Origin of the sequence: Nevskia sp. (assembly GCF_051860985.1) — a bacterium.
GTDB lineage: Bacteria > Pseudomonadota > Gammaproteobacteria > Nevskiales > Nevskiaceae > Nevskia.
In genome coordinates, this window is sequence record NZ_JBIMKV010000022.1 from 1 (window position 1) to 55,112 (window position 55,112).

The 55,112-nt window shown below is 67.7% G+C and carries 50 protein-coding genes and 1 pseudogene; 25 read left to right on the plus strand and 26 right to left on the minus strand.

Annotated elements, in window-relative coordinates; genetic code table 11:
* The first annotated feature begins 140 nt into the window (after positions 1-140).
* A complete protein-coding gene (locus tag ACTIGJ_RS17295) occupies positions 141-1,991 on the plus strand; it encodes a hypothetical protein (RefSeq protein ID WP_439641572.1) in 1,851 nt (616 codons plus the stop codon).
* A 10-nt stretch (positions 1,992-2,001) separates the two neighbouring features.
* A complete protein-coding gene (locus tag ACTIGJ_RS17300; RefSeq protein WP_439641573.1) occupies positions 2,002-3,357 on the plus strand; it encodes a hypothetical protein in 1,356 nt (451 codons plus the stop codon).
* A gap of 470 nt (positions 3,358-3,827) precedes the next feature.
* Here the strand turns inward: ACTIGJ_RS17300 and ACTIGJ_RS17305 are convergent, their stop codons facing one another.
* From ACTIGJ_RS17305 to ACTIGJ_RS17320, 4 genes are all read right to left on the minus strand, one after another.
* On the minus strand, positions 3,828-4,313 hold the full coding sequence (locus ACTIGJ_RS17305) for a hypothetical protein (protein WP_439641574.1): 486 nt from the start codon (positions 4,311-4,313) through the stop codon (positions 3,828-3,830).
* A 315-nt stretch (positions 4,314-4,628) separates the two neighbouring features.
* Entirely contained in the window at positions 4,629-4,793 is a 165-nt protein-coding gene (locus tag ACTIGJ_RS17310; protein WP_439641575.1) for a rubredoxin, read from the minus strand.
* A 21-nt stretch (positions 4,794-4,814) separates the two neighbouring features.
* Complete coding sequence (locus tag ACTIGJ_RS17315) at positions 4,815-5,723, minus strand: fatty acid desaturase family protein (protein ID WP_439641576.1); 909 nt, start codon at positions 5,721-5,723, stop codon at positions 4,815-4,817.
* Positions 5,724-6,016: 293 nt separating this feature from the next.
* Entirely contained in the window at positions 6,017-6,823 is an 807-nt protein-coding gene (locus ACTIGJ_RS17320; RefSeq protein ID WP_439641577.1) for a ChaN family lipoprotein, read from the minus strand.
* Positions 6,824-7,050: 227 nt separating this feature from the next.
* Here ACTIGJ_RS17320 and ACTIGJ_RS17325 point away from each other — a divergent pair, with 227 nt between their 5' ends.
* The 4 genes from ACTIGJ_RS17325 (at position 7,051) to ACTIGJ_RS17340 (ending at position 10,579) form a co-directional block, all read left to right on the plus strand.
* On the plus strand, positions 7,051-7,272 hold the full coding sequence (locus ACTIGJ_RS17325) for a hypothetical protein (RefSeq protein ID WP_439641578.1): 222 nt from the start codon (positions 7,051-7,053) through the stop codon (positions 7,270-7,272).
* A gap of 145 nt (positions 7,273-7,417) precedes the next feature.
* Positions 7,418-8,389 (plus strand): glucokinase, encoded by a 972-nt coding sequence (gene glk, locus ACTIGJ_RS17330; RefSeq protein ID WP_439641579.1) that lies wholly within the window; start codon positions 7,418-7,420, stop codon positions 8,387-8,389.
* 135 nt (positions 8,390-8,524) lie between these two features.
* Entirely contained in the window at positions 8,525-9,742 is a 1,218-nt protein-coding gene (locus tag ACTIGJ_RS17335) for an iron-containing alcohol dehydrogenase (RefSeq protein WP_439641580.1), read from the plus strand.
* Between the two features lie 201 nt (positions 9,743-9,943).
* A complete protein-coding gene (locus ACTIGJ_RS17340) occupies positions 9,944-10,579 on the plus strand; it encodes a TetR/AcrR family transcriptional regulator (RefSeq protein ID WP_439641581.1) in 636 nt (211 codons plus the stop codon).
* Here ACTIGJ_RS17340 and ACTIGJ_RS17345 read toward each other — a convergent pair.
* A complete protein-coding gene (locus ACTIGJ_RS17345; protein ID WP_439641582.1) occupies positions 10,570-11,559 on the minus strand; it encodes an NAD(P)H-dependent flavin oxidoreductase in 990 nt (329 codons plus the stop codon). The two genes, ACTIGJ_RS17340 and ACTIGJ_RS17345, sit on opposite strands and share 10 nt — an antisense overlap.
* Before the next feature lie 110 nt (positions 11,560-11,669).
* Between ACTIGJ_RS17345 and ACTIGJ_RS17350 the strand changes: the two genes are divergently transcribed.
* The 3 genes from ACTIGJ_RS17350 to ACTIGJ_RS17360 all read left to right on the plus strand — a co-directional run bounded on the left by ACTIGJ_RS17350 (position 11,670) and on the right by ACTIGJ_RS17360 (position 13,951).
* On the plus strand, positions 11,670-11,951 hold the full coding sequence (locus ACTIGJ_RS17350; protein WP_439641583.1) for a hypothetical protein: 282 nt from the start codon (positions 11,670-11,672) through the stop codon (positions 11,949-11,951).
* A complete protein-coding gene (locus ACTIGJ_RS17355; RefSeq protein ID WP_439641584.1) occupies positions 11,948-12,910 on the plus strand; it encodes an esterase/lipase family protein in 963 nt (320 codons plus the stop codon). Before ACTIGJ_RS17350 ends, ACTIGJ_RS17355 begins: the two co-directional genes overlap by 4 nt.
* A gap of 69 nt (positions 12,911-12,979) precedes the next feature.
* Positions 12,980-13,951: an alpha/beta fold hydrolase gene (locus ACTIGJ_RS17360; RefSeq protein ID WP_439641585.1), complete on the plus strand. Its 972-nt coding sequence runs from the start codon at positions 12,980-12,982 to the stop codon at positions 13,949-13,951.
* A 21-nt stretch (positions 13,952-13,972) separates the two neighbouring features.
* Here the strand turns inward: ACTIGJ_RS17360 and ACTIGJ_RS17365 are convergent, their stop codons facing one another.
* From ACTIGJ_RS17365 to pyrE, 12 genes are all read right to left on the minus strand, one after another.
* Positions 13,973-14,812 carry a hypothetical protein gene (locus ACTIGJ_RS17365; protein ID WP_439641586.1) on the minus strand — a complete coding sequence of 280 codons (840 nt, stop codon included), beginning with the start codon at positions 14,810-14,812 and terminating at the stop codon, positions 13,973-13,975.
* Complete coding sequence (locus tag ACTIGJ_RS17370) at positions 14,809-15,297, minus strand: hypothetical protein (RefSeq protein ID WP_439641587.1); 489 nt, start codon at positions 15,295-15,297, stop codon at positions 14,809-14,811. Before ACTIGJ_RS17370 ends, ACTIGJ_RS17365 begins: the two co-directional genes overlap by 4 nt.
* Before the next feature lie 8 nt (positions 15,298-15,305).
* Positions 15,306-15,797, minus strand: a complete 492-nt coding sequence (gene coaD / locus ACTIGJ_RS17375) for a pantetheine-phosphate adenylyltransferase (protein ID WP_439641588.1) — start codon at positions 15,795-15,797, stop codon at positions 15,306-15,308.
* Complete coding sequence (gene rsmD, locus ACTIGJ_RS17380; protein ID WP_439641589.1) at positions 15,794-16,369, minus strand: 16S rRNA (guanine(966)-N(2))-methyltransferase RsmD; 576 nt, start codon at positions 16,367-16,369, stop codon at positions 15,794-15,796. Before rsmD ends, coaD begins: the two co-directional genes overlap by 4 nt.
* Positions 16,370-16,397: 28 nt before the next feature.
* Positions 16,398-16,751 carry an antitoxin gene (locus ACTIGJ_RS17385; protein ID WP_439641590.1) on the minus strand — a complete coding sequence of 118 codons (354 nt, stop codon included), beginning with the start codon at positions 16,749-16,751 and terminating at the stop codon, positions 16,398-16,400.
* 10 nt (positions 16,752-16,761) lie between these two features.
* On the minus strand, positions 16,762-18,204 hold the full coding sequence (gene tldD, locus ACTIGJ_RS17390) for a metalloprotease TldD (protein WP_439641591.1): 1,443 nt from the start codon (positions 18,202-18,204) through the stop codon (positions 16,762-16,764).
* A gap of 67 nt (positions 18,205-18,271) precedes the next feature.
* Entirely contained in the window at positions 18,272-19,108 is an 837-nt protein-coding gene (locus ACTIGJ_RS17395) for a carbon-nitrogen hydrolase family protein (protein ID WP_439641592.1), read from the minus strand.
* Complete coding sequence (locus ACTIGJ_RS17400) at positions 19,101-22,985, minus strand: YhdP family protein (protein WP_439641593.1); 3,885 nt, start codon at positions 22,983-22,985, stop codon at positions 19,101-19,103. The genes ACTIGJ_RS17395 and ACTIGJ_RS17400 overlap by 8 nt, the downstream gene beginning before the upstream one ends.
* Positions 22,986-23,013: 28 nt before the next feature.
* Complete coding sequence (gene rng, locus ACTIGJ_RS17405) at positions 23,014-24,471, minus strand: ribonuclease G (protein ID WP_439641594.1); 1,458 nt, start codon at positions 24,469-24,471, stop codon at positions 23,014-23,016.
* On the minus strand, positions 24,468-25,058 hold the full coding sequence (locus ACTIGJ_RS17410) for a Maf family protein (RefSeq protein ID WP_439641595.1): 591 nt from the start codon (positions 25,056-25,058) through the stop codon (positions 24,468-24,470). Before ACTIGJ_RS17410 ends, rng begins: the two co-directional genes overlap by 4 nt.
* 85 nt (positions 25,059-25,143) lie before the next feature.
* Positions 25,144-25,785, minus strand: coding sequence for a hypothetical protein (locus tag ACTIGJ_RS17415; RefSeq protein WP_439641596.1), 642 nt, complete (start codon positions 25,783-25,785; stop codon positions 25,144-25,146).
* Positions 25,778-26,425: an orotate phosphoribosyltransferase gene (gene pyrE, locus ACTIGJ_RS17420; protein ID WP_439641597.1), complete on the minus strand. Its 648-nt coding sequence runs from the start codon at positions 26,423-26,425 to the stop codon at positions 25,778-25,780. Before pyrE ends, ACTIGJ_RS17415 begins: the two co-directional genes overlap by 8 nt.
* Positions 26,426-26,586: 161 nt before the next feature.
* Here pyrE and ACTIGJ_RS17425 point away from each other — a divergent pair, with 161 nt between their 5' ends.
* Both ACTIGJ_RS17425 and ACTIGJ_RS17430 read left to right on the plus strand, forming a co-directional pair.
* On the plus strand, positions 26,587-27,360 hold the full coding sequence (locus tag ACTIGJ_RS17425) for an exodeoxyribonuclease III (RefSeq protein WP_439641598.1): 774 nt from the start codon (positions 26,587-26,589) through the stop codon (positions 27,358-27,360).
* The gene (locus ACTIGJ_RS17430; RefSeq protein ID WP_439641599.1) at positions 27,357-28,709 is read left to right on the plus strand and encodes an AmpG family muropeptide MFS transporter; all 1,353 of its coding nucleotides are present in this window, start codon (positions 27,357-27,359) and stop codon (positions 28,707-28,709) included. Before ACTIGJ_RS17425 ends, ACTIGJ_RS17430 begins: the two co-directional genes overlap by 4 nt.
* A gap of 9 nt (positions 28,710-28,718) precedes the next feature.
* On the opposite strand, the gene ACTIGJ_RS17435 is transcribed toward ACTIGJ_RS17430, so the two are convergent.
* Positions 28,719-29,342, minus strand: a complete 624-nt coding sequence (locus ACTIGJ_RS17435) for a GNAT family N-acetyltransferase (RefSeq protein WP_439641600.1) — start codon at positions 29,340-29,342, stop codon at positions 28,719-28,721.
* Between the two features lie 155 nt (positions 29,343-29,497).
* Here ACTIGJ_RS17435 and ACTIGJ_RS17440 point away from each other — a divergent pair, with 155 nt between their 5' ends.
* From ACTIGJ_RS17440 to arsC, 4 genes are read left to right on the plus strand one after another with little or no spacing between them, the layout of a single operon-like run.
* A complete protein-coding gene (locus ACTIGJ_RS17440) occupies positions 29,498-29,869 on the plus strand; it encodes an ArsR/SmtB family transcription factor (RefSeq protein WP_439641601.1) in 372 nt (123 codons plus the stop codon).
* Positions 29,870-29,920: 51 nt separating this feature from the next.
* A complete protein-coding gene (locus ACTIGJ_RS17445; protein ID WP_439641602.1) occupies positions 29,921-30,430 on the plus strand; it encodes an ArsI/CadI family heavy metal resistance metalloenzyme in 510 nt (169 codons plus the stop codon).
* A gap of 7 nt (positions 30,431-30,437) precedes the next feature.
* Entirely contained in the window at positions 30,438-31,127 is a 690-nt protein-coding gene (locus ACTIGJ_RS17450) for an aquaporin (RefSeq protein WP_439641603.1), read from the plus strand.
* On the plus strand, positions 31,124-31,570 hold the full coding sequence (arsC, locus tag ACTIGJ_RS17455; protein WP_439641604.1) for an arsenate reductase (glutaredoxin): 447 nt from the start codon (positions 31,124-31,126) through the stop codon (positions 31,568-31,570). The genes ACTIGJ_RS17450 and arsC overlap by 4 nt, the downstream gene beginning before the upstream one ends.
* 65 nt (positions 31,571-31,635) lie before the next feature.
* Here arsC and ACTIGJ_RS17460 read toward each other — a convergent pair whose 3' ends face one another.
* Positions 31,636-33,075 (minus strand): mannose-1-phosphate guanylyltransferase/mannose-6-phosphate isomerase, encoded by a 1,440-nt coding sequence (locus ACTIGJ_RS17460; RefSeq protein WP_439641605.1) that lies wholly within the window; start codon positions 33,073-33,075, stop codon positions 31,636-31,638.
* Between the two features lie 643 nt (positions 33,076-33,718).
* On the opposite strand from ACTIGJ_RS17460, the gene ACTIGJ_RS17465 reads away from it, so the two are divergent.
* The 3 genes from ACTIGJ_RS17465 (at position 33,719) to ACTIGJ_RS17475 (ending at position 39,687) form a co-directional block, all read left to right on the plus strand.
* Entirely contained in the window at positions 33,719-36,667 is a 2,949-nt protein-coding gene (locus tag ACTIGJ_RS17465; protein ID WP_439641606.1) for a ribonucleoside-diphosphate reductase subunit alpha, read from the plus strand.
* A 269-nt stretch (positions 36,668-36,936) separates the two neighbouring features.
* Positions 36,937-38,133: a ribonucleotide-diphosphate reductase subunit beta gene (locus tag ACTIGJ_RS17470; RefSeq protein WP_439641621.1), complete on the plus strand. Its 1,197-nt coding sequence runs from the start codon at positions 36,937-36,939 to the stop codon at positions 38,131-38,133.
* A gap of 48 nt (positions 38,134-38,181) precedes the next feature.
* On the plus strand, positions 38,182-39,687 hold the full coding sequence (locus tag ACTIGJ_RS17475) for a hypothetical protein (protein WP_439641607.1): 1,506 nt from the start codon (positions 38,182-38,184) through the stop codon (positions 39,685-39,687).
* A gap of 64 nt (positions 39,688-39,751) precedes the next feature.
* Here ACTIGJ_RS17475 and ACTIGJ_RS17480 read toward each other — a convergent pair.
* Together ACTIGJ_RS17480 and ACTIGJ_RS17485 are read right to left on the minus strand one after the other, a co-directional pair.
* A pseudogene (locus ACTIGJ_RS17480) lies at positions 39,752-39,964 on the minus strand (helix-turn-helix domain-containing protein); the annotation flags it as partial.
* Between the two features lie 15 nt (positions 39,965-39,979).
* The gene (locus tag ACTIGJ_RS17485; protein ID WP_439641608.1) at positions 39,980-40,570 is read right to left on the minus strand and encodes a hypothetical protein; all 591 of its coding nucleotides are present in this window, start codon (positions 40,568-40,570) and stop codon (positions 39,980-39,982) included.
* 65 nt (positions 40,571-40,635) lie between these two features.
* Here ACTIGJ_RS17485 and ACTIGJ_RS17490 point away from each other — a divergent pair, with 65 nt between their 5' ends.
* Both ACTIGJ_RS17490 and ACTIGJ_RS17495 read left to right on the plus strand, forming a co-directional pair.
* Positions 40,636-40,758 (plus strand): hypothetical protein, encoded by a 123-nt coding sequence (locus ACTIGJ_RS17490; RefSeq protein ID WP_439641609.1) that lies wholly within the window; start codon positions 40,636-40,638, stop codon positions 40,756-40,758.
* A gap of 410 nt (positions 40,759-41,168) precedes the next feature.
* Entirely contained in the window at positions 41,169-42,389 is a 1,221-nt protein-coding gene (locus ACTIGJ_RS17495; protein WP_439641610.1) for an aminotransferase class V-fold PLP-dependent enzyme, read from the plus strand.
* A gap of 57 nt (positions 42,390-42,446) precedes the next feature.
* On the opposite strand, the gene ACTIGJ_RS17500 is transcribed toward ACTIGJ_RS17495, so the two are convergent.
* Entirely contained in the window at positions 42,447-43,157 is a 711-nt protein-coding gene (locus ACTIGJ_RS17500; protein WP_439641611.1) for an SET domain-containing protein, read from the minus strand.
* Between the two features lie 342 nt (positions 43,158-43,499).
* On the opposite strand from ACTIGJ_RS17500, the gene ACTIGJ_RS17505 reads away from it, so the two are divergent.
* Positions 43,500-44,435, plus strand: a complete 936-nt coding sequence (locus ACTIGJ_RS17505; protein ID WP_439641612.1) for an alpha/beta hydrolase fold domain-containing protein — start codon at positions 43,500-43,502, stop codon at positions 44,433-44,435.
* A 75-nt stretch (positions 44,436-44,510) separates the two neighbouring features.
* Here ACTIGJ_RS17505 and ACTIGJ_RS17510 read toward each other — a convergent pair whose 3' ends face one another.
* The gene (locus ACTIGJ_RS17510) at positions 44,511-45,344 is read right to left on the minus strand and encodes an NAD(P)H-binding protein (RefSeq protein WP_439641613.1); all 834 of its coding nucleotides are present in this window, start codon (positions 45,342-45,344) and stop codon (positions 44,511-44,513) included.
* A gap of 122 nt (positions 45,345-45,466) precedes the next feature.
* On the opposite strand from ACTIGJ_RS17510, the gene ACTIGJ_RS17515 reads away from it, so the two are divergent.
* Positions 45,467-46,453, plus strand: a complete 987-nt coding sequence (locus ACTIGJ_RS17515) for an AraC family transcriptional regulator (protein WP_439641614.1) — start codon at positions 45,467-45,469, stop codon at positions 46,451-46,453.
* 7 nt (positions 46,454-46,460) lie between these two features.
* On the opposite strand, the gene ACTIGJ_RS17520 is transcribed toward ACTIGJ_RS17515, so the two are convergent.
* From ACTIGJ_RS17520 to ACTIGJ_RS17530, 3 genes are all read right to left on the minus strand, one after another.
* Positions 46,461-47,567, minus strand: coding sequence for an alpha/beta fold hydrolase (locus ACTIGJ_RS17520; RefSeq protein WP_439641615.1), 1,107 nt, complete (start codon positions 47,565-47,567; stop codon positions 46,461-46,463).
* Between the two features lie 166 nt (positions 47,568-47,733).
* Complete coding sequence (locus ACTIGJ_RS17525) at positions 47,734-48,324, minus strand: YcbK family protein (protein WP_439641616.1); 591 nt, start codon at positions 48,322-48,324, stop codon at positions 47,734-47,736.
* The gene (locus ACTIGJ_RS17530; protein WP_439641617.1) at positions 48,321-50,009 is read right to left on the minus strand and encodes a L,D-transpeptidase family protein; all 1,689 of its coding nucleotides are present in this window, start codon (positions 50,007-50,009) and stop codon (positions 48,321-48,323) included. The genes ACTIGJ_RS17525 and ACTIGJ_RS17530 overlap by 4 nt, the downstream gene beginning before the upstream one ends.
* 202 nt (positions 50,010-50,211) lie before the next feature.
* Between ACTIGJ_RS17530 and ACTIGJ_RS17535 the strand changes: the two genes are divergently transcribed.
* The 3 genes from ACTIGJ_RS17535 to ACTIGJ_RS17545 all read left to right on the plus strand — a co-directional run bounded on the left by ACTIGJ_RS17535 (position 50,212) and on the right by ACTIGJ_RS17545 (position 54,851).
* On the plus strand, positions 50,212-50,802 hold the full coding sequence (locus tag ACTIGJ_RS17535) for a hypothetical protein (RefSeq protein ID WP_439641618.1): 591 nt from the start codon (positions 50,212-50,214) through the stop codon (positions 50,800-50,802).
* Positions 50,803-51,208: 406 nt separating this feature from the next.
* Positions 51,209-51,481, plus strand: a complete 273-nt coding sequence (locus ACTIGJ_RS17540) for a hypothetical protein (RefSeq protein ID WP_439641619.1) — start codon at positions 51,209-51,211, stop codon at positions 51,479-51,481.
* A gap of 319 nt (positions 51,482-51,800) precedes the next feature.
* Positions 51,801-54,851 (plus strand): Calx-beta domain-containing protein, encoded by a 3,051-nt coding sequence (locus ACTIGJ_RS17545; protein WP_439641620.1) that lies wholly within the window; start codon positions 51,801-51,803, stop codon positions 54,849-54,851.
* The last annotated feature ends 261 nt before the right edge of the window (positions 54,852-55,112 follow it).

The window sequence follows — 55,112 nt, forward strand, 5'->3', positions numbered from 1 at the left end:
GAGCGGCATGAGGCGTCGAATGCGCGATTCGGTGAACTTGGTGTCGAACAGATAGCCAAGCTGCGGATCAAGCGCTATAACAGTGCCGGCAAGTCTCCACCATAGGCGACGGTAAACATCAAGGGAACGATCGACCAAGCATGAATGCCCTCACGCTCCTCGTCGGTGGCATAGGCGGCTCCTGCCGACGTGTAACTTACCTTCTGTTTCTAATTTGCGTCACGTTTGGTGTGCTGGCAGGCACCGCTTCGGCTGTTGAGCCAAGTGAAGCTGCCATGGCTCCGGATGGGGAGGAAAAGGTTCTGATCTGGAGGCGCGTTCGCAATGATTTCCACAATGCATCTTTCCCCACCGAGCAACTCGCAGAGCTTGTAAACAAGACGCCGACGAAGGTGATCAAAATCGCTAGTGGGCAAACACTTTCGAGTGAGTTGCAGAAGTCCTTCAACATCAGTTCGACATGGACTCCCGAGATGTATGAGGAAATGGTCTCGCACATCGTCGACATCAATGGGCTGGAAAGTCCGGACCAGATCCCCGCAGATGCCGCGCTGCAAGTGCCCGATGTTCCGCGGACTGGGCAGATTTACACGCCAGGCAACCCGTGGATCGCCGGTCAACACGTCAAGTTGATCGGGGCATTTCCGAGCGTCGTAGCAACAACGGTCGTGGGGCCAACGCTTTCATCATTCAAAGGGGCAATACCTCAGTCTGAGCTTCAATACTTCGTCATTCCGCGTCGAGAACTAAAAAATTACTTCCTCAACGGATACGTTGAACAAGGAGCTAGTGGTCTACTCGGCATCGAGCTTGGACAGGAACCGGGTTCGCCGTCCACGCTTTCAGATAAGGTACTGAGTGCTGCTGATTCCAAGCGTCTGAAGGATGGCCTAGAATCTGCTGGTGCAAACAAGCCTCGGCCTGTGGTGGTGGTTCTCGACGCGTCTATTCCGGATGACGTCGAGTTTCTTAAGTCTAAGCAGTTCATCCAGGAAGTTTCAAAAACAGTTAGAGAAAAGTATGGGCTGGGAGATTCTCCATTTTTCAAGGCGATTGGCGAGGCGGGCCACAATCTGGAGTATGGTCCCGAAAAGCTGTATCCAAATTTCAGCACGCATGCAGCACTGATCAAGCACTCGCTAGATGAGTTTGAGGCCCTTGACCCATTAGACAGAGTGCAAGTGGTCTACCTGCCCCTGTCCCATTCTCAGAACGAAGTGGACGTATTGTTAAAGGAGCTGGTGTACTTGGCTCAAATCATCAAATCGACAAAACCAGTATTTCCCCCACTTGCAATAGCTTCCCCAAATATTCGTCGGGCGGCGGAAGCCGCCACAAATACCATAGTCGAATTGAATCCGCAGGTGTTTGGTTACGATTCAGTAGCCACGATCTCCAGTGGGGTCGGCAATACACGAACAGATAGAGCATTGCTTGAGGCTCTAAGCGTCGTGATGTCGTATTACTCCACAGCGACAAGTCGGCCACATGCCCTTTCATTCTCGTGGCAAGTCAATGGGCTCGACGTTCCCGCGACCTTTCAATCGAACGAATTCGGATGGAGAGTCACCGCGGCGGGCAATCAGATCGCGAATACGAATGGGGTCGATCTGATCGATAGACAGCTTCAGTTCGCGGCACGAGCTGCAGAGCCAAAGGACTTCGTGGTCGTGATGAATTCGATGGGATCCACGGGCCGATGCCCGAGCAACCTCTTCAACGACAGCGGGCTAGACGTTGTCGCATTGGCCTTTCCCGGCAATGTCAATGCTTCGCTCTGCGGGACGAGTTTCTCAACCCCCCGTGTTGCGTGGCTGCTGGCCGCTAGGGAGGCGATCGTTGGAAAGGTGCAGCCCTTTCCAGTAGGAGAAAGCGCCAAGATCATGTGGCTCAATTCGCAGCGAAACTTAGTCATGAGGTTGCGGCGACAGTCAACGGATTTCTTCGCACGGTACGGACTCGATATCGAGAAGCTGTTGGATCAAAAATAGAAGGGACAACATGAAATTAGTCATCAAAGCGATGTTTGCAATGAGTCTTTTTGCTGGTGTCGCAGTCGCGCAAGAACCGACTACAGAAGCAGAATTCGCTGCACAAAAGGCGCTTTTGAAAGCGAAGCAGGATTACTACGAGCAACTCGCTTTGACGGCTAAGGCGCAAGCGTTGGCAAATGAGACTGCGGCGACAGCAGAAACTGCTGTGCTGACAGCGCAGAGCAATCTGTTGACTGCTCAATATGGCAAAGATCTTGCGCTCGCGGCAAGCGTAAAGGGCTCGGGGTTGGCCGCTGCAACAGGCAAAGAAGGGGCTTTGACCATCACTGCCGCGGACAAGTCGTTGCTTGGACTTCAGCAAGGGACTCTGAAACTGGTGGATGGCCTGAGCGCGGGACTGTGCGAGGAGCTTTCCAAGCGAAACGTCAAATCCTCATTTTTTGCCCCTGCCGACTACGACGCACGGGTACAGAAAAGCATTCCAGATGTCGTTCAATTTGCCGCGCTCCATAGCGCAGCGGAATCGTATCAAACCGATCCTGTTGCTCTTCAGTTCGCGCCTGCGGCCATCGCTGGCGTACTCGTTGTTGGGCAATACTTGGCTGGCGGAGTGCAGTCAGTGTCCAAGCTGTTTCGATCAGATCTTTCCGTCGGATATACCGCTGCGAATCGCCAAGCTTTGTTCGAGCAGGCAGTCTGGGCCTCCTGCGGCGACATTGTCTTATCGAACCCTGAGGCAAGACTTCGGATGAACGCCACTGAGATTCTCAAAGCATGGGTGCCCAAAATGGCGGCTTTCGTTGAGCATTTTGAAGCAGCGAACGAAAAACTGACTAGCGACAAGGCAGCCCAGAACGCGAAGAGGGCCGCAGTGGCTGCAGGAGAAAAGGGCGAAGTACGCGACAGGGAGCTCGCTCTGATCGATAAGAGGATCGCTGACATCTCTGCGAACGAACTAAAGTTGGCGAAGTACAAGCAAACGGCTTCAGCAACTAAGACCACGTTGTCCGCAATCGCCACAGGATCGCTTCTCGATTCTCTGACTTGGGGCCAGCAGTACCTGCAGGAGAGTGGCGTGCAGGCCGCTAACAACCTGGGCCTCGAGAAGGCCAACCGCATCAATTATTCCTTGGCGATGCAAGATGCTTCAGTGACGGTCAAATCGACGTTCTCTGCGGACAAGCTGCGAGCGTTTTCCACTGGCGAACTTGTGACTCACGTCGTGGATCCGAATGGGAAGACAGTATGGGTTGGCGTGCAGTCGGTAACTACATCGCCGGTAGCACTCAATATCAAGGAGTTGCAGATCGGGACGTATTCCAAGAACTACGGCGCTGTAGCGGCCCCACCAGCAACCCGGTAGTTCATCGAAAATCCGAGTCGGCATCTGGGCACCTCTCGAATTGCTGAGGCGCTCGTCAGGGAGGCGCAATACAAGACGACCTCCACTCCATTAGCAAAAACACTTTGGATAAGGATTGACAGTCGGCTGTGGGCTTACCACCGACTGTGACCTGCCTCACATCAGCGCTTGAATCCGAGGCGAAGGAATGGGCGACGCAAGGCCAAGAGAGCCGGTGCTGACATCCGCTGGTGCAGACCTTGGCTTGAACGAGTTTGCGATGCACTTTGACAGCGGAACGGACCGCCACTTACGTGTTTTACCGACTGTGCAATTACCCGCTAATAACTACTGCCTTAGTTACGGCTTTTACTAAGTAGAAGGCCGGGTTGTAGGCTTACCGGTTTTTTCAAAATTATCAGGCTCCGGGGTCGCGATCGAGCTGCTGACGAGATGCTGGTCCTTCTGGCATCCGGTTAGCGGGCCTCAACTCACCGGATCTTGACCATCAGGCTCGGCCGCCACACCGCCAGCACCACGTTGACGATGCAGATCGCGGCCAGGGCCAGCAGGGTGTTGCGCTCGGCTTGCAGCAGCTGATTCATCAGCGCCGGGTCGGCGACAGAGGCGGCCAGTTCGGCTTGCCGGCGGCCGGCGCCGATGGTCATCAGCGTGGCTTCGAACAGGGAGATGCCGAGCAGGCCCTTCACCCAGGCCCAGCCGGCGTCGTGGAAGGCGCGGGTTGCCGCGATCGACAGCAGCCCGGACAGGATCACGAGGCCAAGCGACGGGAACAGCAGATAGTCGGCAATCGCGGTGAAGGCTTCGCGGCCGGCGATGAACGCTTCGGGCGTTGCACTGCGGGCCTTCAGGTTGATGACGAGACAGGCGGCGAAGCCGCCGCCGAGACCCAGCGCGCCGATCTCGTGCAGGGCCTTGAGGCTGCGACGCCAGAAGCGGGGAGCGTTGTCGGTCATTCGTGGTTTGAGCTTGGGTCGGGTTCGGTGGCGGCATGGCGGCGTGGCGGGCCGGTGTTTCAGCGGCGCAACGGTTTCGCTCGACTGCGCAGCGCGCCGTCGATCCATCCGGGGATCAGGCTGACACCACGCCCGTGGAGTTTCGGCCGGCTGCGAGGTCGGCGGCAATCACGGGGCAAGCCGGCTGATTCCACTCCGCCTTGCCGCCTGGATTCGAAGCCCAGCGCCCACCGCGCTTTATTGTCGATGCCGGCACCGTTCAGCGCCGGCCAACCGAACGGGAACGCGGGAAGCAGCGCCGCGCGCCGGTCAGCCTCAGCGCTCGATCAGGTCGTAATCCGACTTGCCGGCCCCGCATTCCGGGCATTGCCAGTCGTCCGGGATGTCGTCGAAGAGGGTACCGGGTGCGATGCCGCTGTCGGGATCGCCGAGGCGTTCGTCGTAGATGTGGGAGCAGTAGCGACAACGATAGCGGCGCATGCGGATCGGTCCTCGCGGGCGTCAGGCGGCGTTCTGCGGCGCGGCGTAGATCGTCGGGCGGATCGACAGCCCGTGCTGGATCGCGAGATCGCGGCGCCGCAGTTCCGGCTCGATCAGCTTCCAGACCTTGGCGTTGTTGTAGAACGGCGTGCCCGGGTACAGGTGGTGTATCAGGTGCACGTGGTGGTTCTGCAGCAGCGGGGCCGTCAGCCATTCCATGCCGAGCCGCAAGGTGGTGGCCTGCGTGAAGTTCTCTTCCTGCGTGACATCGTGCGGCACGTGCGGCAGCCAGAAGAAGCTGAAGCCGAGCGACAGGAAAATGAGCCGCGACGGGATGAACCACAGCAGCAGCACTTCCTTGCCGTAGCCCATCCAGGTCAGCAGGCCGGCCACCGAGAAGGTCAGCGCGGCCATCGCCATCGAGCTTTTCAGGTACTTCGCGGAAATCTTGTCGCCCTGCCGCAGCGCATGGACGAGGTACAGCGCGTCGATCACCATCCAGCGGAACGGCAGCGTCCACCAGGCGCCGTGCAGGATGTAGTCCGGGTCCTTCGGGCTGCTGGCAAAACGGTGATGCAGGATGTGGCCCCAGCGGAACAGGCGCAGATCCACGTACGGCGTGATCATGAACACCGCGCTCTGGCCGATGACATCGTTGAGCCGGGTGTTGGTGCTGATGCTGCGGTGCAGGGAGTCGTGCACGACGGTAAAGGTCAGGTAACCGATCGTGCCGTTGATCAGCAGGCCGGCCCACAGCGGGATGACGCCATTGACGGCCAGCACGATCGAAGCCACGTAGACGCCGGTCATGACCAGCCAGGTGAGCACGGTCGGCCAGGCGATGGCCGGCGGCATCGTGAGCGTCTTGAGCCGGGCGGCCTGCGCCGGTTCGAGGTTCGCCGCAATCTGGTTCGGAACTGCAATGGGCACGGCGCGCTCCTCCTCTCTCATGGTGATCGAGCTGACGGCTTGGGCCGGCGGCATCGAGGCCGAAAGGCGGGCGACGACGACTGGCTGCCGCTAGTGTGCGTCGCGCGCGGCAGCCTGCGTAAGGGGATACGCGTTCGCACCTACCGGGCGATCGGCATGGCTTGGTCGCAGCGCCACCCGCCTTCGGGCCGCGTGGCACGGGCGCGGCTCGCGGGCCAGCCTGCTCGCTGCCTGCCGACCCCACCGAACCGCCGATCCAGGCGCGCTTCGGCAGCGCGCAGGGACTCCAGCCGCTACTTGCGCCGCTGCTTTGCAAACGCTTCGCAAGGGTCCGGCCGGCTCTGGGGCGGGACGACGTGCACCACGTCGAATTCGGCAGCGTCGGTGTCGGCCGCAGCTTCGACGAAACCGTGGCTTTCGCTGCGCCGGGCCACGGCTTCCGGCAGCCAGCGGATCACGCCGACATCGCGGCGCACATGGCCGTTGCCGGCGATCAGGACCGCATCGGGGCTGAGGGCCAGCGCATCGAGCACGGTTTTCGCCATCCAGACATCGCGCGCCAGCTGGGCGCCGATCATCGTCCGGGCCGTGGCTTCCGGAAGCAGGTTGCAGTGGCCCTGCATCACCGATGTCAGCTGCGCGGCCTCGATGTCCGGCGGCAGCGGCGCGTCCAGATGAAACTGCCGGAGGGTCGCGGCATCAAGCGCGCTGGCCAGGCCGCCACGCATGGCCCGGGCAGCGTCGTCGCGCGACACGTTGGCGGCCAGCAGCGGCAGCTTCCGGTCCAGCGCAAACTGGATCAGCGGCCGGTACAGCGGCCAGTCCCAGTCGGCGCGGCCGGCCTTGGCGATCAGGCAATCGGCATCCGCGCAGGCTTTCTGCGCCGCATCCAGCAGCGGCTGGTGTTCGCGGTCGAACTGTTCCATGACCAGCGCCGGACGCAGCCCGGCGTCGACCCGGGCGCGCAGCAGTTCCAGGCGCGCGGCGTGGCCGGCCGCGTTGTCGTGCACCTCGCCGAGCATCAGCACCGTGGCCGGGGCGGCACGGACCGGCAGGGCGGCGAAGGTCAGCAGCAGGGCGGCGAGCAGTGCGTGTCGCATTGGGCGGGCATCGGATTTTCGGACTCTGGTCAGCACCTTAGCAGCCGGGCAACGGCGTGAGGCAGGCGATTTTCGGGTGCTTCCAGCCGACCGGAAAACCGCTTTTGACCGCGTGAATGGCGCGTTTCATGCACGGATTGCAGTCAAAACGCGTCCAAACTGCTAGCCTTTCATCACCCGCGTTGTTCCACCTGCCGCCGCGTGTCGGTTCGTTAAGGAGTTATCGAGTGAAGATCAAAGGCTTGAGTCTGTGCTGCGCCGCGCTGCTGATGCTGACCGCGTGCAAGGGCAAGGAAGAAGCAGCCCCGGCTGCGCCGGTTGCGGCCGAAGCCGCTCCGGCTGCCCCGGCCGAAGCCGCCCCGGCTGCGGAAGCCGCGCCGGCCGAAGCCGCGCCGGCCGCTGCCGAAGCTGCTCCGGAAGAGAAGAAGGAAGGCGCCCCGCAGCGCTAAGCCGTGCCCCGACTGCAGGTTCCTGCAGTTGGAAACGCGTCGGTGATGCATGCGTCGCCGCTGCTGCATCGACGCCTCGGCACCGCCCGGTCTCATCGCCGGGCGGTGCCGCTTTCGTTTGGGCCACTGAATTAGGGCCTGCACGATGCCCCATCTGCTGGCGGACATCGGCGGAACCCACGCCCGCTTCGCGCTGACCGACAACGGTCACGGCATCGCCGCCGTGCAAGTGCTGCGCTGCGCCGAGCACCCGAGCCTGGACGCGGCGATCCGCCATTATCTCGCCGCCCAGGGCGAGCCGACGGTGACGGCCGCCGCCATCGCGATCGCCACGCCGGTGGCCGGCGATGCGGTGCGGATGACCAACCACCACTGGGCGTTCTCGATCGATGCCATGCGCCGCACGCTCGGCGTCGAGACGCTGCTGGTGCTCAACGATTTCACCGCGCTGGCGCTGGCGCTGCCGCTGCTGGGCGAGGCGGAACTGCTGGCGATCGGCCGCGGCACGCGCCGGGCGGAGGCGCCGATCGGCGTCGTCGGCCCCGGCACCGGCCTCGGCGTATCGGGCCTGGTGCGCTGCGGCGACCGATGGCAGCCGCTGGCCAGCGAGGGCGGCCATTGCAGCTTCGCGCCAGTCGACGCCCGCGAAGCGGCGATCCTGCAGGTGGTCGGTCGCCGCCTTCCGCATGTCTCGGCCGAACGGCTGATCTCCGGCCCCGGCCTGGTGCTGATCGTCGACGCGTTGCGCGACATCCACGGGCTGCCGGCACCGCTGGCGCAAACCCCGGCCGCGATCGCCGCAGCCGCGCAGGCCGGCAGCTGCGCGATCTGCGTGGAAGCCGCGCAGGCCTTCAGCGGCATGCTCGGCAGCTTCGCCGGCAACCTGGCGCTGACGCTTGGCGCCTTCGGCGGCATCTACCTTGGCGGCGGCGTGATCGCCGGCCTCGGCAGCGCCTTCGACCAGCCGTTCTTCCGTGCCCGTTTCGAGGCCAAGGGCCGCTTTGCCGACTACCTCGCCGGCATCGCGACGGTGCAGGTCACCGCCGCCCACCCGGCGCTGCGCGGTGCGGCGGCGGCGCTGGCCGACCGGCTGCGCGCCGATCGCGACCGCCGCTGACGCCCAGCCGGCACGCCGTCAGCCGGTTCAGTCAACGCCTGTACGCCACTTGGCGCGGGCCAGTACCTTGGCGTATGGTCCGCCCGCGAGCCGTGATTCCCGCGCGGTCGCGCTGCCCTTCCCCGGAGAATCCGCGTGCTGCCATTTTCGCTCAAGGTTTTGTTTTTCAAGTTCTTTCAGCTTCTGCTGAAGTGGTCGACGAAGATCCTGACCTTCCGCACGCCGGAGCTGTTCAGCGGCCCGGGCTCGTCACTGCAGCTATGCGAGCACATCGCCACGCGCACCGGCGTGAAGAATTTGCTGATCGTCACCGACGCGATGCTGGTCAAGATCGGCCTGCTGACGCCGCTGCAGGAAAAGCTCACCGCGCTCGGCGTGCGCTGGGTGGTCTATGACGGCGTGCAGCCGAACCCGACGATCGAGCAGATCGAAACCGGCCTGGCGCTGCTGAAGAAGGAAGGCTGCACGGCGATCCTGGCGATCGGCGGCGGTTCGTCGATCGACGCCGCCAAGGTCATCGCGGCCCGCGCCCGCAATCCGCACAAGATCGTCCACATGGCCGGCCTGATGCGGGTGATCTTCCGGCCGATGCCGCTGTATGCGGTGCCGACCACGGCCGGCACCGGCTCGGAAGTGACGATCGCCGCAGTAGTGTCCGATCCCTCGACGACCCGCAAGTTCGCGATCATGGACCCGAAGCTGGTGCCGGTCGGCGCCTGCCTCGACGGCGCGCTGATGACCGGCCTGCCGGCGCCGATCACCGCCGCCACCGGCATGGATGCGCTGACCCACGCGGTGGAGGCCTACATCTCCCGCAACCACACGCCGATGACCGATGCCGAAGCGCTGGACGCGACCCGGCTGATCATGCAGAACCTGGCCACGGCGGTCCGCGACGGCGGCAACATCGACGCGCGCCAGAACATGGCCGTGGCCTCGTTCAAGGCCGGCGTGGCGTTCACCACCGCCGGCGTCGGCTATGTGCACGCCATCGCCCACAACTTCGGCGCCTACTACCACCTGCCGCACGGGCTGGCCAACGCCATCGTCCTGCCGTACGTGCTGGACTTCTCGAAGCCGGAATGCAGCGATCGCCTGGCCAAGCTGGCCGAAGTCAGCGGCCTGAGGACGGGCGGGGAAACGCCGCTGCAGCTGGCCGACAAGTTCATCGCCCACGTCCGCGCGCTGAACGCCGAGTTCGGCATCCCGACCCAGGTCGACAAGCTGAAGGCCAGCGACATCCCGGCGATCACCGACAAGGCGATGTCGGAAGCGCACTGGACCTACGCCGTGCCGCGCTACATGGACAAGCCGGATTTCGAGGCTTTCGTCGCCCAGATGCTGCCGGCCTGATCGCCAGCGCCAACGACGCCGACAAAGGTTGCGGGATGCCGGAGGGGACCGGTCATCCCGCACAAGGGCAGAGCGGGTAGTGGCCGCGACGTGGCGGCTTGGCAAGGCCGCAGCGCTGGCACAGACGGTGCCCGTGGCAACACGGCGATGCTGCAAATTCTATGAACAACGTTAATTAAACAAGCCCGAGTCCGTCAATCGATGGCACGCCCTCGCCTTACCGCCGAAGCCGCCGACGGCGTGCGCGCCGACATCTGCGCAGCGGCGGCCCGGCTCTACGAACGCGATGGCTACGACGCCGTGACGATGCGCGCGATCGCCGCCGCGATGGATCGCAGCCAGGCGTTGCCGTATCGCTACTTCAAGAACAAGGAGCACATCTTCGTCGCGCTACGGGCGATGTGCTTCGACCGGCTGACGACGACCATGGAAGCGGTACTGGCGCGCGGCGACCCACCGCTGGTGACGCTGCACACGATGGCGCACAGCTTCATCACCTTTGCCGAAGCCAATCCGGCCGAATACCGGCTGATGTTCGCGCTGCGGCAGCCCCCGCCGGCCGAGTACCCGGAACTGCACGCCGCCCGGCAGCGGGCACTGGCCACGCTGCAGACCGCCTATCAGCAGGCGGTCGACCAGGGCCTGATCAGCGGCGATGCACTGACCGGCTCGCATGTGGTGTGGGCGGCGATGCACGGCCTGCTGACCTTGCACCTGGCCGGCCAGCTGACCATCGGTCGGCGGCTCGACGAACTGGTCGCGCCGATGCTCGACACGCTGTTCGGGCCGCGCCGGATGGCCGCCGCCAAGGCAGCGGGCCGACCGCTTCAGGGGTAAACGGCCGCCGCCGCCGACAGCCGCTGCCGCGCCGCGCGGTACTCGGCTTCCAGCCGGTCGACGACGGCCGCCGTCGGCAGCACTGCGTCGATCACGCCGACGCCGTGGCCGGCGCCCCAGATGTCCTTCCAGGCCTTGGCGGTGCTGGTCGATTCGCCGGCGCTGCTGCCCAGATTCATCTTGCTGGCGTCGGCGTGCGGCAGCTTGTCCGGGTCCATGCCGGCGCGGACGATGCTCTTCTTCAGGTAGTTGCCGTGCACGCCGGAGAAGTACGGCGTGTAGGTGATGTCGGCGGCCGAGGAATCGACGATCGCCTGCCGGTAGTCGTCGCTGACATTGGCTTCCGGCGTCGCCAGGAAACGGGTGCCGATATAGGCCAGATCCGCGCCCATCGACTGCGCGGCGAGGATCGCGTCGCCGCTGGCGATCGAGCCGGACAGGATCACCGGGCCGTCGTAGAACTTGCGGATCTCGCCGATCAGCGCGAACGGCGACAGGGTGCCGGCGTGGCCACCGGCGCCGGCACAGACCAGGATCAGGCCGTCGACGCCGGCTTCCAGCGCCTTTTCGGCATGCCGCACGCTGATCACGTCGTGGAACACCAGACCGCCGTAGCCGTGCACTGCCGGCACGATGACATCCGGCGCGCGCAGCGAGGTGATGATGATCGGCACCCGGTGCGCCACGCACACCGCCATGTCGGCAGCCAGCCGGTCGTTGGAGGCATGCACGATCTGGTTGACCGCGTAGGGCGCGACCCGCTTGCCCGGATGCGCCGCCCGCTCCGCCGCCAGCGCCGTCTCGATCTCGGTCAGCCACTGTTCCAGCGCCCCGTCGCCACGGGCGTTCAGCGCCGGAAACGAGCCGACGATGCCGGCCTTGCACTGCGCGATCACCAGCTTGGGGTTCGAGGCGATGAACATCGGCGAGGCGATCACCGGCAGGCGCAACGCGTTTTGCAGCAGGGCAGGCATCGACACGGACAGGCTCCTCGAAATGGGCGGACAGGAACTTCAGCGGGTGCATGATCGACCGGTGGACAATCGCTCGGCTTTTGTGCACGATTGTTCACATCAACCGAGTCCGACCAATGCCCGCCACCGAATCATCGCGCCAATTGCAGGGCGCCATTGCCCTACTGAAGACGGGCATCGACGCCGGCAGCCGCCGCGTCGAGGACATGCACCTCGCGATCGCCGACAAGCCGTTCCGGATCCTGGCCCGGGTGCCGGTGGTGGCCGAGGTCAGCGGCGTGGTCCGCCAGTTCCACGACGGCATCACGCGCGGCGTCCATCAGGCCGTGCGCGGCCTGAGCGCGGTCGGCTGCGACGCCGCCGTGCGCGTCATCGATATCCAGAACCAGCCCCGATGAGCCGGCTGCAGGCGGTGATCAGCGCCACCAACGGCGTGTTCGGCGATTTCCTGGCCCGCAGCGGCAACGGCCTGGCGATCGACTTCGGCCTGCGCGACGCGCACGGCGCGCCGGTCGCCCCCGATCGCGCCGCGCTGGCCACCGCCTTCCCGGCTGCCGGCGGCGACATCGCCATCTTCCTGCATGGCCTGTGCTGCGACGAGCGGATCTGGAACGCCGGCAACGGCGTCCACGCCGATGCCGACAGCTTCCCGGCGCGGCTGACCCGCGAACAGGGCTGGACCGCGCTCAGGGTTCGCTACAACAGCGGCCGCCATATCTCCGAAAACGGCGAAGCCTTTGCCGAACTGCTCGACGCGCTGCAGACGAACTGGCCGGTCCGGGTCCGCCGGATTGCGCTGATCGGTCACAGCATGGGCGGCCTGATCGCGCGCAGCGCCGGCCATCACGGGCTGGAACGCGGCGCCCGATGGACGGCCCAGGTCAGCCACCTGATCTGCCTCGGCAGCCCGCATCACGGCGCGCCACTGGAACGCTTCGGCCATGCCGCGACGCGGCTGCTCGACCTCGTCGACATCACCCGGCCGCTGGCGGTGGCGATCAATGCCCGCTCGGCCGGCATCAAAGACCTGCGCCACGGCAGCCTGCGCCACGACGACTGGAACGCCCACGATCCCGATCTGGTCGGCGGCGACATGCGCCGGCCGGTGCGGGTGCTGCCGGAAGCCCGCCACTGCGCGGTCGGCGCGATGCTCGGCGACTCCACCGACGATCCGCGCAGCCGCCTGATCGGCGACGGCCTGGTGCTGCCCGACAGCGCCGCCGGCCGCCACCCGCACCGCTCGCTGTGCGTGCCGTTCGCGCCGGCCGACACCGTGCTGCTGCCGGCGCTGCATCATCTGCGGCTGGTGCGCGATGCCCGCGTCTACGGCCTGATCGCGCGCTGGCTGTCGGCCTGATCGCCGGCAACCGGCCGGCCGCCGCTACCATCCGCTGCCCCGCCCCGTTCCCGCGTCCGGAAGAATCCCGTGGTCCTGATCCTGAAGCTGCTGGTCGCCCTGCTGGCCGTCACCGTGCTGGTCTACGCCGCGCTGTACCTGCTGGCGCCGGCGCGGCTGGCCGATACCGCGATGAGCCTGGAGCGGATGCGCGCCCGGCTCGAACGCTCGGAAATGAACATCGAGGCCGATGGCCGCCACTGGCATCTGGTCTACCTCGAAGGCGGTCCGCGCGAGGCGCCGCCGCTGCTGCTGCTGCACGGCATCGGCGCCGACAAGGACAACTGGACCCGGGTCGCCGCCAGCGGCTTGACCGCGCGCTACCGCGTCTATGCGGTCGACCTGCCCGGCTTCGGTGAAAGCGACAAGCCAAGCGATGCCCGCTACCGGATCGGCGATCAGGTGGTGCGCGTCGAAGCGATCGCGAAGCAGCTGGGCCTGACGCGCTTCCATCTGGCCGGCAACTCGATGGGCGGCTGGATCGCGGCGGCCTACGCCGTGGCCCATCCGGAGCAGGTCCAGAGCCTGTGGCTGCTGGCGCCGGCCGGCGTGATGTCGGCCGAGCCCAGCGAGATGGCGAAGCTGATTGCCGCCGGCATGCCGCCGCCGCTGTTCGCCCGCAGCAAGCAGGATTTCGGCCGCCTGCTGCAGTTCGTGATGCAGAAGCCACCGTTCATTCCGGCGCCGGTACGCGCGGTGCTGGCGCAGCGGCAGATCGCCAATTTCCGGCTCAACGAACAAATCTTCGAGGAGATCCGCGAGCAGTCCGGCGCGCTCGACAGCCAGCTGGCCGCGTTGCAGCCGCCGCTGGCGACGCCGACCTTGATCACCTGGGGCAACCGCGACCGCGTGCTGCATCCGTCCGGCGCGGCGATCCTGAAGTCTCTGCTGCCGAACGCCACCGTGGTGATGCTGGACGGCATCGGCCACCTGCCGATGCTCGAAGCGCCGGACCGGGTCACGGCCGACTACCTCGCCTTCCGCAGCCGCCTGACGCGGTGAGCGACGCCGCGCGACGGCGGATCAGCGCCCCGGCTGCGTGTCCGGCAACGCGATCGGCGGCGCGTCGCTGGTGCGCGCCCGGATCAGCCAGCGGTCGCTGAAGGCGCCGGCCGGCGGCAGCGCTTCCACCTGCAAGCGGCGCGCACCGCCGGCCAGCGCCGAGGCCGGCAGCAGCGTTTCGACGAAGCGGTAGCCATTCAGCGTCTGCAACGGCAGATCGCCGGCCTCGAACAGCGTGGTCGACGGATCGGCGTCGTCGAACAGGCGGATGCGGTACAGCCGCGCTTCTTCGGCATGCGTCACTTCCGCCTGCACGCGCAGCCCGCTGGCGCCGGTGCGCAGCACCACGTTGACGGCCGGACGCGCAGCGCCGGCCGCGCCGGTCGCCAGCAGCAGCAAGGTCGGCTCCGCCGCGACGACCGCCGGGCTGGCGGTCGCGTGGAGATGGCGGCTGACACCGGTCAGCAGGTCGCGCCGGAACACGCCGAGGACAAGCGCCAGACCGACGGCAATCGCCAAGCCGGTCAGCGCCATGCGCAGGCCGTAGCGGCTGCGCGGCCGCGCCAGCGGCGTGTAGCGGCGGCCGTGGCGGGCTTCCTGCGGTTGCGGCTTCATCGCTTGGCTGAAGCGCTGGCGAGCCTGCCCGTCCGCCGTGTTCAGCAGATGGCGATCGAACGCCGCCTGCTCAGCCGCCGTCAGCTGCAGCCGGGCCGCATCGTCGTGGAGATCGGTTTCGGCATCGCGCAGCGCCGCCAGCGCTGCCGGATCGGCGAGCAGCAGGCATTCCAGCCGCTGTGTCTCGGCCAGCGACAACTGCCGCAGCAGCAGGCCGCGCCAGTCGGCTTCCGCCACCGCGCTCATGCGCCGTCGTCCGCGCAGCGAGCGCGGACGCAGGCCTCAAGCCCGGCGCGAGCCGCCAGCGCCCGGTCGCGCAACGCATCCGGCGTGACCCCGAGCCGCGTCGCCAGCTGCTGGCGTCGGCGCTGCCGCGCTCCCTGCCCGCCGCCGTCGCCGCCGAACTCGTAGTAGCCCAGGATCAGCTTCGCGGCATCGGTGCCGAGCGTGGCGAAGCAGGCGCGCAGCGCCTTGCGGGTGGCGGCATCGGGTTCGATCGTCACCGGGGACGCTGCATCGGCCGCCGTCGCGGCCAGTGGACCGAGCTGCTGCCGGGTCAGCTGCTGCAGGCGTGCGATTGCCGTCTCGAACGGCTCGCCGGCCGGCGCTTCGTGCTGCCACCGCGTGAGCAGCGCATCGGCCAGCGGGCCGGCGCTGGCCGCCGGCTGCTGCAGGCCGATCAGCGCCAGCAGGCGCTCGCGAAGATCCACCGCCGCGCGCTCGCCGCTCATGCCGGCGGTCAGCGCAGCTTGCGGCCGAAGCGCGCCAGCAGCGCCGGAATCACGGCCTTCGGCACCAGCTTCTTGACCGGCGCACCCAGGCCGGTGAGTTCCCGCACCAGGCTCGACGACAGGTGGGCGTACTCCGGGCTCGGCGCCAGCAGCACGGTGTCGAGCGTCGGGTAGAGGTCGCGGTTCATCACCGCCATCTGCTTCTCGTACTCGACGTCGCCGACATTGCGGACCCCGCGCACCAGCACCGTCACGCCATGCTCCTTGGCGAAATCGACAACCAGCCCGGTGAAGCCGACGACCTCGACGTTCGGCAGATCGGTGACCGCCGCGCGGATCAGGTCGCAGCGCTCTTCCAGCGAGAACTTGGGGTTCTTGGCGATGTTCGAGCCGACCGCGACGATCAGCTTCGGAAACATCCGCGCAGCGCGGTGGATGATGTCGTTGTGGCCGAGGGTGATCGGATCGAAGGTGCCCGAATAGGCGGCGATGACACTCACGGCGGCAGATCTCCCGGTGGCGCGTACGTGATCAGCCCGTAGCTTACCTGCCCGGCCGCCTTTTCCTTGAGCACCGTGTAGCCGGCGGGTAGCTGCGGCGGCTGACCCTTCGGCCATTCGAGGTAGATGCGGTTCAGCGCCTTCAGCACCGGCGGCAGGTTGGCGAGCGTGGCGGCCAGCAGCGGCGAGTCGTACGGCGGATCGACGAACACGATCTCGTAGCGGTGGGCGGTGCCGCGCAGGAAGCTGATGCCGTCGCCGCGCAGCACCTCGGCGCGCGTCGCGACCCCCAGCTTGCCGATCGCCGCGCGAATGTCGTCGGCCTGGCGGGCGCCGGTCTCGACGAAGCTGGCCTGCGCCGCACCGCGCGACAGCGCTTCCAGCCCGAGCGCGCCGCTGCCGGCGAACAGGTCGAGCACGGCACTGCCGTCGATCATTGGGCTGAGCCAGTCGAACACGGTCTGGCGGACACGGTCCGGCGTCGGGCGCACGCCGGCGTCGGCATCGAAGTCGATCAGGCGGCTGCGAAATTCGCCGCCGATGATGCGCAGGCGGCCAAGGGGTCTTTTCATTCGGGGTCGTGGGAAGCGGTCAGGAATGTCAGCGGCCGATCTTCGGGCCGACCGGGCCGGGCACGCGGGCATCGGCCTCGGGCGCGCGGCGGCGCGGTCGCGGGCCACTGTCCGGCGCCGGTGCCGCGAACGGCAGCGGCGTTGCGGTCTCGGCCTTGCCGACCGGCTCGACGATCAGCCGGTCGCCGTCGCGGATCAGGCGCACCGATTCGGCCTCGAAGCGCAGCTCGGCCGGCAGGCGGATCACCTGCACGACGCCGATGCGGCTCAGCCGCACGACGGTGCCACGGCCGGCGCCGGCCGGCGCGCTGCCGTTGTCGACGCTGCGCGTGACCTTGCGACGGCCGGCGACCGGGCCGATGGCGGAAGGGGTTGGTTTCATCGCGCGGACCTCAGGCCTGGGTGCCGCCGACGGTCATGTTGTCGAGCTTCAGCGTCGGCTGGCCAACGCCGACCGGCACGCTCTGGCCGTCCTTGCCGCAGGTGCCGACGCCGGTGTCGAGCTTCAGGTCGTTGCCGACCATCGACACCCGGCTCATCGCTTCCGGGCCGTTGCCGATCAGGGTCGCGCCCTTCACCGGCCGGGTGATCTTGCCGTCCTCGATCAGGTAGGCCTCGCTGGCCGAGAAGCTGAAGTTGCCGTTGGTGATGTCGACCTGACCACCGGCGAAATTGACGGCGTACAGGCCCTTCTTCACCGAGGCGATGATCTCCGCCGGGTCCGACTGGCCAGGCAGCATGTAGGTGTTGGTCATGCGCGGCATCGGCAGATGCGAGAACGATTCGCGGCGGCCGTTGCCGGTCGGGGCCATGCCCATCAGCCGGGCATTGAGCTTGTCCTGCAGGTAGCCGCGCAGGATGCCGTTCTCGATCAGGGTCGTGCACTGCGTGGGCGTGCCTTCGTCGTCGAGCGTCAGGCTGCCGCGCCGGCCGGGAAGCGTGCCGTCATCGACGATCGTGCACAGCGGGCTCGCCACTTTCTGGCCGATGCGGTTCGAGTACGCCGAAGTGCCCTTGCGGTTGAAATCGCCTTCCAGTCCGTGGCCAACCGCCTCGTGCAGCAGGATGCCGGGCCAGCCGGCGCCGAGTACCACGGTCATCGCGCCGGCCGGCGCCGGGCTGGCTTCCAGCAGCATCAGCGCTTGACGCACGGCTTCGGCGGCGTAGCGCTCGGCGGCATCGCCGCCGAAGAAATCGCCGTAGCTGCCGCGTCCGCCGCCGCCGCTGCCGGCCTGTTCGCGGCGGCCCTGGTGTTCTGCGATCACGGTGACGTTCATCCGCACCAGCGGCCGGACGTCGGCAGCCAGGGTGCCGTCGGCGGCGGCGACCAGCACGATGTCGTGAGTCGCGGCCAGCGACACCATCACCTGGGTGATGCGCGGGTCGATCGCGCGGGCCGCTGCGTCGGCGCGCTTCAGCAGCGCGAGCTTCTGCTCGGTCGGCCAGCTGTCGAGCGGGCTCGCCGCCGGGTACAGCGCCGGGCGCGAGGCCGGGACGACATGACCGAGCGAGCCGGTCTGGCCGTGGCGGACGATTGCCGTCGCCGCGCCCGAGGCATCGACCAGCGCCGGCAGGCTCAGTTCGTCGGAATAGGCGAAGCCGGTCTTCTCGCCGCCGATCGCGCGCACGCCGACGCCCTGCTCGGTGTGATTGGCGCCTGACTTGACGATGCCGTCCTCGAAGAACCAGGACTCCGACACCGAGTTCTGGAAGTACAGATCGGCGGCATCGATGCCCGGCTTCATCAGGCCGGACAGCACGCGCTGGATCGCGCCTTCATCGAGCGCGGCGGGTGCCAGCAGGGTGGCGGAAGCAAGATCGAGGGCGGTGGTCATGTCGGCAGACGAAAAGGAAAGAGGTGCAGTGTGAACGCGGACGGCGATCGGCGGGCGCAGCGGACGCTCAGACGCCGATGCGCCGCTGCGACAGGTTCGGGAAGCTGGCGCGCAGCGCCTGTAGCGCGGCCAAGTCGACAGCGGCGGTGGCCAGCCCTTCGCCGGCCTCGCGGCAGGCCAGCCGCTCGCCCCAGGGGCCGACGATCATCGAATGGCCCCAGGTCTGGCGGCCGCCGGCATGGCTGCCGGTTTCACCCGGCGCCAGCACATAGCACTGGTTCTCGATCGCCCGGGCCCGCAGCAGGATTTCCCAGTGCGCCTCGCCGGTCCTGGCGGTGAACGCCGCCGGCACGCAGAGGATTTCCGCGCCCATGCCCGCCAGCTGCCGGTACAGCTCCGGGAAGCGCAGGTCGTAGCAGACCGACAGGCCAAGCCGGCCGGCCGGCGTGTCGACCACCGCGAAGCCGGACGGATCGCCGTGGGCGATGGTGCGCGACTCCCGATAGCGCTCGCCGGTGGCGCTCGGCACGTCGACGTCGAACAGGTGGATCTTGTCGTAGCGGGCGTGCTGCTGGCCGCTGTCGTCGAACACAAGGCTCGCCGCCCAGACCCGGCCCGGATCGCCGTCGACCGCCACCGGCACGGTGCCGGCGACGATCCACAGCCCGAGCCGCTGCGCGGTGGCGGCCAGCCAGTCCTGGATCGGCCCGCGGCCATACGGCTCGGCGTGCGCCAGCTTGTCGGTGTCGCGGGCGCCCATGATCGCGAAGTTCTCCGGCAGCGCCGCCAGCACCGCGCCGGCCGCACGGGCCTCGGCCAGCAGACGGCCGGCGGTCGCCAGGTTGGCGGCGACGTCGGCGGTGGAATTCATCTGGATCGCGCTGATCAGCGCCGGCTCAGCCATTGCGTGCATCCACGGTGTTGAGGGTCCTGCTGGCGGGGTTGGGCGGCGGCGGGCTCTCGGCGCTGCCCTGCAGCACGGTCGGGTCGTCCCAGCTGCCGGTGACACGGTAGCTGAAGCTGCCGAGCTGGTTGAACGGCTTGTCGAACAGCTGCTGGGCGACCAGCAGGATGCCGCCGGCGATCGGCCCGCCGAGCAAGGTGGCGCCGACCGTGACGCCGGTCGAGATGTCCGGGAACACGGTGACCTTCTGGTCGTAGTCGCGCGCTGCCAGGCCGATGCGGCCGCGCATCTCGATCTTCAGTGACGGGCTCTTGATGTCGAGATCGTCGGTCACCGCATTGCCATCGGCCAGCGCGAAGCGGCCCTTGAGCGTGTCGAAGCCGAGGCCGTCATCGACCACATCCTTGAAATCGAACAGCAGCCTGCGTGGCAGCGCGTACAGGTTGACCAGCCCCAGCACCCGGCCCGCGCCCGGCTCCACCGCCTTCAGCGCGCCGCGCTTGAGGTGGATGGCGATGTCGCCGGTCGCCTGCGACAGCTCCAGCCCGGCCGGCACCCGTGGCCAGACCACATTGCCGGTGAAGTGGGCATCCTCGGCCGTGAGGTTCGGCGTGTAGCCGAACACCCGCAGCACGTCGCCGATGGCATCGGCGCGTAGGTCGAAATCCAGCGCCGCGCTCGACACCGACTCCTGGCGCAGCCAGTTGCCATGCGCGCTGCCGACCAGCCGGCCGCCGTCCAGCGCCAGCCGGTCGATGCGCTGGCCATCGGCGATGCGCGCGGTCGCCACCTGCAGGTGGCCGAGCGCGACATCGCCCAGGCTGAGCTGCTGGGCATCGAGATCGAACACCGGCGCACGGGTCGGATCGAACGGCGAATCCGGCGGCGCGACACCGGCTTCCGACGGCGGCAGCGGCGGCAGCGGCGGCAGCGCCTCGATCGCCAGCCGCTCGAAGCGCGCCACCACGCGGCCGCCGTCGTCGGGCTGCCAGTCGACGGTGCCGGTCGCCGCACCCTCGGTGCGCACGCGAATGCCGCCGCCGGAGGCCGCTGCGGGCAGCGCCAGCAGCCGCATCGGTCCGAACTGCCAGCGGCGCAGGCTGGTGCGGGCGGCGCTGACATCGGCGCGCACCAGCGGCAGCGCGGGCGCTGCGGCCGCCCCGCCCGGCCGATCGCCGCCTGCGGCCGACAGCACGCCGAGCCAGCCCGACAGGTCGAGCAGTTCCGGCGTGCCGCCGATGACCAGGCCATCGGCATCGGCGCGCGGCTCCGGCAGCGCCGCGCCGAACAGCGCTTCGACGCCGCGAATCGGGCCGCTGCCGCCCTCGCCGCCTTCGGCGAAGCGGATGCCGACCTTCAGCTCGTCGGCCACCGCCACCTGCAGGCGCGTGCTGCCGCCATCGCCGGACAGACCCAGCCGCAGCGGCAGCGCCGAACCGGCGGTCTTGGCCAGCGGCACCGGCAGGCTCGACGTGACGCCCTGCAGATCGCTGGTCAGGCTCAGCCGGCCGGCTTCCGATCCTCCCAGCGGCAGCCGCAGCCGCGCCTCGGTGCTGCCGCTCAGACCGACACGCAGCCAGGCCGGCACATAGACCGCCGACAGGCCGTCGTCGCGGCCCGGCTGCAGGCTGAAATCGCCGCTCAGCACCGGCTCGCTGCTGCCTGGCTCGGTGGCGATGCGCGCGGCCAGCGCGGTGTCGTAGAGGCGTGCGCTGATCGCTTCGGCGGCGATCGACTTGCCGTAGACCAGCTCGCCGCGCACCTCGCGCAGCGGCTCGGCCATGCCGCGCACCGCCAGGGTCACGCCCTCGACCTGCAGGCTGCCGCTGGCATCGACCGGCGGCTGCGGACTGTTCAGCGGAATCCGCAGCCGCAGGTCGCCGCGCACCGGGCCGCTGGCCTCGGTGCGGCCGATCAGCCCGCCGAGCCGGGCTTTCAGCGGCGACTCGCGGAACAGCCGGTAGAGCTGGCTGGCGTCACCGGCGATGTCGGCCGACAGCACCAGTTCGGCAGCCGAGAAATCGGCGATCCGCGCTTCCAGCCGGCCGGCCGCGAGGCCGCTGATCCGGCCCTGCCGGCCGACGATGTCGAGGCCGTGGTCGTGGAACACCAGCTGGGCGGCGATGCCCTCGGCGGCCGGCCAGTCCGGCGCGAAGGCCAGCACCGCGTCGTCGACATCCAGCGTCAGCCGCCACGGGATGGTCGGGTGGTTGTCGGCATCGCGCGGCGTCAGCGGCGCATCGATCAGCAGACGCCCACCGGTGACGCGCGCCTGCCGGATCGCCCGCTCCAGCCAGGCGCGGCTGTTCGGCCCCCAGTTGAGCGGCATGTACGGCTTCAGCGCGGCGACCGCATCGGACTTGAGCCCAAGGTCGAGCTTCAGGTCCGGCACCTGCCCGGCCGGATGCAGCGTCAGCTGCAGCAGGCCGTCGGCGCTGCTGCTGCCGAGGCGCAGCGCCAGTGCCGGCGCATCGATGCACCAGTCGTCGCCGCTGCGCGTCCAGCGCAGCTCGCCGCGCACTTCATCGAGCGGCAGCGGCTGTTCGAAGGCTTTCGGCAGGTGCAGCTGCAGCGGCGTGCCGGCCAGCCGGACGGTGCCGCCGTCGGCGCTGGCCTGCAGCTCGCCGTCGAGGCCGGCGAAGCCGGGCTGCTGTGCATCGCTGTCGAGGCCGACGCCGAGCAGCCGCGCCTGCAGCGACAGCGCCGCCGGCCCGCCATCGGCTGCAGGCGCCGCCAGGCTCAGGCGCAGCGCCTGCAGATCGCCACGCAGGTCGGCGAGCCGCGCGCGGTTGGCCGGCAGCTCGGCCAGCAGGCCCAGCCATGGCGCCAGATCGTCGAGCCGCAGCTGCGGCGCGATCAGCGTGCGGCTGCCGTCGGCGGCCTGCTGGACGCTGAGGCCATCGAGCGCCCAGGGGCCGCGCGGACCGGTGATCGAGGCGCGGGGAAGCGCCAGCTGCCAGCCGCCGTCGAGCGGCGTCAGCGTGGCCTCGAGCGCGACCGCGCGCAGCGCCGCCAGCGGCTGCATGCCGACCCGCGCCGCCAGCGCGCCGGTCTGCAGGTTCAGCCGGGTGGCGGCCGGCCGGCCGGCGTCGATGGTGCCGCTGGCCTTCAGCTGCACGTCGTCCAGCGTCAGCACCGCGCCGGGCTTGAGCCGGGCGGCGAGCCACGGCCAGCCGGCAAAATCCTCGACATCGAGCGTCCACTGGCCATGCAGGCTGTCGCGCTCGGCGAGGCTGCCTTCGAGCCGGGCGCTGAAACGCAGCCGGCGCGCCAGCGTCTCCGGCGGCAGCAGCTGGGCTTCGATCCGGTAGCCGGCCCGGCCGTGGCGCAGGCGGGCGTGTTCGAGCCGGAAGGCCAGCGGCGCGGCGTCGCCGAGGCGGCTGTCGCGCAGGTTCAGGCGGGCATCGTGCAGGCGCAGCTCGGCAAAGCGGGCCAGTTCGTCGGCCAGCGAGCGGTCGCCGGTGCGGTCGAGGTCGATGCCGTCGATCTGCAGCCGGCCGTCGGCGTCGACGCTCGCCGCCAGCTGCAGGCCGTCGATCTCGATCCGGTCCGGCGTGCGCGGGCCGGCGATCAGCCGGGTCGGGCTCAGGCCCAGGCGCAGCCGGCGCAGGTCGAGCAGCGCATGGCCATGGTCATCGAGCAGGGCGAGGTCGCGCAGGTCCAGCGTCGGCCTCGGCCCACGCCAGGTCAGCGCCATCGTGCCGATCCGCACCGGATGGCCGACCGCGCGGCCGATGGCGTCCTGCAGGTCGAGGCGGTAGCCGGGCACGGCGTCCACCAGCACGGTGAAGACGGCGCTGATCGAGGCGGCGGCGACGGTCAGCACCGCCAGCAGCGTGATCAGTCGCGTCCACCAGCGCTTGCGCGTCCGCTTCACGCGTCGCCGGCACCCGGGGCGCGTCGGCTCACACCGGCACCACGTCGAAGGTTTCCTGACCGTAGTGCGATTCGGCCTGCAGCTTGATCGGCCGCTTCAGGCTGGCCTCCAGTTCGGCCAGGCCGCCGCTCTGCTCTTCCTGCAGCCGCTCGATGACCTTCGGGGCGGCCAGCACCAGAAACGCCTTCGGCTCGTACATGCGGGCGGCGCGCTGCACTTCGCGGGCGATCTCGTGGCACAGCGTCTCGACGGTCTTCACCACGCCGCGGCCTTCGCAGGTCGGGCACGGTTCGCAGAGGATGTGGCCGAGGCTTTCGCGGGTGCGCTTGCGGGTCATCTCGACCAAGCCAAGCGGACTGAACGGATAGATGTGGGTGCGCGCCGAATCGCGGGAGATTTCCTTTTCCAGCGTGCGCAGCACCTGGGTGCGGTGTTCCTCGAGCTTCATGTCGATGAAGTCGATGATGATGATGCCGCCGAGGTTGCGCAGGCGCAGCTGGCGGGCAATCGCGCCAGCCGCCTCGAGGTTGGTCTTGAGGATGGTTTCCTCGAGATTGCGATGGCCGGTGAAGGCGCCGGTGTTGACGTCGATGGTGGTCATGGCCTCGGTCTGGTCGATCACCAGATGACCGCCCGACTTCAGATCGACCTTGCGTTCCAGCGCCCGGTTCAATTCGTCCTCGACGCCGTACAGGTCGAAGATCGGCGCATGGCCGTTGTAGGCCTCGATGCGTGCCGCCGCCTGTGGCACGAAGACCTTGGCGAACTGCTGCACGCGGCGCGCTTCCTCGGCGTTGTCGATGCGGATCCGTTCGACCTGGGTGCCGAGCAGGTCGCGCAGCACGCGCATCGACAGCGGCAGGTCGCCGTGCACCAGGTGACCGGGCTTGGCGAATGCGGTCTGCTGGTCGACGCTGACCCAGAGCCGGGTCAGGAAGGCCAGATCGGCGCGCAGCGATTCCTCGTCGGCGCTTTCGGCCGCCGTGCGGGCGATGACGCCCCAGTTCGGCGACAGCTCCGGCACGATCTTTTCGAGAATGCCTTTCAGCCGCACGCGTTCGTGATCGTCCTCGATGCGCGCCGACACGCCGACGTGCTTCTCGAACGGCATCAGCACCAGATAGCGCGACGGGATCGACAGCAGGGTGGTCAGCCGTGCGCCCTTGGTGCCCATCGGGTCCTTGAGGATCTGCACCAGCACTTCCTTGCCTTCGTGCAGCAGCCGCTCCACCGGCGGCAGCGGCGCGCCGTTCTGGTCGGCACCGACCATGTCGGCCACGTGCAGGAAGGCGGTGCGATCGAGGCCGAGGTCGACGAACGCCGCCTGCATGCCGGGCAGCACCCGCACCACCGTACCCTTGTAGATGTTGCCGACCAGGCCGTGGCGCTGGGCGCGCTGCACGTAGATTTCCTGCGTCGCGCCGCCTTCAACGAGCGCCACGCGGGTTTCCTGCGGGCCGATGTTGACCAGGATCTCGGTGCTCATGGCTGTACCGGGCGGTCGGCGTAAACGCCGAAGCGGGCCAGCAGCTCGGCGGTTTCCAGCAGCGGCAGGCCGACGATATTGGTGTAGCTGCCGTGCACCGCACGCACCCAGCGCGCGGCGTAGCCCTGGATGCCGTAGGCGCCGGCCTTGTCGAGCGGCTCGCCGCTGTCGGCATAGGCGCGGGCGTCGCGTTCGTCGATCGGCCCGAAGACCACGTCGGTGTGGGTCACCACCGTTTCCAGCCGGCTGCCGTGCAGCACCGCCACCGCGCTGACCACCTGGTGCCGGCGATCGGCCAACCGGCGCAGCATCGTCACCGCGTCGTCGGCATCGCGCGGCTTGCCGAGAATGTCGCCGTCGATGGCGACATCGGTGTCGGCCGCCAGCACCGGAATGTCCAGTCGGGCGTGGACGGCCGCCGCGCGCGCCTTGGCAATGGCAGTCTCCAGCGCGTAATCGGCCGGCGCCTGGCCGGGGCGCGGCACTTCGGGCACCTCGCCGTCGATCCGTTCATGGCGCAGCCCGAGCGCTGACAGGAAGTCAGCGCGGCGCGGCGAGCGCGAAGCAAGGTAGAGCTGGACCGCCATGGACCGTCATCAAAAACAAGGGAATGGCCGGCATTGTCGGCGATTCCGGCCGCAGCTGGAACCGGGGCCCGGAGGCCGTCGCGCCTCAGCCGCCGCTGCCCTGGCGCAGCTCCCGGAAGCGGCCGATGTCGCGATCGAAATCGCCGTGGATGCGGGCCCGCTCGTCGTGCAGCCGGCTCAGCGCCTTGCGCTGATCGGCCTCGGCGGCGGTGAACTCGTCGATGCGTGCCTGCAGCTGCGCGCCGTGGGCCGGCGAGGCCGGCTGGCGGCCACGCAGCTCGGCGAGCGCGGCGCGGGTGTCGGCGATCGCCTTCTCGGTCAGCTGCCGGCGAGCGTCGAGCGCGGCCAGACGCTCGTCGCGCGCCCGCTCGATGGCCGGCACATCGCGGTAGGCCTGCAGCAGGTAGCGGTCATAGGCCTGGCGCTGCTCGTCCTCGCGGGCGCGCTTGGCTTCGGCCTCGACCTGGGCCGGCGATTTCTGCGCCGGCAGCACCTGGGTGACGACGCCGCGCGGATCGATCAGCGCCCGCTCGCGACGGGCATCGGCAGGCGGCACGACATCGCCGCAGGCACGCTGGCCGCGATCATCGGTCCAGCACTGCACCGGCGCCTTGCGCCCCGGCGATACGGGCCGGGATTGGGCATCGACCACCAGCGGCAGCGCCAGCCCCAGCAGCAGGGCCGCGCCGCCGAAGCCGCGCCGCCGCCAGCGCAGCCCTTCAGGCAACGCCGTAGCGCCGCTGGTAGTCGGTGATTGCCGACACGATGTCCGTCCGTCCGCCCTGTTCATGCAGGTAGCCGAGCAAGTCCTGGACCGTGACCAGCGAGATCACCGGAAGGCCCGTCTTTTCAACCAGTTCGGCCACCGCCGAACGGCCGTTGGCGCCGACTTCCTGACGATCCAGGGCGGTGATGGCCAAAACCGGGTGCGCACCTGACGCAATCAGCAATTCGTGCGACTGGCGCAGCGCAGTGCCGGCGGTCAGCACGTCGTCGATCACCACCACGCGGGCGCCCTTGACGTCGGCACCGACCAGCACGCCGCCCTCGCCGTGGTCCTTGGCTTCCTTGCGGTTGTAGGCGAACGGCAGGTCGCGGCCGGTCAGTTCGGCAAACGCGATGCTGACCGCCGCCGCCAGCGGAATGCCCTTGTAGGCCGGGCCGAACAGCAGGTCGAACGCCACGCCATGGGCGATCAGCGCCTCGGCGTAGGCGCGGCCGAGCGCCCGCAGCGCTGCGCCGGAGGAAATCCGGCCGAGGTTGAAGAAGTACGGACTGACGCGGCCGGATTTCAGCGTGAAGCTGCCGAACTTCAGCACTTCGGCTTGCAGGGCGAGGTCGAGGAAGGTGGTCTGATACGGCTTCATGCGGATCGGATTCGGTCGGGCGGGCGGAGGCGGTCGGGCCATCGGCAGGACGGGGCCGGTGACGGCCGGGCGCGGCGATTTTCGCACACGGGCCGGAAGCCTCCGCAGCCGGCTGCGCTAGCATTCGCTGCTCCCCGATCCCGTCCGCCGCCCGTCGCCCCATGCGCATCGTCTCGATCAATACCAACGGCATCCGCTCGGCGGCCAAGAAGGGTTTCTTCGACTGGCTGGCCACCGTCGATGCCGACTACGTCTGCGTGCAGGAAACCAAGGCGCAGATCGAGGACCTGGGCGAGGCGCTGTTCCATCCGGCCGGCTATTCGTCGCACTTCCGCAGTGCGGTCAAGAAGGGCTATTCGGGCGTCGCGGTATACGCGCGGCAGGCGCCGGACGCCGTGCTCGACAGCCTTGGCGAGCCGGAATTCGACGACGAGGGCCGCTACCTGGAAGTGCGCCAGGGCAATCTGTCGGTGGTGTCGCTGTACCTGCCGTCCGGCTCCTCGGGGCCGGAACGCCAGGAATCGAAGGACCGCTTCCTGGCCTTCTTCCTGCCGCGCCTGCGCGAGTGGAAAGCCAGCGGCCGCGACTACGTGATATGCGGCGACTGGAACATCGCCCACCGCAACATCGATATCAAGAACTGGCGCTCGAACCAGAAGAACTCCGGCTTCCTGCCCCACGAGCGCGCCTGGCTCGACGCGCTGTTCGGCGAGGTCGGTTTCGTCGACGGCTTCCGCCACCGGCATCCGACGCTGGAAGGCGAGGCCTACAGCTGGTGGTCGAACCGCGGCAATGCCTACGCCAACAACGTCGGCTGGCGCATCGACTACCAGGTGGTGACGCCGTCGATGGCGGCGCGAATCACCGATGCCCATGTCTACAAGGGCGTGAAGTTCTCGGATCACGCGCCGGTGGTGCTGGACTACGCGCCGTGACCGCAGCGGCTGGCGGCTGGCGCGCCCGGCTCGGCGCCTATGCCGACCCGAAGATGCAGGCGATGCTGGCACTCGGCTTTTCGTCCGGGCTGCCGTTCCTGCTGGTGTTCTCCACGCTGTCGGCCTGGCTGACCCAGGCCGGGGTCAAGCGGGCGACGATCGGCTTCTTTTCCTGGTGCGGGCTGGCGTTCTCGTTCAAGTATCTGTGGTCGCCGCTGGTCGATCGCCTGCCGCTGCCGCTGCTCGGCCGCCTCGGCCGGCGGCGCAGCTGGATGTTGCTGTCGCAACTCGCCGTGGTGCTGGCACTGATCCAGATGGCGCTCGCCGATCCGGCCCAGGACGTGGTCCACGTCGCCGTGCTGGCGATCCTGCTGGCGTTCGCGGCCGCGACCCAGGACATCGCCCTCGATGCCTGGCGCATCGAATCGACGCCGGCCGACCGCGCCGGCCCGCTGACCGGCGCCTTCCAGATCGGCTATCGCATCGCGTTGATCGCCGCCGGTGCCGGTGCATTGTTCGCGGCGGCCGAGTTCGGCTGGCGCAGCGCCTACCTGCTGATGGCAGCACTGATGGCCACCGGCCTGATCACCACCTGCCTGATCACCGAGCCGACCGCCGATCCGCGCCGCGGCTTCGCGCATGAAGCCCGGGTCACGGCCTTCCTGCACGAGCGGTCCGGCTGGCCGCGCTGGCTGCGCGAGTCCGGCGCCTGGTTCATCGGCGCGGTGGTCTGCCCGTTCCTGGACCTGTTCCGGCGCCTGCATCCGGGCCACGGCGTGCTGGTGCTGGCCTTCATCGTCGTCTATCGGCTGTCGGACTTCACGATGGGCGTGATGGCCAACAACTTCTATCTGTCGCTCGGCTTCACCCTGAAGGAAATCGCCAGCATCTCGAAGATCTTCGGCGTGCTGGTGACGATGGCCGGCGTCGCCGTTGCCGGCGGCCTGATCGCCCGCTGGGGCGTAGGCCGGACGCTGACCGTCGGCGTGGTCACGGTGAGCCTGGCGAACCTGTATTTCTCGTGGATCGCCTCGCATCCGCCGGATCTCGCCGGGCTGGCCGTTGCGATCGCCTTCGACAACATCGGCGTCGGCATTGCCGGCACCGCGTTCGTCGTCTACCTGTCGGCGCTGCCGAGCCCGGCCTACACCGCCACCCAGTACGCGCTGCTCGGCATGTTCTGGTCGGCGCCATGCAAGTGGCTGGCCGGCTATTCCGGCGCGATCATCGAAGCGATTGGCTTCCCGCTGTTCTTCTGCTACACGGCGGCGCTCGGCCTGCCGGCGATCGTGCTGTCGATGATCCTGAGCCGCAAGCCGGCGCTGCGCGAGACCCCGGCTGCCGGCTGAAGCCGGCGTTCAGGCCTCGACCGGCGTGGCCGTCATCACGTCATGCAGCAGACGGGCGAAGCGCACCGAGGTGCCGTCGTTCTGCGGCACCTCGCGCGGCGCGGCGTAGACCGGCAGTTCGAGGCTGGCGACGTTCGCTTCGCTGCCGGTCACCCGGGCACCGATCGAGCGCAGGTAGCGCAGGAACTTCGAGTTCTCCCACAGCACGTCGTAGTAGAACGTGTGGATGCCGTGGCGTGACGCGGTCAGGTGCAGGCAGGCGTGCAGCAGCGTGCCGGCGCCGTGGTTCTGGTAGGCGTCGATGATGGTCAGCGCCACTTCGGCCACGCCCGGCCGCTCCGGAATCGCCACATAGCGGGCCACGCCGATGCCGGTCGGCTCCGGTCCCTTCAGGTCCAGCGCGCCCCAGGCCTCGTGCTGGCGATGATCGGGCTCGGTCATGAACTTGAGCTGCTTCGGGCTCAGCTCCGACGCCTGCGAGAAAAAACGCAGGTGCCGCGATTCCGCCGACAGCTGCGCGAAGCCGCGCACGAAGTACGGCAGGTCGCTGGGCCGCACCGGACGCACCAGCGCCCGCGTTTCATGCTTGAGCATGAAATGGAACGCCGGCGGCGGCAGCGGTGGAGCGGGCATGCCGCACTGTACCGAGGCCGGGCGATCACGCGCTGTGGCGCGGCTGGCGGGGGTACCAACGGCAGCCGCAGTGGCGGCGGTGGTGGCGGATTGGCACATCGGCGACGGCGGGCAACCGCTTGCTCAAGTTTCCATATTTCGATTATTGTCGAAACATGGAAATTAAGGATGCCGTGACAACGCTGGCCGCCATGGCCCAGGAAACCCGGCTGGCGGTGTTCCGCACGCTGGTGGTGGCTGGCCCGGACGGCTTGTCGGCAGGGCGGATCGCCGATGCGCTGGGCGTGGCACCGGCGACGCTGTCGTTCCATCTCAAGGAACTCGACCGCGCCGGGCTGGTGATCCCGCGCCAGGACGGCCGTTACGTGATCTACGCCGCCAACTTCGCGCGCATGGGCGCGCTGCTGGCCTTCCTGACCGAGAACTGCTGCCGAGGCGACAGCGCCGGCTGTACGCCAGCGAATGCCGACACCGGCGCCGCTGCCGACGCAGCCGGCTGCTGCCCGACGCCCGATTCCTGCTGCTGACCGCTGCACCTGCTGTCTTCCTGACTGCCTGCCCATCCCCGGAGTACTGAAATGAATCGCTTCCACGTCCATGTTTCGGTGAAGGACCTCGATGAAAGTATCGGCTTCTATTCCAAGCTGTTCGGCAGCGCACCGACGGTGAGCCAGCCGGGCTACGCGAAATGGATGCTCGACGACCCGCGGATCAATTTCGCGATCTCGCACCAGCAGTGCGGCAGCACGATCGGCATCAACCATCTGGGATTGCAGGTCGACTCCGACGAGGAACTGGCCGCGCTCGAAACGCGCTTCGCGGCAGCGGGCCTCGCGGGCGTCGCCGAACACGGCGCCACCTGCTGCTATGCGCGCTCCGACAAGACCTGGCTGCAGGACCCGCAGGGCATCGCCTGGGAGAATTTCCACACGCTCGGCAGCGTGCCGATGTTCGGCGGCACCGGGCCGGATCTGCTGCGCCAGGGCGGCAGCTGCACGCCGTCGGCCGAAGTGGGCGCAGCGACGACGGCCGCACCGGCCGCGCGCAGCAGCTGCGGGCCGAAGGCGGCACCGAACTGCTTCGGCTGAGTCCGACGTGGTGTGCAGCCCAGCAGCGGCACGGGCCGTGATCGCCGAAGCGCTGGGCAGCGCCCTGCTGCTGGCGGTGGTGGTCGGCTCCGGGATCATGGCCGAGCGGCTGAGCGGCGGGAACCAGGCGCTGGCGCTGCTGGCCAACAGCCTCGCCACCGGCTGCGGCCTGCTGGTGCTGATCGTGATCTTCGGGCCGCTGTCCGGCGCGCACTTCAATCCGGCGGTGTCGGCGCTGTGCTGGCTGCGCGGCGAGCTGCCGGCACGCCGGTTCGCGGCCTATCTGCCGGCGCAGCTTGCAGGCGCGGTGGCCGGCGTGGCGCTGGCCCACGCGATGTTCGCGCTGCCGCTGCTGCAGACCGGCCAGCAGCTCCGCCACGGCACCGGGCTGTGGATCGCCGAGACGGTGGCGACCTTCGGCCTGGTGCTGACGCTGCTCGGCAGCCGCGCCAGTCGCCCGCAGTGGACACCGCTGCTGATCGCGGCCTACATCACCGGCGCGTACTGGTTCACCGCATCGACCAGCTTCGCCAACCCGGCCGTCACCCTCGCGCGCAGCCTGACCGACAGCTTCGCCGGCATCGCGCCCGCCGATGTCGGCGGCTTCGTCATCGCCCAGCTGCTGGGCGCCACACTCGGCGGCCTGGCCGGCGGCTGGCTGTGGCCTTCCCCTCGTCCCGACCTGGTTCCGACATGAGCATCACCATCCTGCACAACCCCGCCTGCGGCACCTCGCGCAACACGCTGGCGATGATCCGCAACGCCGGCCTCGAGCCGACCGTCATCGAATACCTGAAGACGCCGCCGGACCGCGCGACGCTGGTCGACCTGTTCGCCCGCAGCGGCCAGCCGGTGCGTAGCTTCCTGCGCGAGAAGGGCACGCCGTACGCCACGCTGGGGCTCGACGATCCGGGTCTCAGTGATGCCCAGCTGATCGACGCGATGCTCGCCGACCCGATCCTGATCAACCGGCCGATCGTGTCGACGCCGCTCGGCGTGGCGCTGTGCCGGCCGTCGGAAAAGGTGCTAGACCTGCTGACCGCCGCGCAGCGCGGTGCCTTCAGCAAGGAAGATGGCGAAGCGGTGATCGATGCCGAGGGCCGTCGCATCACCACGGCGGGCCTGAAGAACCGCAGATAAAAAACGCCGGGTGGCGCACCTCGCATCGAGGTGCGCCACCCGGCGTCGAGCCTGCCCGCAGGCGGTTACGGCATGCCGGCCGGCACCGGCGTGCGGCCGTAGACGTCCTCGAAGCGGACGATGTCGTCCTCGCCGAGGTAGCTGCCGGACTGCACTTCGATCAGCTCCAGCGGCACCTTGCCCGGGTTTTCCAGACGGTGCGTGTGGCCGAGCGGGATATAGGTCGACTCGTCTTCGCCGAGCAGGAACACCTTCTCGCCGTTGGTGACCCGGGCGGTACCGTTGACGACCACCCAGTGCTCGGCGCGGTGGTGGTGCATCTGCAGGCTGAGCTTTTCGCCCGGCTTGACCATGATCCGCTTGACCTGGAAGCGGTCGGACAGCGAGATCGTTTCGTACCAGCCCCAAGGCCGGTAGACGCGCGGCCGCGCCAGCGCCTCGGTGCGCTTGGCCGCCTTCAGGCGCTGCACGACCTTCTTGACGTCCTGCAGGCGGTCCCGCGAGGCGACCAGGATCGCGTCGACGGTTTCGACCACCACGGTGTCCTTCAGGCCCAGCACGGTGACCAGGCGATGGGTGCCGTGCACCAGCGTGCCGTCGCAGTCTTCGACCATGACATCGCCGCGGGCCACGTTGCCGCGCGCATCGACCTGCGGCAGCTTGGCCAGGAAGTTCCAGGAGCCGACGTCGTCCCAGCCGGCATCGAGCACGACCAGCGCCGCCTTGTCGGTCTTTTCCATCACCGCGTAGTCGATCGACTCGTTGCGGGCATTGCCGAACGACGGGCCGTGCAGGCGCACGAAGTCGGCGTCGCGCTGGCCGTTGGCGAGCGAGCTAACGCAGGCGTCGTACATCTCCGGCTCCAGGCGCTGCACTTCGGCCAGGAAGACGTCGGCGCGGAACAGGAACATGCCGCCGTTCCAGTAGTAGCCGCCGACCTCGAGGAATTCCTTGGCCTTGGCCAGCGGCGGCTTCTCGACGAACTCGGCGATCAGGCGGGCGCCGTCGACCGGCAGCGGCGTGCCGGCCTTGATGTAGCCGAAGCCGGTTTCCGGGTGCGTCGGCTGGATGCCGAAGCTGACGATGTGGCCGGCCTTGGCGGCTTCGACGGCGATCGCCGAAGCCTTCGCGAACGCGGCCTCGTCAGGAATCGTGTGATCGGCGGCCATCACGAACAGCACCGTTTCCGGGCCGTACAGCTCGGCAGCCAGCAGCGCGGCGCAGGTGGTGGCCGGACCGGTGTTGCGGCCTTCCGGCTCCAGCAGCACCTTGGCGCCGGTCATGTTCACGGCGCGCAGCTGCTCGGCGACGATGAAACGGTGCGATTCGGCGCAGATCGCCAGCGGCGGCGCCACGTTGGCGAGCGTCTGGGTGCGCAGCGCGGTGTTCTGCAACAGGCTGTGCGCGTTGGTCAGCGCGAGGAACTGCTTCGGGTACTGCTCACGCGACAGTGGCCAGAGGCGCGAGCCGGCACCACCGGCAAGAAGGACAGGCAGCAGCGTCATGGGAACGATTCCTGGGATACGGGGCAAACCGGAGGAAGGATATGCAACTTGTCTAATGCTTATCGGGGGTTGGGCCAGCAAGTTTATGACCGGCTGGCGCTATTTTGCGAAGCGGTGCCGGCCGGGGGCTAGTAGTCATAATTCATTGCCGGCAGGGTTTCCGGCACGGGGTCACAAACGGAAGCCTCGATCAGACCTGCGGCGGTTTACCGCCGCCTAGTTCGAGTACGAGGCAAATCCCGCGCCATTCTCGATCCGGCCGATGGCAGCCGCATGTCGAACCTGAACCGCTCCGGCGCCCGCCCGCCGCGGCCGGCCTCGCCGGGGCTGATAGTTTGCACCGCCGCCAGCGACCGTTCGTCGGCTTCGCTGCGCCGACTTGGGGCGCGGCCGCGCCGGCAGCGGCGGATCCGGCCCCGCAGCGCGGCCGTTGCGGCTTGCGATAAGCCCAATCAGGACGGCGGCTTAAGTGGCTTGTCCACAGCCTGTCCACCGCCGGTGCCAATGGCTGTGCACAGCTTTGGACACACCATGTTGGGGTTGACCGAAGTTTGAACCCCTATATATTGGGTAAACCAATAATTGGCGGGTCGCAAAGACCCACCGCCGCAGCCGCCCTTCTTCCCGGGGAGAATCCGAACTCATGCAGACCCAGAACGTTTCCGCGACGCCGACGCGCGCGCCCAACCCCAACGCCGGCAACGAAAAAATCGCACCGGCCGCCAGCGCCGCCGAACTGGCCGCGACCGCTCCGGGCGCGATCAAGGTGATCCGCCGCAACGGCAAGGTCACCAACTTCGACGCCAACAAGATCGCCATCGCGCTGACCAAGGCGTTCCTCGCGGTCGAGGGCGGCCAGGCGGCCGCCAGCGCCCGGGTGCGCGATCGGGTCAACGAACTGACCGCTTCCGTGGTCGCCGCGCTGACCCGTCACCTGTCCAGCGGCGGCACCCTGCATATTGAAGATATCCAGGATCAGGTCGAACTCGGCCTGATGCGTGCCGGCGAGCACAAGGTGGCCCGCGACTACGTGCTGTATCGCGAAGAGCGGGCGCGCGCGCGCGCTGCCGAGACCGCCGCCCGTTCGGTGCAGATCGAGACGCCGGCGCTCCACGTGAAGATGGACGATGGCCGCCTGCTGCCGCTCGACCAGGCGCGCCTGCAGCGCGTGGTGACGGAAGCCTGCGCCGGCCTGAGCGGCGTCGACGCCAGCGAGGTGCTGGGCTCGGCGCTGCGCGATCTCTACGACGGCATTGCCGAAGCCGAGCTGAGTCAGGCGCTGACCCTGGCCGCCCGCGCCCGCATCGAGAAGGAGCCGAACTACACCTACGTGTCGGCCCGCCTGCTGTGCGACGCGATGCGCCACGAGGCACTGAGCTTCCTCGGCATGACCGAGACGCGGCCAACCTTCGAGGACATGAAGGCGATCTACGCCGACTACTTCCGCGAATTCATCCACAAGGCGTCCGAGCTGGAGCTGGTGGATTCCAAGCTGTGCCTGTTCGATCTGGACCAGCTCGGCCGCGCGCTGCTGCCGGAGCGTGACGCCAAGTTCGACTACCTGGGCCTGCAGACGCTGTACGACCGCTACTTCATCCACAGCAACAAGACCCGCTTCGAGCTGCCGCAGGCGTTCTTCATGCGCGTGGCGATGGGCCTGGCGATGAACGAGATCGACCGCGAAGCCCGCGCGATCGAGTTCTACACGCTGATGTCGTCGTTCGACTTCATGTCGTCGACGCCGACGCTGTTCAACTCCGGCACGCTGCGTCCGCAGCTGTCGAGCTGCTACCTCACCCAGGTGCCGGACGATCTGCACGGCATCTTCAACGCCATCCACGACAACGCGATGCTGTCGAAGTTTGCCGGCGGCCTCGGCAATGACTGGACGCCGGTGCGCGGCATGGGCGGCTGGATCAAGGGCACCAACGGCAAGTCCAACGGCGTGGTGCCGTTCCTGAAGGTGGCCAACGACACGGCGGTCGCCGTGAACCAGGGCGGCAAACGCAAGGGCGCAGTCTGCGCGTACCTGGAAACCTGGCATCGCGACATCGAGGAATTCCTCGACCTGCGCAAGAACACCGGCGACGACCGTCGCCGTACCCATGACATGAACACCGCGAACTGGGTACCGGACCTGTTCCTGAAGCGGGTCATGGAAGAAGGCCAGTGGACGCTGTTCAGCCCGGAAGAAACGCCGGACCTGCACGAGCTGTACGGCCTGCCGTTCGAAAAGCGCTACGCCGAATACGAAGCGCTGGCCGACCAGGGCCGGATCAAGAACTTCAAGCGCATTCCGGCACTGAACCTGTGGCGCAAGATGCTCTCGATGCTGTTCGAGACCGGCCACCCGTGGATCACCTTCAAGGACCCGTGCAACCTGCGCAGCCCGCAGCAGCATGTCGGCGTCGTGCACAGCTCCAACCTGTGCACCGAAATCACGCTGAACACCAAGGCCAACCAGGAAATCGCGGTCTGCAACCTCGGCTCGGTGAACCTGCCGGCGCACATCGTCGACGGCAAGCTCGATGTCGAGAAGCTGCAGCGGACGATCACCACCGCGATGCGGATGCTCGACAACGTCATCGAGTACAACTACTACTCGGTGGCCACCGCGCGGAACTCCAACCTGCGCCACCGCCCGGTGGGTCTCGGCGTGATGGGCTTCAACGACGCGCTGTTCAAGCTGCGCCTGCCGTACGAGTCCGCAGAGGCGATCGAGTTTGCCGACCGCTCGATGGAAGCGATCGCCTACTACGCGATCAAGGCCTCGGCCGATCTGGCCGTCGAGCGCGGCGCCTACGCCAGCTTCAAGGGCTCGCTGTGGGATCAGGGCATCCTGCCGCTGGACTCGATCAAGCTGCTCGCCGACGCCCGTGGCCAGTACCTGCGGCAGGACGTGCAGGAGTCCGGCCAGTTCGACTGGAACGGCCTGCGGCTGCAGATCAAGACGACCGGTATCCGCAACTCGAACACCATGGCCATCGCGCCGACCGCCACCATCGCCAACATCACCGGCGTGTCGCAGTCGATCGAGCCGGTCTACCAGAACCTGTACGTCAAATCGAACCTGTCGGGCGATTTCACGGTGGTCAACGAGTACCTCGCCAACGAGCTGAAGGCGCTGGATCTCTGGGACGAAGTGATGGTCCACGACCTCAAGTACTTCGACGGCAGCGTGCAGAAGATCGACCGCATTCCGGCCGACATCAAGGCGATCTACAAGACCGCGTTCGAGATCGACCCGAAGGTGCTGGTCGATGCCGGCAGCCGCCGCCAGAAGTGGATCGACCAGGCGCAGAGCCTGAACCTGTACATGGCCGCACCGAGCGGCAAGAAGCTGGACGAGCTGTACCGCCACGCCTGGCTGAGCGGCCTGAAGACCACGTACTACCTGCGCACCCTGGGCGCGACGCACGCCGAGAAGACCACCATCCAGGACGGCCGCCTGAATCAGGTCGGCAAGACCGCCGCCGCGCCGGCCGCAGGTGCTGCCGCAGCAGCGAAGCCGGCCTCGATGGCGGCGGCCAGCGAACCGGTGGCGCCGAAGGTCTGCTCGATCCTCGACCCGGACTGCGAGGCGTGCCAGTAAGGACGGCCCAGGCCGAACAGGCCGCGCCCGGCCGGATGCCGAACATCCGGCCGGGCCTTGTTGTCGATAGTGGCCCGCCGGTGCAGCGCGTCCGCAACGCGGCCGCTGCGCCCTCGAATCCGCTGACGAATTCCCCGCCACCTGCCCACCGCAACCGCGAGGCGGGTGTATAAATATCCATCTTTCAACGTTCAGAAATCCGGAGATCCACCATGCTTGACTGGGACGACGCCCCCGCAGCCCCCACCCTCGCCCCGCCGGTGCCGCCGATGGTCGATCCGATCCTCGCCGCACCGCGTGCGCCGGTCGCCACTGCCCGCCCGGCCTACGCCGCACCGGCGCCGAGCGCCACGCCGCGCGTGCCGGAAGCCAGCGAATTCAAGCTGACGCCGCCGCAGGCCAAGGCAGAATCCGGCGCCACCGGCCTGGAAGACATCACCATCGGCGCCCGCCGCATCCAGGTCGACGACAAGAAGATCATCAACTGCCGCGCCGACCTCAACCAGCTGGTGCCGTTCAAGTACGAATGGGCCTGGAAGAAGTATCTCGACGCCTGCAACAACCACTGGATGCCGCAGGAAATCAACATGAGCGCCGACATCGCGCTCTGGCAGGACCCGAACGGCCTGACCGAAGACGAGCGGATGATCATCAAGCGCTCGCTCGGCTTCTTCTCGACCGCCGACAGCCTGGTTGCCAACAACCTGGTGCTGGCTGTCTATCGCCACCTCACCAACCCGGAATGCCGCCAGTACCTGCTGCGCCAGGCCTTCGAGGAAGCGATCCACACGCACGCTTACCAGTACTGCATCGAATCCTTGGGCCTTGATGAAGCCGAAGTGTTCAACATGTACCGCGAAGTGCCGTCGATCCACGACAAGGCCGCGTGGAGCCTGCCGTTCACCCAGAGCCTGGCCGACCAGACCTTCCACACCGGCACCCCGGAGAACGACCAGCGCCTGCTGCGCGATCTGATCGCCTTCTATGTCGTCTTCGAAGGCATCTTCTTCTATGTCGGCTTCGTGCAGCTGCTGAGCTTCGGCCGCCGCAACAAGATGGTCGGCGTGTCCGAACAGATCCAGTACATCATGCGCGACGAGTCGATGCACATGAACTTCGGCATCGACGTGATCAACCAGATCAAGATCGAAAACCCGCACCTGTGGACCGCCGCGTTCCAGGAAGAAATCGCGCAGATGCTGCGCGAAGCCACCGAACTCGAAATCAAGTACGCCTACGACACCATGCCGCGCGGCGTGCTGGGCCTAAATGCCAGCCAGTTCAACGAGTACCTGAAGTTCGTCTGCAACCGCCGCTGCTCGCAGATCGGCCTGAAGCAGCTTTATCCGGGTGCCGAGAACCCGTTCCCGTGGATGAGCGAGGTCATGGATCTGAAGAAGGAGAAAAACTTCTTCGAGACCCGTGTGACCGAGTATCAGACGGGTGGGGCTTTGAGCTGGGATTGATTACGAAGAATTCGACGGCTTAACGAGTTAAAATTCGAGAAGAAGTTAATGCAGCGATACCTTAACAGCAGTGCGGCGATTTTTGCCGCACTGCTTTTTTTTTGCAGGCCAGAGGCTACATTGGCAGCCTCCAGCAATCAAAATTATTTCGGAACGCGCTTCACATACTCCGTAGTCGAAACGCGTAAAAGTATATTCGGAGGAGAGATAAAATTATTGCGCCCCTCAGGATTTGATCATTTCGGCACAGATCATGTTACTGAAGCCCTTCTAATTGAAGGAGCAATATCACGTGAGACACCGATCGCTGTCAATAATCTAATAAAAACAAATCCAAAAATTAAGGATGTCTACTTGGACAGCCCTGGCGGCGACCTGTTTGGTGGCATTCTTCTTGGTCAGACAATTCACAGCCAAGGTCTTTCGACAATTGTTTACAAGGGCGAATGCGCAAGCGCTTGTGCTCTTGCCTTTCTCGCCGGGTCAAAACGTTTAGTAATTACGCCGAGAGAAAAGTTTGGATTCCACCGTCAATACTACATAGTTGATCAAAAAATAAAATATGGCTCTTGGGAAAAAGATATTTCAACTATAAAAAATTATTTGAAATCAATAAGCGCCGATTTCATAACCCCAGAAGAAATCGTTGGGACCACTGGTCTTGTTACTTACACCAATGAGCGCTTGCGAGAGAAAGAAATTACAACTCAGTCGTTTGACGAATTCTATACGGAGATAGGTAACTATTTTTCTAGTAACACTGGATTTGAAAACTATATAGCCGATTGTTTCGACCGATTGGCAACTGGAGCAATGTTCCAATGCTCTGTAGATTTTCAATATCTCCGATCGAATAGTATCTTTCCACTCCGTTTGCCCGAAGTGATGCTGAAAGTTGCAGAGCGAGGCGTATCTCTCCAGCAAAAGAACAACGCGCTAGACGATGTTTACATAACCAATCTTGACCTTCTCTACTCTGAAATTGAATCCCAAGCGGATATATTGCGAATTGATTGCGTTGTATTCAATTCGGAGGAAGGCCATATTCAACAGACAGACTATCTGACTGGGCGACTGAAAGAGATCGCCGATTTAGTTCGTAAACCAGATGAAGCTATTCCAGAACCCGGCACCCCACTCCGATTTCCACTTGAATACGCAAAAATTTCTCTTGCTTTCCAACAGTATTGCGATGAAGTTAAGTCAGATGGCCTCCCGAAAAACTCTGTCTGGCGACCCAACAATCGTTGGGTATATATTTCTTCGGCTCTGAAAGGTACGACTAACGAGGACGCACTTCGCAATTGTGGAGATCTAACGAAATTCACAATGCTTGTGGGGAGAAGGCGAGATGAAGGATCAACCGAGCTTTCAATGCTTCGTATAATCAAAGATATGGCGCTGAGCCCTGTTCAAAGTGAAGTAAAGCCCTTGTTCAGAGCTATTGTCCGTTGGGCGTTTAGTCGGAAGCAGATTACCCCTGATTTACTTGCAAATCAGATAGAAAATAGTTGTATTAAGTCCGGCGGGTATGGTTTTTACCTAACCTACTGATGCTAATGACCTGCCGGTCGAAATTCGGACCGCGTGACTCTTAACATTCTGGCTCGCACCACTTTCATCCGCTGTCCGGCTCCGGCTCCGTCACCAACCTGACATTGGCTGCGACCAGCTGTGAAGGTGCCATGCCGAACAGGTCGCGGAACGCCGTGCTGAGGAGCGAGGAAGTAGCAAATCCGACTTCCAGCGCGGCATCGGTGAGGTTGCCGCCGACCGCGAGGCAGCGCAGCTCCTGTGCAATGCACCGCAATTGCCGGTAGCGACGGAAGGTAACACCGGTTGCGTCTCACAGTCTGTGCTGGAAACAGCTGGGCGACAGGGCGGCATGCCGCGCGGCGTGCGCCAGCGTCGGAAACTCCTGCGGCCTCGCGTTCACTGCACTGAGCCTAGCGTGGATCGAGGTCGGGCGCGTCTCGATATGGCGCATACCGATCGTGCCCAGGAATTCACGGCAATGCCGGAGCGCGGTTGCGCTGTCGACGGCTGAGGCGATGGCTTCGGCCATCGGTGCCAGCGCCTCGACGGCTGGTACGGCCGGGGCCGTGTGCGCAGCGAGATCACCGCTGGTGGCATCGACATACAGGAACAGTGGAATTAAAGGGGCCTGGCTCAATTTGTCGAAATGCCTGTGTCTTCTTAGGCTGCCAGCATCGCTGCTCTTTCGCTCTATCGCGCGAGTTACTTTCTTTTGACGCAAAAGAAAGTAACCAAAGAAAACAGACCCCATCGCTGCGTCGCCCAGCGAAAAGCCGCTGTCCTCGGCCCGACTGCTGCCGCAGTCGGGCGTTCGGGTTCGCGGCGAGCAATGCTCGCCAAGCGTGCGCCCCCTCACCCTGCGCTTCTCGGACCTGCCGGGGCTTTTCGACGCGCCATCCATGGCGCGGCGAAAAGGCTTCGGCTCCTGCCTCGCCCCCTGCGGGGCCCTATCCGTCAGGTCCTGCGATGCTCGGCGCGCTCAAGGGGGCCAACGTCAAACGCAACGGCAACAGCAACAGCAACGGCAACGGACGAAGCAACCGCACCAGCAAAATCAAAAGCGCTCTGGCGGCGGCTTCCGGCTTTTGATTCGGCTGTGGGCAGTTGTCTCGGCTTTTGATGCCGGCCCTCTGCATGACGCCGAGCATCGCAGCGGCTGCCGGTGCTGATCGGCATGGATGCCGATCAAGCGATGCCGGGCCATGGATGGCCCGTCATCGCGGGCACCGGCAGACGCGAGAAGCGCAGGGCATCGGATCGCGCTTCTGCTTCTCGCGATCCGACGGCATGCCGAGGACCTGTTTCTTTGCTTACTTTCTTTGCGCCAAAGAAAGTAAGTCGCGCGATAGCGCGAAACGCTGCACCTAGAGGAGCGAGGAAGGGCCAAGCTAAATTTGACCGGCACACTCAAACCGCAGCAGCCGACCGGGTTTTCGATCAGCATTGAGTGCGCGATCCAGAACGCTGGACATCGCGCATCTCCATCGGCCCGCTACCCCATGCCCACCCTCGACCTCGCCTTCATCCGCAGCCAGTTCCCCGCATTCTCCGAGCCCTCGCTGCGCGACACGGTGTTCTGCGAGAACGCCGGCGGTTCGTACACCGCCGGCACGGTGATCGACCGGCTGGGCGAGTACTACCGGCGGCTCAAGGTGCAGCCGTATTACCGCTATCCGGCGGCGCAGGAGGCTGGCGAGTGGATGGATGCCGCCTACGAAGCACTGGCGCCGTACCTCGGGGTGACGGCGGAGCATCTGCACTTCGGCCCGTCGAGCTCGCAGAACGCCTATGTGCTGGCGCAGGCGGTGCGGCCGCTGCTGCGGGCTGGTGACGAGATCATCGTCACCAACCAGGACCATGAGGCGAACAGCGGCGCGTGGCGGCGGCTGGCGGAGTTCGGCGTCACCGTGCGCGAGTGGCAGGTGGACCCGGCCAGCGGCCTGCTTGATCCGGATGCGCTGAAAGCACTGCTGAACGCGCGCACGCGGCTGGTTGCCTTCCCGCACTGCTCGAACCTGCTGGCGCACCTGAATCCGGTGGCGTCGATCTGCGCGCAGCTGCGCGCGGCCGGGGTGATCAGCGTGGTCGACGGCGTGTCGTATGCGCCACACGGCCTGCCGGATGTCACCGCGCTTGGCGCCGACATCTACCTGTTCTCGCTGTACAAGACCTTCGGCCCGCATCAGGGGTTGATGGTGGTGCGCCCGGCGCTGGCGGCGCAGCTGGCCAACCAGGGCCACGGCTTCAATGCCGATCAGCCCCGCAAGCGGCTGGTGCCGGCCGGTGCCGACCATGCCCAGGTGGCGGCGGCGCGCGGTGTTGCCGAGTACTTCGATGCCCTCGACCGCCACCACGGCGGCCAGGCCGATGCCGGCCGGCAGGCGCGGGTCCGGGCGCTGCTGCACCAAGCCGATCAGGAGCTGATGCAGCCGTTTCTCGACTGGCTGGACACGCGCCCGGACGTGCGCCTGCTCGGCCCCCGGCAGGCGCACCTGCGGGCGCCGACCTTCGCGCTGGATACCGGCGTGGAACCGGCGCTGCTGATTCCGCAGCTGGCGGCGCGCGGCATCCTGGCCGGCGCCGGCAACTTCTATGCGGTGCGGCTGCTGCAGGCGATGGGCCTGTCGCCGGCCCGGGGCGTGCTGCGGCTGTCGCTGGTGCACTACAACAGCCGCGATGACGTCACCCGGCTGACCACCGCGCTCGACGCGCTGCTGTAGCGCCGGCAGCGGCGGGCGCGGCTGCTCGTCGGCCGCCCTGCCAGCGCTGGCTGGCCTTCAGCGCAGCGGTCCGGCGCCGGCTTCGCGGCCGGCGAACAGCGCCGCCAGTTCCGCTTTCGGCAGGCTGGCGATGCCGGCCGGCCGCTCGGCCTCGCAGCGCGGGCAGCGGCACAGGAACTGGAAATCCTTGAGCAGCTGTCGGTTGCGGGCGAACCAGTCGAGCGCCAGGAACGATTCGTCGCCGAGGTAGTTCCAGCAGATCGCCTCGCCGCGACGGATCGGCCGGGTGGCCAGCAGCAGTTCCGCCAGCGGCTGGCGCGGCGTGGCACCGAGCCGGGCATTGGGATCGCAGGAGTGATTGGAGCGGCTGACGATCGGCCAGATGCCGTAGCCGATCACGCCGCCCTGCGCATAGCGGATGTTGTTGGCCGCCACCCGGTGATAGAGCTGGGCCAGCTTCTTCGGGTTGCGCTTGTGCTGGCGCGCCAGCGCGTCGAGCGTTTGCAGGTCGCGGCTGCCGAGCGTCCAGGTGGTCAGCTTGAAGTCTTCGGCCACCACCCGGGCGTGGACGTCGTCGCTGGCCAGGATCGATGCCAGCAGCAGCATCGGCGCCTCGTCTTCCTCGTCCGCCTCGATGCTGACGAAGGCGATCGGAAACTCCGCCGCCAGCAGCGCGCCGGCCTCGACGTCGGCATCCGCCACCAGCTGCATCTCCCCACCCCAGCGCGCCAGCCGCACGCGCGGCGCGTCCTGTCCGACGACGGTCATCGACGCCACGTCCTGTTGCCAGCCTGCATGCTGCGGATTCCTTCGACCCTGCCCGAACGACGGTGCGGCGCAGTCTAGTGCAGCGCGTGCAGCAGATCGTGAGTGCGCTGCACTAGCGACGTGCCTGCAACCGGGTGCGCACGGCATCGGAACTGACTGATTCGACAGTCAGAGCACCGCCTGCGATTTGCGTAGTCTCCGGTGCAGGCACCGCTCCGGCCTGGCTGCGCAGCGGCATCCGCAGCCCCGGACCGGTGCCACCTCTTCAGCCTTTTTCAGGCCACTTCTCGGGCCATCTCTCTGGCCGTTGCTGTGGCGCTTGTGCCTTGCGGATGACCGGCGATGCCCAGTCTCGAAGCACGGATGGTGATGTGGTGGATGCGCTGGGCGCGGCTGCGCCGGCAACGCGCCGCTCAGCGTGGCGGTAGCGCCGCACCGGTGCCGGCCCGGCCGTCCGCCGGCCTGCTGCGGCGGCTCGAGATTCGCGAATCGACGCTCGACGGCCAGCCGCTGTACCGGATCACCGCAGCCGCGTCCGCCGCGGCGCCGGCTGGCCGGATCCTCTACCTGCATGGCGGCGCCTACGTGCGGCCGATCAACCGGCATCACTGGCGTTTCATCGCCGACCTGGCCCGCCGCAGCGGCTGCGAGATCGTGGTGCCGCTGTACCCGCTGGCGCCGCGCCACAGCGGCCTGAGCGCCTTCCGCTGCGTGGCCTCGGTCTATCGAAAGGAAGCGGACGGCACGCTGCCGCTGATCCTGATGGGCGACTCCGCCGGTGCCGGGCTGGCCGTGGCGCTGGCCGGCTGGCTGCGCGATCACGGCCTGCCGCCGCCGCGCCGGCTGCTGCTGCTGTCGCCCTGGCTCGATGTCGCTGTGCCGCATCCACAGGCGATGGCCCTGCAGCCGGCCGATCCGATGCTGTCGCTCGACGGCCTGCGCCGCGCTGGCCGCGCCTATGCCGGTGCGCTCGGCGTCGACCATCCGCTGATCAGCCCGGCGCATGGCGATCTGCGCGGCCTGCCGCCGATGTCGATGTACGTCGGCGGACGCGAACTGCTGGGGCCGGATGCGCTGGCCTATGCCGAACGGCTGCGGGCGGCCGGCGGCAGTGTCGATGTGCATCACGCGCCGACGATGATGCATGTCTGGCCGCTGCTCGATTTCCCTGAAGCCCGCGCCGCCCGCGTCCGGATCGCCGCGCAGGTGCGCGCCACGCTCGGCGGCACGGCGCACGACGCCGAACCGCCCACGCTGGGCCGACCCGCCGCCGCCTGAGCACCGCCCCGGCCGTCGGCCGGCACCTGCTGCATCAGGCGCGATCCGGCGCATGGCCGGATCGCGCCCCGGTCATCAGAGCCAGGCCTGGCGGAAGTCGCGGGCGTAGTCGGCAAAACGGCGCGGCGGCTGGCCGGTGATGGCCGCCACTGCGTCGGTGATGCGCTCGGCATAGCCCTGCTTGAAGTAGCCGAGGATCAGGTTCAGGAAGGTCGCGTAGTCCGGCGGCACACCCGCCGCCAGCAGCCCAGCAAGCATCTGCTCCGGCGTGATCTCGGTGTAGCGGATGTCGCGGCCGGTTTCGCGGCTCAGCAGCGCGGCCACCTGGTCGTGGTCCAGCGCTTCCGGCCCGGTCAGGTCGAAGGCGCGGCCGACCTGGCGGTCGCTGACCAGCAGCTCAGCGGCCACATCGGCGATGTCGCGGGCATCGATGAAGCTGCCGCGTGCGCTGCCGGTCGGCAGCAGGATGCGGCCCTGCTCGCGGATGCCGTGCAGCCAGAAGGTGTTGAAGTTCTGCATGAACCAGTTCGGCCGGATCACGTTCCAGGCCAGCCCCGAGGCCTGCAGCTGCTGCTCGGCGCGGAACAGCGGCGCGGCGGGATCGGCATCGGCGCCCATCGCGCTCATCAGCACCAGCTTGCCGAGACCGGCGGCCTGGGCGGCGTCGATGAAGCCGCCCAGCAGCGCGTGCTGGTCGGCATGACCGGGCGGCGACAGCAGGAACGCGGCATCGACGCCAGCCAGCGCCGCCGCCACGCCGTGGCCGCTGACCAGGTCGAGATGCGCGTCTTCCGGCCCGCTGGCTGGCCGATGGGTGCCGCGAACCACCTGCTGGCCGCGCAGGCGCAGGGCCGTGACCAGCGAGGAACCAACGGTGCCGTGGGCACCGACCACCAGAATTCTGGACATTGCGTACTCCGATTGGGGATGGACCGTGCGGCCATCTTCGATCGGCATCTCCGTACGGAAAATGGCTTCAAGTCCGTCTAGAATGTCTATGCGTCCGGGAAGGGCGCTGACCAGGAACCGTCATGGATCTGCTCGCCGATGTCCTGCACCAGGCCGGGCTGCGCCGCCGCCTGCTGCACGCCCGGGCGCTGCCGGCCGGCGTGGCGCTGCGCTTTCCCTGCGAGCGCAGCCTGGCGTTCCACGTCGCGCTGGCCGGTCCGCTGTGGCTGCATGCCAGCGGGCTGCGCGAACCGCTGCGGCTGGACAGCGGCGATATCGTGCTGATGGCGCGCGGCTGCGAGCACCGGATCGCCCGCCAGCCGTCGCTGGCCGGGCTGCCGGAAGTGGCGATGTCGGTCTCCGGGCCGACGCCGGTCCCCGGTGCCGATAGCACTGCCGCGCCGACGCTGGTCAGCGGCGCCTACCAGCTGTGGAACCGGCCGGTGCATCCGTTCTTCGCGGCGCTGCCGGACTGGCATCTGCTGCGCGCCGACGCGCTGCCGCAACAGGGGCCGGTGTCGCGGGCGCTGTCGCTGCTGACGCCGGAAATCGCAGCGGCGGAGGCCGGCGCCGGCCTCGCGCTGCACGCCGTGACCGACCTGCTGTTCGTCTACCTGATGCGTGACCTGCTGGATCGCCACGCGCCGGCGACCGGCCTGCCGCTGGCACCGCGCGACGATGCCGTGCGCCGCGCCGTGGCCCTGCTGCACGGCGACTGCGCCCGCGCCTGGACGCTGGAAACGCTGGCGCACGCCGTCGGCCTGTCGCGCACGCTGCTGGCCGAACGCTTCCGGCAGACCATCGGCGACACGCCGCTGAACTACCTGCGCAGCCTGCGGCTGCAGCAGGCGATGCGCCTGCTGGTCGACACCGACGCGCCGCTGGAACGGGTGGCGATGCAGGTGGGCTACCAGGACGCCTTCAGCTTTTCCAAGGCTTTCAAGCGGCTGGTCGGCAGTGCGCCCGGCGAGTTCCGCCGCCGCGATGCCGGCGAACGCGAACACCCGTGGCGGTTCGCGCCCGGCGAGCGGCTGCCGTCGCCTCAGACCGCCGCGCCGCCGCCGCGCTGAGGCGCGCTCAGGCCGAGCGGGCCGCCAGCCAGTCGCCGACTTCCGGCCAGATCGCCTTCGGGGCCTGGCTGCCGGACACGATCGCCATGTGCCCGCCCGGCGCGTCCAGCACCCGCACGTCGCGGCTCGCCGCGAAGCGCAGCAGCGCCTTGGCGCAGGCCGGCGTGACGATCGGGTCGCCGCGACCGGCGACCAGCAGCAGGTTGGCGTCGATCGCCTCCAGCCGCGCCTCGCAGCCGGCGATCGGCAGGCGGCCTTCGGCCAGGCAGTTGTCGGTCCACAGGAACTGCACCACGTCCTGAATCACGCCACCCGGGTAGGCCACCATGTCGTCGAGAAACGCGGCATTGGTGGCATGCGCGGCCACCTTGTCGCGGTCGTCCAGGTCGGCCAGCAGATCGAGATACGGCCGCAGGCTGGCGACCGGCGCGGTCAGCTTGTAGAGCACGCTGTTGAACCAGCCCGGCGCCCGCCACCAGCGTGGCGGCGTGGCGTGCGGGCGCAGGCCCGGCAGCCGGCCGAGCCGCCGCACGACACGGCCCAGCCGGCGGTACTGCTGCCCGAGCACGCCGTTGTCGTGGTAGTCGCAGGGGGCGCCGAGCAGCACCAGGTTGCGGATGTCGCGGTCGCCGCTCCAGGCCGTGTACGCGTAGGCGAACAGGCCGCCGAAGCTCCAGCCGTGCAGCGACAGCGCCTGCTGGCCGGCATCGGCGCGCACCCGCGCCAGCAGTGCCGGCAGCCATTCGGTGATGTAGGTCGACAGCCGCCAGTGATCCTGCGCCGGCCCCGGACGCCCCCAGTCGATCAGGTAGACACGGAAGCCGCGCGCCAGCAGGTCGGCGATCAGGCTGCGCTGCGGGAACAGGTCGTAGATCGTCATGTTGACCGCCAGCGGCGCCACCAGCACCACCGGCACCGCGTGCTGCACCGGCGCCGTGGCGGCCGGCGCGTAGGCCCGCAGGCGGACGATGCCGTCCTCGTGGATCAGCGTGTACGGCGTGCGTTCCGACTGCACCAGCTGGCGCGCGTCGAACAGGCGGTCACGCAGGTTGACGAGGCGGCGGGCAGCACGCGCGCTGCGCGCCGGGCGGCGGGATTTCGGAACGGCGGACATCGGCTGGGCGTCTCGACGGCGGAACGGGGGCCGATTGTGCACGATCGTTCACGAAAATCGGCATTCCCCGCCGCGGCGGACCCCGATTGCAGCGGCCATCGCCGGTTCAACCGGATGCGTCCTCGACCAGACCGCCGCCGCCCGACCGGCCGGCGGATGCCGCGCGCTACCAGCGCCGGACGCGGCCGGTATCCAGGTGGACGAACTGTTCGCGCGGGTAGTAGCCGACCCCGCCGGCCTTCAGCAACAGCGCCGCGTCGCGCAGATCGGCCAGCGGCACGCCGGCCAGCCGCACGTCGATCGCCTGCCCCTGCAGGTGCAGGCTGTGGCTGGCCACGCCGCCGCCTCGGGTCTTGCGCAGGCGCTGGTTGGTGGCCGGCGAGCGGTAGCCGGAGATCACCTCGAAGCAGGCGCCCGGCTGGTCGCCAAGGCCGAGCACCCGGTGCACCCGATGCAGCAGGTCGAACAGCGCCGGATCGATGCGGCCGACATCGCCGCTGTAGTGATCGCGCAGGAAGCGGTTCAGCGAGCCGAGCGCCTCGGGCAGGTACTGATCGCCCCGGGCGTAGACCTGTTCGATGCGCTCGCCGGTGTGGGTGTGGTGCATGGTCAGCAGGCGCAGGCCGGCAGCGGCGGGCCCGGTACCGGCGAAGGCGGCGGCTGGCGGCGCGGCGACGGCCGGCAGCAGCGCCCCGGCAGCGCCGGCCAGCTGGCGCAGGAAGCGCCGACGCGGGCCGCTGTGAAGATCGTCGGTCATGGCGTGTCGGCTCCAGAAGCGGGCGGGGCATCGGCCGACCGCCTCGGGCGCTGGCGCAGCGCCTCGTCGAGCAGCCGGTCGTGGCCGTAGATGTCGTCGAAGAAGTGGATGCGACCCTGTTTCACCAGCGCCGTGCCGTAGGCGATCAGCACCGGGATCGGTTCGTCCAGCTTCAGGGTAGCCGACTTGCCGGCGGTCATCGCTTCGCTGATCCGCGCCTCGGTCCATTCCGGCATGTTCTTCAGCACGAACTCGGCCAGCGCCAGCGGCCGTTCGACGCGGATGCAGCCGTGGCTGAAATCGCGCCGTTCGCGGGCGAACAGGCCCACCGACGGCGTGTGGTGCAGGTAGATGTTGTCGCGGTTCGGGAACACGAACTTGATGTCGCCGAGCGCATTGCGCTCGCCCGGGCGCTGGCGGATGCGGGCGCCGCCGCGCAGCACCGCATCGAGCCCGGCCTTGTCGAGCGCGGTCTGCACGCTGCCGTCGGCAAGCACGAACTCGTAGCCTTCGCGGGCCCATTCGCCGGGCTGGCGGCGCAGCTTCGGCACCAGTTCGGCTTTCGCGATCGACGGCGGCACGTTCCAGTACGGGCTGAACTCGATGTAGCGCATCGCTTCGTCGAACAGCGGCGTGCGGGTGTCGAGCGCCTTGCCGACGATCACCCTCATTTCCTCGCGCACGTCGACACCGCCGTCGCCGACCTCGTAGGCGCGCAGCACGAACTCGGGAATGTTGATGACGATCATCCGCTGCGCCTGCAGCAGCGGCGTCCAGCGGGCGCGCTCCAGGGTCAGCTCGATCTGGTGCACGCGGCTCGACGGCGTCACCCCCAGCGCCGCGATGCTGGCCTTGCCGAGCACGCCATCGGCGGGCAGTCCGTGGCGCGCCTGGAAGCGGCGCATCGCCCCGACCAACGGCTCGATGTAGAACAGCGGCGCGACGGTGGCGGTGGCATCGAGATCGCCGAGCGCCCGCAGCCGCTCGGCCAGCCGATCGACGCCGGACCAGGTCTGGCCCGGCACCAGCTTGCCGGGCTGGTTGCGGCCGGCGCCGGGCAACGCCGGCAGCGGCAGCTGCCAGGCGCTGCTGCTGGCGGCCAGCTGCCGGTATTCGGCCAGCGCCACCCGCAGCCGGCCGTAGGCCGGCACCTGCGGCGCCAGCGCGGCAGCCACGGCCGGCAGCCGGTGCCGGGCGACCGCTTCGTGGAGCAGCAGTCTCAGGTCGAAATCCGGCTGCACCGTCTGCGCGAAATCCTCGTGGAGGAGTGCCGGATCGATGCGGCCGAAATGCAGGTCGTGCAGGTAATGCAGCATTGCCGCCGTCAGCGCCGCATCGAGCGCCGCCTGCGCAGGCGCGTTCAGCGGACCGACGGCCTCGGCATGTGCCACCGCCCGTTGCAGGCCCGCCGCATCGTAATCCTCGGCACTCAGCCCGTGCTCGGGCGCGGCAACCAGCAACGCCACCGCTTGCCCTGCCTCGGTCCGCAGCCGGCCATCGCCGGCGAACCAGACCGGCTCGCCATCGACCGTCTGCGGAGCGGGCGCGGTTGCCGCCTCCGCCAGGGGGGTCGAGGCATCGGCAGCTGTCGACGAGTCGTCAGCCGAAGCGAGACCGGCGATCGACAACAGCAGAACGAAGCCGGCGGCACACCGCTGGCGATACCGCGAGGGCAAGGGGGTCATGTCCGCATTCTGAACGCTGAGGGACGACAGTGTCCGCGAACGACACTGACGGTTTGACCAGATTTTGATGACGTCATTTTCAGTATTCACAGGCAAGTGCGGCGGATCACATTCGTTCACAAAATATTCTTGCGAAGTGCACATCCGTTTACTAGCTTGCCGTTACCCGCCACTCCTGGCGCGCAGAAACGGAGACGTCATCGTGAGTACCCGCCCCTTTTCCCTGTTGGCCAGCAGCTTGTTGTTGATCACGCTCAACCTTCCGGCACAGGCGCAGCAGAGCCATGTATCCGGCTCGGCGTCGGCACGGCTGGGTGTCGATGTCGGCGTCAGCGCCGGCGGCGTGGATCATCGCCCGCTGCGCGATCGCGACGATGAAGACCGCTACGGCAGCTATCACCGCTACGGTGGCAATGATCGTTATGAGGACGATGGTCGCGACGACTACCGCCCACAGCCGGGCCGCCGCTTTGTCGGCGGCATCATCGGTGGCGCGCTGGGAGTCGCCGGCGATGCGACCCGCGGTGCGTTGTCGATTGCCGGCGATGCCACCCGCGGCGGGATCGGCATTGCCCGCGACGCGACGCGCGGCAGCCTCGGGCTGGCTCGCGACGTGACACGCGGCACGGTGGGCGTCGTGGCAGGCCACAACGGTGCCAGCGGGCGCGGTCAGGGTCGCGTGGTACCGCGCAATCAGGCGGGCGCTGGCGTTGACCTGCGCGTCGGCGTGGGCGTCCAGGCGGGAGCCGGCGCAAACGCTGATGACCGCCGGCGGGCACCGTATCCCCGCTAGTTGCGCCCGCGTTCCCGTATGCAAAACCGCCGCTTGGCCTTGGCTTGGGCAAGCGGTACCGCGCGGCTCATGGCGACTTGCTGATGCCCTTCGGCCAACGCAAGCGCCGGTCGCGCTGCCGCCCGAGATGACGTCAGCACGCACATCCGGGCGGCGGTTGCGGTCGCCAGCCCGTTCGCCCACTCGGATACCGCAGGCAACGTGAGGTTCCTGTCTCGCCGCATCGTGCTGTCGAGGCATGGCGGCAACCACTTCTTTAAGGCCGCGCAATGCCTGCAGCGGCATGCGCGGCATTGGGGCGTGCCCGGTTCTGCGGCGCTTCGCGGCGATGGCGGTGTCATCCCGCCCATACTGGTGCCCGGTGGTGATCGTCCGGACCGCCACCTTCCTCCGAACGAGGCCTCCGATGACCGCCACGATCACCCTCCATCTGACTGCCTACCGCAGCCGTGCGCTGATGCTGCAGCGCGAGGGCCGTGACGCCGAAGCGGCCTACGACACCCATATCCGCGACTACCTGCGCTATCTCGCAAGCGAAGCCACCAAGGCCGGCTATGTGCTCGAGACAGACCACGGCGAGGGCAGCGCCTACTCGATCCATGCGGACTCCCATGACATGAAACAGCGTGCGCACGATTGGCTGGCAACGCTGCCCGACATCTGGAACTGGATTCCCTAAGCGACACGAACAGCGCCATTCCCGGCGCTGTTTCATCGTCTTTCTGCGTCGCCATCGTGACCCACGTCGCAGACGCCGCCGCAGGATGATCATCCTTGCACCAAGCTTGCTTGGAAAATTTCGGGCAATAACGATATGCGGCATCGCGGCGCGCGAAGGCGCAGCGGCGTGCTTTCCCTCTCTCGACACTTCACGCGTTGACCGGATGAACACCAAGACCTTGATGGACGGAAACACGCGGTGCCTGGCAACGGCCCTGCGTCGATCGAGTCCACAAACCGGGACGCCGTCGGGCGCTGCGCCCGGCTCTCCCCTCCCCATGCGGGTGGCACTCGCACTGCTGGCATTGCTGGTGCTGGCGCCGGTGCGGACCGCGATGGCGGCCAAGCCGACGGTCAGCATCGACGATGTCCAGATGCTGGAAGGCGAGCGGAAGCTCGTGAAGAGCACGATGACCTTCACCCTGTCGCTATCGGAAAAGGCCAGCGAACGGTTTTCGGTGCGGGTTGCCACCACGAATGGCACTGCAAACGCAGGCAGCGACTACGACTCTGCCAGCGGCGTGGTCCGCTTCCGGCGCGGCCAGATACGGCAGACGTTCTCGGTCAAGATCAACGGCGACGCCACCGCAGAGCCAGACGAAACCTTCTTCGTCGATCTGTCGAGCCCGGACGGCCTGCTGCTCGGCAAGCGGCGCGGCACCGGCACCATCCTCGACGACGACACGCCGGCGCCGGAAGTGGCGCTGTCGGTCGCCGATGCCACCGTCAGCGAGGGCAATGGCGAGCGGCGCAGCCTGCGCTTCGCGGTGACCGCGCAGCCGGCGCCGAAGTCGACGGTGACCGTCAGCTATGCAACCGCGAACGGCAGCGCCAAGGCAGGCAGCGATTACGTCACCACCTCCGGCACGCTGAGCTTCGGCGCCGGCGTCGGTTCCCAGATCATCGAGGTGCCGGTGATCGGCGACACGGTGGCCGAGAACGACGAGACACTGACCGTGACGCTGAGCGCGCCGACCGGCCGGGCACGACTGGATCGCGCCCAGGCGACCGGCACGATCGTCGATGACGACCAGGCCGCGCCGGCGACGCCGAATCCGTTCGCCTTCACGGCCCGCGCCCATCTGGAACCGGGCAGCAGCGAAACCAGCGAGCCGGTGCAGATCCTCGGACTGACGACGGCGGCGCCGATCTCGATCCGCGGCGGTCGCTACAGCGTCAACGGCCAGCCGTTCACCGATGTGCCCGGCAACATCGGCAACGGCGACATCGTGGAAGTGCAGGCGCAGACGCCGGCCAGCTACGGCGCCAGCGCCAGCGCGCGCCTGACCATCGGCACGGCGGCTGCGGATTTCACCGTCGAGGCGCGCCCGCGCGACACCACGCCGGAGCCGTTCGCCTTCGCGCCGGTGTTCGCGGCCGCCGCCGGCGGCAGTGTGTCCAGCGCGCCGGCGACGGTGTCCGGCATCGATCCGGGCACGCCGATCTCGGTGACCGGTGGCGCCTACCGGATCGATGACGGCCCCTGGCTGACGACGCCGGGCACGGTGTCCGCCGGCCGCCAGGTGCGCGTCATGGTGACCGCCGGCAGCAGCGGCAGTGTCAGCCGCGCCGAGTTGCGGATCGGCACGCTGTCGGCCGGCTTCGCAGCGACCACGGCTGATGGCAATGCGACACCGCGCGCGTTCTCGTTCGCGGCCGCGCCGGGCTTTCCGCTGCTGCTCGCCGAAAGCGCAACGGTCACCGTCGCCGGCCTCGCCGCGCCGGCCCGGGTCCGCGTCGGCAATGGCCGCTACAGCATCAACGGCGGCGCCTACACGACGCTCGACGGCGTCGTCGTCAACGGCGATCGCCTGCGGGTGGCGCTGATCGCCGCGCCCAACCTCGACGACCGGCAGGACGCGACGCTGACGCTCGGCAGCTACGCGACCCGCTTCAGCGTCACCACCTCGGCGCCGGAAGACCGCGCGTCCGACGCGATCCAGCTGCCGTCGATCAGCACGGCCGCGATCAACAGCGCCGTGATCACGCCGCCGATGACGATCCGCGGCATCAATGTCGCGGTGCCGATCAGCGTGTCGTCCGGCCTGCGCTACAGCCTCAACGACGGGCCATTCACCGGGGCCGCCGGGATGGTGCGCTGGGGTGACAGCCTGCGGCTGCGGATCGACACCGGCCCGGACTACGGCCGGCGCTACACCGGCGACGTCACCATCGGCAACGGCACGACCAGCTGGCAGGTTCGCAGCCAGCTGTCGCCGGCGCGTCCGGCACGGTTCACGCTGAGCCCGGCTTCGATCTACACCAACGGCCTGGTGCTGCCGGGCTCGGTGCAGACCACCGAACCGGTCACCGTCAGCGACGCCGACGGACCGCAGACGGTATCGGCGAGCAACGCCCAGTACCGGATCAACGACGGGCCTTACCGCAGCGGCGCCGGGACGGTCCGCAACGGTGACCGGATCACGCTGCGGGCGGTCATGCCGTCGACCTACTCGGCCGATCAGGTCATCAGCCTGAGCATCGGCTCGACCAGCGCCAGCCTGACGCTGAGCACCACGATCGACGCGGTCGCCAACACGCCGACCACGTTGTCCGGCGCCAGCGAAAGCCATGTCGTGCGCAGTGACGGCATCGTTCCGCTGCGCGCCTTCGTCTTCAAGCCGGACGGCTGGCGGACCTCGGACCGCCGCGCCGCCTACATCGACTGGAGCGGCGGCGGCTGGGCGCGGAGCGGCGTGCCGATGTCGCGATCGAAATTCTGGGCCGACCAGTACGGCATGGTGGTGATCGCGCCCGACCAGCGCGTCAACGACCGCTTCGGCACCTACGCCTACGTGCACGCCGACGACGCACGCCGCGTGCTGAAGTGGGTGCAGGACCATGCCGGCGAACTCGGTATCGATCCGGCACGCGTCGTGGTCACCGGCACCAGCTCCGGCGGCGGCAACGCCACCTGGGCGGCGCTGCTCGACCCGCCGGCCACGACCGCGATCGGCAGCTCGCCGCCCGTTCGGGCCGCAGCCGTGGTGCTGCGCTCGGGCGTGACCTCGACTGCGGATGACGCCGCGCTCGGCCGATCGCAGCTGGCCCGCTTCGGCCGTTTCGTCGACGCGATCAGCCCGGATCGCGACATCGACGCTGGCATCGCGCCATTCCTGCTGTTCCACGGTGACGCCGACGTGGTATTCGCCCAAACCGCCAACCTGCGCCTGTGCAGCCAGATTCGCACCCGGGGCCGGATCTGCGATTTCCACAATCAGGCCGGTCTCGGCCACGACTGGGCAAACGACAGCACCAAGCTCGCCGAATCGCGCAGCATCGAGGTCGACTTCCTGAACCGGATCGGCGTGCTGCCATCCCTGCGCTGACCGCCGGCCAGCGGCACGGCCACCGCTGCTCGCTGTCGCCGGGACGGGCGGGCGGCATAGGCGGTCGCTTCCGGCCGGCCACCGGTCTGAATGACCGACAACCCGAGCGCCGGTTTGCCGCGATAATCTGACGAAGGCGTCGGGCCTGCACGGCAGGCCCCCCCCCGGCGGGAAAAACCAAAAAAAACCGGGGGAGGGGTGGCGCGCGTGTAACGCGGGCGCCGGCGCGCGCCCCAGCCGGTGGGGCAAGCCCACCGCCCC

Coding starts and splice junctions, on each gene's coding strand:
- ACTIGJ_RS17295 (WP_439641572.1), top strand. CDS start 141: ATGAATGCCCTCACGCTCCTCGTCGGTGGCATAGGCGGCTCCTGCCGA.
- ACTIGJ_RS17300 (WP_439641573.1), top strand. CDS start 2,002: ATGAAATTAGTCATCAAAGCGATGTTTGCAATGAGTCTTTTTGCTGGT.
- ACTIGJ_RS17305 (WP_439641574.1), bottom strand. CDS start 4,313: ATGACCGACAACGCTCCCCGCTTCTGGCGTCGCAGCCTCAAGGCCCTG.
- ACTIGJ_RS17310 (WP_439641575.1), bottom strand. CDS start 4,793: ATGCGCCGCTATCGTTGTCGCTACTGCTCCCACATCTACGACGAACGC.
- ACTIGJ_RS17320 (WP_439641577.1), bottom strand. CDS start 6,823: ATGCGACACGCACTGCTCGCCGCCCTGCTGCTGACCTTCGCCGCCCTG.
- glk (WP_439641579.1), top strand. CDS start 7,418: ATGCCCCATCTGCTGGCGGACATCGGCGGAACCCACGCCCGCTTCGCG.
- ACTIGJ_RS17340 (WP_439641581.1), top strand. CDS start 9,944: ATGGCACGCCCTCGCCTTACCGCCGAAGCCGCCGACGGCGTGCGCGCC.
- ACTIGJ_RS17350 (WP_439641583.1), top strand. CDS start 11,670: ATGCCCGCCACCGAATCATCGCGCCAATTGCAGGGCGCCATTGCCCTA.
- ACTIGJ_RS17355 (WP_439641584.1), top strand. CDS start 11,948: ATGAGCCGGCTGCAGGCGGTGATCAGCGCCACCAACGGCGTGTTCGGC.
- ACTIGJ_RS17365 (WP_439641586.1), bottom strand. CDS start 14,812: ATGAGCGCGGTGGCGGAAGCCGACTGGCGCGGCCTGCTGCTGCGGCAG.
- ACTIGJ_RS17370 (WP_439641587.1), bottom strand. CDS start 15,297: ATGAGCGGCGAGCGCGCGGCGGTGGATCTTCGCGAGCGCCTGCTGGCG.
- rsmD (WP_439641589.1), bottom strand. CDS start 16,369: ATGAAAAGACCCCTTGGCCGCCTGCGCATCATCGGCGGCGAATTTCGC.
- ACTIGJ_RS17385 (WP_439641590.1), bottom strand. CDS start 16,751: ATGAAACCAACCCCTTCCGCCATCGGCCCGGTCGCCGGCCGTCGCAAG.
- tldD (WP_439641591.1), bottom strand. CDS start 18,204: ATGACCACCGCCCTCGATCTTGCTTCCGCCACCCTGCTGGCACCCGCC.
- ACTIGJ_RS17395 (WP_439641592.1), bottom strand. CDS start 19,108: ATGGCTGAGCCGGCGCTGATCAGCGCGATCCAGATGAATTCCACCGCC.
- rng (WP_439641594.1), bottom strand. CDS start 24,471: ATGAGCACCGAGATCCTGGTCAACATCGGCCCGCAGGAAACCCGCGTG.
- ACTIGJ_RS17410 (WP_439641595.1), bottom strand. CDS start 25,058: ATGGCGGTCCAGCTCTACCTTGCTTCGCGCTCGCCGCGCCGCGCTGAC.
- pyrE (WP_439641597.1), bottom strand. CDS start 26,425: ATGAAGCCGTATCAGACCACCTTCCTCGACCTCGCCCTGCAAGCCGAA.
- ACTIGJ_RS17425 (WP_439641598.1), top strand. CDS start 26,587: ATGCGCATCGTCTCGATCAATACCAACGGCATCCGCTCGGCGGCCAAG.
- ACTIGJ_RS17435 (WP_439641600.1), bottom strand. CDS start 29,342: ATGCCCGCTCCACCGCTGCCGCCGCCGGCGTTCCATTTCATGCTCAAG.
- ACTIGJ_RS17440 (WP_439641601.1), top strand. CDS start 29,498: ATGGAAATTAAGGATGCCGTGACAACGCTGGCCGCCATGGCCCAGGAA.
- ACTIGJ_RS17445 (WP_439641602.1), top strand. CDS start 29,921: ATGAATCGCTTCCACGTCCATGTTTCGGTGAAGGACCTCGATGAAAGT.
- arsC (WP_439641604.1), top strand. CDS start 31,124: ATGAGCATCACCATCCTGCACAACCCCGCCTGCGGCACCTCGCGCAAC.
- ACTIGJ_RS17460 (WP_439641605.1), bottom strand. CDS start 33,075: ATGACGCTGCTGCCTGTCCTTCTTGCCGGTGGTGCCGGCTCGCGCCTC.
- ACTIGJ_RS17465 (WP_439641606.1), top strand. CDS start 33,719: ATGCAGACCCAGAACGTTTCCGCGACGCCGACGCGCGCGCCCAACCCC.
- ACTIGJ_RS17470 (WP_439641621.1), top strand. CDS start 36,937: ATGGTCGATCCGATCCTCGCCGCACCGCGTGCGCCGGTCGCCACTGCC.
- ACTIGJ_RS17475 (WP_439641607.1), top strand. CDS start 38,182: ATGCAGCGATACCTTAACAGCAGTGCGGCGATTTTTGCCGCACTGCTT.
- ACTIGJ_RS17485 (WP_439641608.1), bottom strand. CDS start 40,570: ATGGATGGCGCGTCGAAAAGCCCCGGCAGGTCCGAGAAGCGCAGGGTG.
- ACTIGJ_RS17490 (WP_439641609.1), top strand. CDS start 40,636: ATGCTCGGCGCGCTCAAGGGGGCCAACGTCAAACGCAACGGCAACAGC.
- ACTIGJ_RS17495 (WP_439641610.1), top strand. CDS start 41,169: ATGCCCACCCTCGACCTCGCCTTCATCCGCAGCCAGTTCCCCGCATTC.
- ACTIGJ_RS17500 (WP_439641611.1), bottom strand. CDS start 43,157: ATGACCGTCGTCGGACAGGACGCGCCGCGCGTGCGGCTGGCGCGCTGG.
- ACTIGJ_RS17505 (WP_439641612.1), top strand. CDS start 43,500: ATGCCCAGTCTCGAAGCACGGATGGTGATGTGGTGGATGCGCTGGGCG.
- ACTIGJ_RS17510 (WP_439641613.1), bottom strand. CDS start 45,344: ATGTCCAGAATTCTGGTGGTCGGTGCCCACGGCACCGTTGGTTCCTCG.
- ACTIGJ_RS17515 (WP_439641614.1), top strand. CDS start 45,467: ATGGATCTGCTCGCCGATGTCCTGCACCAGGCCGGGCTGCGCCGCCGC.
- ACTIGJ_RS17520 (WP_439641615.1), bottom strand. CDS start 47,567: ATGTCCGCCGTTCCGAAATCCCGCCGCCCGGCGCGCAGCGCGCGTGCT.
- ACTIGJ_RS17525 (WP_439641616.1), bottom strand. CDS start 48,324: ATGACCGACGATCTTCACAGCGGCCCGCGTCGGCGCTTCCTGCGCCAG.
- ACTIGJ_RS17530 (WP_439641617.1), bottom strand. CDS start 50,009: ATGACCCCCTTGCCCTCGCGGTATCGCCAGCGGTGTGCCGCCGGCTTC.
- ACTIGJ_RS17540 (WP_439641619.1), top strand. CDS start 51,209: ATGACCGCCACGATCACCCTCCATCTGACTGCCTACCGCAGCCGTGCG.
- ACTIGJ_RS17545 (WP_439641620.1), top strand. CDS start 51,801: ATGCGGGTGGCACTCGCACTGCTGGCATTGCTGGTGCTGGCGCCGGTG.